The organism is Pseudomonas putida S13.1.2, assembly GCF_000498395.2.
Taxonomy (GTDB): Bacteria; Pseudomonadota; Gammaproteobacteria; order Pseudomonadales; family Pseudomonadaceae; genus Aquipseudomonas; species Aquipseudomonas putida_Q.
In genome coordinates, this window is sequence record NZ_CP010979.1 from 4,687,410 (window position 1) to 4,744,735 (window position 57,326).

At 62.4% G+C, this 57,326-nt stretch carries 49 protein-coding genes, 2 tRNA genes and 2 pseudogenes (2 of these 53 cut by a window edge); 30 read left to right on the top strand and 23 right to left on the bottom strand.

Features of this window, described 5'->3' with window-relative positions:
* Nucleotides 1-480, bottom strand: partial view of a dipeptidase gene (locus N805_RS20755; protein WP_019470203.1) — the 5' end (the start) only. 498 nt of this gene lie to the left of the window's left edge; only the first 480 of its 978 coding nucleotides appear in the window; its start codon is at nt 478-480; its stop codon lies off the left edge, out of view.
* A 283-nt stretch (nt 481-763) separates the two neighbouring features.
* On the opposite strand from N805_RS20755, the gene N805_RS20760 reads away from it, so the two are divergent.
* Nucleotides 764-1,165, top strand: coding sequence for a lysozyme inhibitor LprI family protein (locus N805_RS20760; protein ID WP_019470204.1), 402 nt, complete (start codon nt 764-766; stop codon nt 1,163-1,165).
* Nucleotides 1,166-1,292: 127 nt separating this feature from the next.
* On the opposite strand, the gene N805_RS20765 is transcribed toward N805_RS20760, so the two are convergent.
* Nucleotides 1,293-2,237, bottom strand: coding sequence for a GlxA family transcriptional regulator (locus N805_RS20765; RefSeq protein ID WP_019471315.1), 945 nt, complete (start codon nt 2,235-2,237; stop codon nt 1,293-1,295).
* 146 nt (nt 2,238-2,383) lie between these two features.
* On the opposite strand from N805_RS20765, the gene choX reads away from it, so the two are divergent.
* The 5 genes from choX (at nt 2,384) to N805_RS20790 (ending at nt 6,447) form a co-directional block, all read left to right on the top strand.
* Nucleotides 2,384-3,328, top strand: coding sequence for a choline ABC transporter substrate-binding protein (gene choX, locus N805_RS20770; RefSeq protein ID WP_019471314.1), 945 nt, complete (start codon nt 2,384-2,386; stop codon nt 3,326-3,328).
* A gap of 107 nt (nt 3,329-3,435) precedes the next feature.
* Nucleotides 3,436-4,320, top strand: a complete 885-nt coding sequence (locus N805_RS20775; protein ID WP_019471313.1) for a 3-keto-5-aminohexanoate cleavage protein — start codon at nt 3,436-3,438, stop codon at nt 4,318-4,320.
* A gap of 165 nt (nt 4,321-4,485) precedes the next feature.
* Nucleotides 4,486-5,451 carry an L-carnitine dehydrogenase gene (locus tag N805_RS20780; RefSeq protein ID WP_019471312.1) on the top strand — a complete coding sequence of 322 codons (966 nt, stop codon included), beginning with the start codon at nt 4,486-4,488 and terminating at the stop codon, nt 5,449-5,451.
* A gap of 10 nt (nt 5,452-5,461) precedes the next feature.
* A complete protein-coding gene (locus N805_RS20785; protein WP_019471311.1) occupies nt 5,462-5,935 on the top strand; it encodes a thioesterase family protein in 474 nt (157 codons plus the stop codon).
* Nucleotides 5,936-6,189: 254 nt separating this feature from the next.
* Nucleotides 6,190-6,447 (top strand): hypothetical protein, encoded by a 258-nt coding sequence (locus tag N805_RS20790; protein ID WP_012270100.1) that lies wholly within the window; start codon nt 6,190-6,192, stop codon nt 6,445-6,447.
* A gap of 207 nt (nt 6,448-6,654) precedes the next feature.
* Here the strand turns inward: N805_RS20790 and N805_RS20795 are convergent, their stop codons facing one another.
* From N805_RS20795 to N805_RS20825, 7 genes are all read right to left on the bottom strand, one after another.
* On the bottom strand, nt 6,655-8,322 hold the full coding sequence (locus N805_RS20795; RefSeq protein ID WP_019471310.1) for an ABC transporter ATP-binding protein/permease: 1,668 nt from the start codon (nt 8,320-8,322) through the stop codon (nt 6,655-6,657).
* A complete protein-coding gene (locus N805_RS20800; RefSeq protein WP_019471309.1) occupies nt 8,319-11,102 on the bottom strand; it encodes a M16 family metallopeptidase in 2,784 nt (927 codons plus the stop codon). Before N805_RS20800 ends, N805_RS20795 begins: the two co-directional genes overlap by 4 nt.
* A gap of 26 nt (nt 11,103-11,128) precedes the next feature.
* Nucleotides 11,129-13,960, bottom strand: a complete 2,832-nt coding sequence (locus tag N805_RS20805; RefSeq protein ID WP_155412707.1) for a TonB-dependent receptor — start codon at nt 13,958-13,960, stop codon at nt 11,129-11,131.
* Nucleotides 13,961-14,212: 252 nt separating this feature from the next.
* Nucleotides 14,213-15,175: a FecR family protein gene (locus tag N805_RS20810; protein WP_019471307.1), complete on the bottom strand. Its 963-nt coding sequence runs from the start codon at nt 15,173-15,175 to the stop codon at nt 14,213-14,215.
* An 88-nt stretch (nt 15,176-15,263) separates the two neighbouring features.
* Entirely contained in the window at nt 15,264-15,764 is a 501-nt protein-coding gene (locus tag N805_RS20815) for a sigma-70 family RNA polymerase sigma factor (protein ID WP_019471306.1), read from the bottom strand.
* 191 nt (nt 15,765-15,955) lie between these two features.
* Nucleotides 15,956-17,062 (bottom strand): GlxA family transcriptional regulator, encoded by a 1,107-nt coding sequence (locus N805_RS20820; protein ID WP_016497607.1) that lies wholly within the window; start codon nt 17,060-17,062, stop codon nt 15,956-15,958.
* Between the two features lie 492 nt (nt 17,063-17,554).
* On the bottom strand, nt 17,555-18,931 hold the full coding sequence (locus tag N805_RS20825; protein WP_019471305.1) for an L-serine ammonia-lyase: 1,377 nt from the start codon (nt 18,929-18,931) through the stop codon (nt 17,555-17,557).
* 453 nt (nt 18,932-19,384) lie between these two features.
* Between N805_RS20825 and N805_RS20830 the strand changes: the two genes are divergently transcribed.
* The 3 genes from N805_RS20830 (at nt 19,385) to choV (ending at nt 22,437) form a co-directional block, all read left to right on the top strand.
* Nucleotides 19,385-20,332, top strand: coding sequence for a choline ABC transporter substrate-binding protein (locus N805_RS20830; RefSeq protein WP_019471304.1), 948 nt, complete (start codon nt 19,385-19,387; stop codon nt 20,330-20,332).
* An 81-nt stretch (nt 20,333-20,413) separates the two neighbouring features.
* Entirely contained in the window at nt 20,414-21,262 is an 849-nt protein-coding gene (choW, locus tag N805_RS20835; protein ID WP_169725175.1) for a choline ABC transporter permease subunit, read from the top strand.
* Nucleotides 21,259-22,437, top strand: coding sequence for a choline ABC transporter ATP-binding protein (gene choV / locus N805_RS20840; protein WP_019471303.1), 1,179 nt, complete (start codon nt 21,259-21,261; stop codon nt 22,435-22,437). The genes choW and choV overlap by 4 nt, the downstream gene beginning before the upstream one ends.
* Before the next feature lie 117 nt (nt 22,438-22,554).
* Here choV and hisF read toward each other — a convergent pair whose 3' ends face one another.
* The 6 genes from hisF to N805_RS20870 all read right to left on the bottom strand — a co-directional run bounded on the left by hisF (nt 22,555) and on the right by N805_RS20870 (nt 27,425).
* Nucleotides 22,555-23,325 carry an imidazole glycerol phosphate synthase subunit HisF gene (gene hisF / locus N805_RS20845; protein ID WP_008091498.1) on the bottom strand — a complete coding sequence of 257 codons (771 nt, stop codon included), beginning with the start codon at nt 23,323-23,325 and terminating at the stop codon, nt 22,555-22,557.
* Between the two features lie 10 nt (nt 23,326-23,335).
* On the bottom strand, nt 23,336-24,073 hold the full coding sequence (gene hisA / locus N805_RS20850; RefSeq protein ID WP_016484508.1) for a 1-(5-phosphoribosyl)-5-[(5-phosphoribosylamino)methylideneamino]imidazole-4-carboxamide isomerase: 738 nt from the start codon (nt 24,071-24,073) through the stop codon (nt 23,336-23,338).
* A 27-nt stretch (nt 24,074-24,100) separates the two neighbouring features.
* Nucleotides 24,101-24,361: a DUF2164 domain-containing protein gene (locus tag N805_RS20855; RefSeq protein WP_019471302.1), complete on the bottom strand. Its 261-nt coding sequence runs from the start codon at nt 24,359-24,361 to the stop codon at nt 24,101-24,103.
* A complete protein-coding gene (hisH, locus tag N805_RS20860) occupies nt 24,362-25,000 on the bottom strand; it encodes an imidazole glycerol phosphate synthase subunit HisH (RefSeq protein ID WP_016497603.1) in 639 nt (212 codons plus the stop codon).
* Nucleotides 25,001-25,594: an imidazoleglycerol-phosphate dehydratase HisB gene (gene hisB, locus N805_RS20865; protein WP_023532883.1), complete on the bottom strand. Its 594-nt coding sequence runs from the start codon at nt 25,592-25,594 to the stop codon at nt 25,001-25,003.
* Nucleotides 25,595-25,763: 169 nt separating this feature from the next.
* On the bottom strand, nt 25,764-27,425 hold the full coding sequence (locus N805_RS20870) for an OFA family MFS transporter (protein ID WP_019471301.1): 1,662 nt from the start codon (nt 27,423-27,425) through the stop codon (nt 25,764-25,766).
* Between the two features lie 368 nt (nt 27,426-27,793).
* Here N805_RS20870 and N805_RS20875 point away from each other — a divergent pair, with 368 nt between their 5' ends.
* From N805_RS20875 to ppk2, 5 genes are all read left to right on the top strand, one after another.
* Entirely contained in the window at nt 27,794-30,046 is a 2,253-nt protein-coding gene (locus tag N805_RS20875; protein ID WP_019471300.1) for an AsmA family protein, read from the top strand.
* Complete coding sequence (mutY, locus tag N805_RS20880) at nt 30,043-31,110, top strand: A/G-specific adenine glycosylase (protein WP_019471299.1); 1,068 nt, start codon at nt 30,043-30,045, stop codon at nt 31,108-31,110. Before N805_RS20875 ends, mutY begins: the two co-directional genes overlap by 4 nt.
* Nucleotides 31,107-31,379 carry an oxidative damage protection protein gene (locus N805_RS20885; RefSeq protein ID WP_016484501.1) on the top strand — a complete coding sequence of 91 codons (273 nt, stop codon included), beginning with the start codon at nt 31,107-31,109 and terminating at the stop codon, nt 31,377-31,379. The genes mutY and N805_RS20885 overlap by 4 nt, the downstream gene beginning before the upstream one ends.
* Before the next feature lie 90 nt (nt 31,380-31,469).
* Nucleotides 31,470-31,545 (top strand) — tRNA-Phe (locus tag N805_RS20890).
* A 169-nt stretch (nt 31,546-31,714) separates the two neighbouring features.
* Nucleotides 31,715-32,695, top strand: a complete 981-nt coding sequence (gene ppk2, locus N805_RS20895) for a polyphosphate kinase 2 (RefSeq protein ID WP_019471298.1) — start codon at nt 31,715-31,717, stop codon at nt 32,693-32,695.
* Between the two features lie 5 nt (nt 32,696-32,700).
* On the opposite strand, the gene N805_RS20900 is transcribed toward ppk2, so the two are convergent.
* Nucleotides 32,701-33,237: a hypothetical protein gene (locus N805_RS20900; RefSeq protein WP_019471297.1), complete on the bottom strand. Its 537-nt coding sequence runs from the start codon at nt 33,235-33,237 to the stop codon at nt 32,701-32,703.
* 131 nt (nt 33,238-33,368) lie between these two features.
* Here N805_RS20900 and N805_RS20905 point away from each other — a divergent pair, with 131 nt between their 5' ends.
* On the top strand, nt 33,369-33,812 hold the full coding sequence (locus tag N805_RS20905) for a hypothetical protein (RefSeq protein ID WP_019471296.1): 444 nt from the start codon (nt 33,369-33,371) through the stop codon (nt 33,810-33,812).
* 180 nt (nt 33,813-33,992) lie between these two features.
* Here the strand turns inward: N805_RS20905 and gabP are convergent, their stop codons facing one another.
* A complete protein-coding gene (gene gabP / locus N805_RS20910; protein WP_019471295.1) occupies nt 33,993-35,378 on the bottom strand; it encodes a GABA permease in 1,386 nt (461 codons plus the stop codon).
* Nucleotides 35,379-36,018: 640 nt separating this feature from the next.
* Here gabP and N805_RS20915 point away from each other — a divergent pair.
* The 5 genes from N805_RS20915 (at nt 36,019) to N805_RS20935 (ending at nt 40,325) form a co-directional block, all read left to right on the top strand.
* Nucleotides 36,019-36,792, top strand: a complete 774-nt coding sequence (locus N805_RS20915) for an ABC transporter ATP-binding protein (RefSeq protein ID WP_003257472.1) — start codon at nt 36,019-36,021, stop codon at nt 36,790-36,792.
* An 11-nt stretch (nt 36,793-36,803) separates the two neighbouring features.
* Complete coding sequence (locus N805_RS20920) at nt 36,804-37,556, top strand: ABC transporter substrate-binding protein (protein ID WP_019471294.1); 753 nt, start codon at nt 36,804-36,806, stop codon at nt 37,554-37,556.
* A gap of 54 nt (nt 37,557-37,610) precedes the next feature.
* On the top strand, nt 37,611-38,303 hold the full coding sequence (locus N805_RS20925; RefSeq protein ID WP_016497593.1) for an ABC transporter permease: 693 nt from the start codon (nt 37,611-37,613) through the stop codon (nt 38,301-38,303).
* Nucleotides 38,303-38,992 carry an ABC transporter permease gene (locus N805_RS20930; protein ID WP_016484493.1) on the top strand — a complete coding sequence of 230 codons (690 nt, stop codon included), beginning with the start codon at nt 38,303-38,305 and terminating at the stop codon, nt 38,990-38,992. The genes N805_RS20925 and N805_RS20930 overlap by 1 nt, the downstream gene beginning before the upstream one ends.
* Before the next feature lie 127 nt (nt 38,993-39,119).
* Nucleotides 39,120-40,325 (top strand): methyltransferase, encoded by a 1,206-nt coding sequence (locus N805_RS20935; RefSeq protein ID WP_019471293.1) that lies wholly within the window; start codon nt 39,120-39,122, stop codon nt 40,323-40,325.
* A 364-nt stretch (nt 40,326-40,689) separates the two neighbouring features.
* Here the strand turns inward: N805_RS20935 and N805_RS20940 are convergent, their stop codons facing one another.
* The gene (locus N805_RS20940; RefSeq protein WP_019471292.1) at nt 40,690-40,959 is read right to left on the bottom strand and encodes a DUF3077 domain-containing protein; all 270 of its coding nucleotides are present in this window, start codon (nt 40,957-40,959) and stop codon (nt 40,690-40,692) included.
* Between the two features lie 518 nt (nt 40,960-41,477).
* Between N805_RS20940 and N805_RS20945 the strand changes: the two genes are divergently transcribed.
* Complete coding sequence (locus N805_RS20945; protein ID WP_019471291.1) at nt 41,478-41,726, top strand: hypothetical protein; 249 nt, start codon at nt 41,478-41,480, stop codon at nt 41,724-41,726.
* Between the two features lie 98 nt (nt 41,727-41,824).
* A tRNA-Thr gene (locus N805_RS20950) sits at nt 41,825-41,900 on the top strand.
* Between the two features lie 351 nt (nt 41,901-42,251).
* Here N805_RS20950 and N805_RS20955 read toward each other — a convergent pair.
* Nucleotides 42,252-42,704: a DUF2442 domain-containing protein gene (locus N805_RS20955; RefSeq protein WP_019471290.1), complete on the bottom strand. Its 453-nt coding sequence runs from the start codon at nt 42,702-42,704 to the stop codon at nt 42,252-42,254.
* Nucleotides 42,692-42,978, bottom strand: a pseudogene (locus N805_RS30160) (DUF4160 domain-containing protein). Before N805_RS30160 ends, N805_RS20955 begins: the two are co-directional and overlap by 13 nt.
* Nucleotides 42,979-43,227: 249 nt before the next feature.
* Here N805_RS30160 and N805_RS20960 point away from each other — a divergent pair.
* The 3 genes from N805_RS20960 to N805_RS20970 all read left to right on the top strand — a co-directional run bounded on the left by N805_RS20960 (nt 43,228) and on the right by N805_RS20970 (nt 47,338).
* The gene (locus N805_RS20960) at nt 43,228-43,743 is read left to right on the top strand and encodes a sigma-70 family RNA polymerase sigma factor (protein WP_132842872.1); all 516 of its coding nucleotides are present in this window, start codon (nt 43,228-43,230) and stop codon (nt 43,741-43,743) included.
* Nucleotides 43,740-44,729, top strand: coding sequence for a FecR domain-containing protein (locus tag N805_RS20965; RefSeq protein WP_019471288.1), 990 nt, complete (start codon nt 43,740-43,742; stop codon nt 44,727-44,729). The genes N805_RS20960 and N805_RS20965 overlap by 4 nt, the downstream gene beginning before the upstream one ends.
* Before the next feature lie 92 nt (nt 44,730-44,821).
* The gene (locus N805_RS20970) at nt 44,822-47,338 is read left to right on the top strand and encodes a TonB-dependent siderophore receptor (RefSeq protein WP_033692163.1); all 2,517 of its coding nucleotides are present in this window, start codon (nt 44,822-44,824) and stop codon (nt 47,336-47,338) included.
* Nucleotides 47,339-47,503: 165 nt separating this feature from the next.
* Here the strand turns inward: N805_RS20970 and N805_RS31180 are convergent.
* Nucleotides 47,504-47,578 (bottom strand): annotated as a pseudogene (locus N805_RS31180) (transcriptional regulator); the annotation flags it as partial.
* A gap of 79 nt (nt 47,579-47,657) precedes the next feature.
* Here N805_RS31180 and N805_RS30165 point away from each other — a divergent pair.
* Nucleotides 47,658-47,864: a DUF3079 domain-containing protein gene (locus N805_RS30165; protein WP_019471286.1), complete on the top strand. Its 207-nt coding sequence runs from the start codon at nt 47,658-47,660 to the stop codon at nt 47,862-47,864.
* 335 nt (nt 47,865-48,199) lie between these two features.
* Here N805_RS30165 and N805_RS20975 read toward each other — a convergent pair whose 3' ends face one another.
* The gene (locus N805_RS20975) at nt 48,200-50,497 is read right to left on the bottom strand and encodes a TonB-dependent siderophore receptor (RefSeq protein ID WP_019471285.1); all 2,298 of its coding nucleotides are present in this window, start codon (nt 50,495-50,497) and stop codon (nt 48,200-48,202) included.
* A 140-nt stretch (nt 50,498-50,637) separates the two neighbouring features.
* On the opposite strand from N805_RS20975, the gene N805_RS20980 reads away from it, so the two are divergent.
* The 3 genes from N805_RS20980 (at nt 50,638) to N805_RS20990 (ending at nt 54,666) form a co-directional block, all read left to right on the top strand.
* The gene (locus N805_RS20980) at nt 50,638-51,360 is read left to right on the top strand and encodes a response regulator (protein WP_019471284.1); all 723 of its coding nucleotides are present in this window, start codon (nt 50,638-50,640) and stop codon (nt 51,358-51,360) included.
* Between the two features lies 1 nt (nt 51,361).
* The gene (locus N805_RS20985; RefSeq protein WP_026034439.1) at nt 51,362-52,729 is read left to right on the top strand and encodes an ATP-binding protein; all 1,368 of its coding nucleotides are present in this window, start codon (nt 51,362-51,364) and stop codon (nt 52,727-52,729) included.
* A gap of 269 nt (nt 52,730-52,998) precedes the next feature.
* Nucleotides 52,999-54,666, top strand: coding sequence for an FMN-binding glutamate synthase family protein (locus N805_RS20990; protein WP_028614142.1), 1,668 nt, complete (start codon nt 52,999-53,001; stop codon nt 54,664-54,666).
* 30 nt (nt 54,667-54,696) lie between these two features.
* On the opposite strand, the gene N805_RS20995 is transcribed toward N805_RS20990, so the two are convergent.
* Entirely contained in the window at nt 54,697-56,016 is a 1,320-nt protein-coding gene (locus N805_RS20995; protein ID WP_028614141.1) for an OprD family porin, read from the bottom strand.
* A gap of 475 nt (nt 56,017-56,491) precedes the next feature.
* Here N805_RS20995 and N805_RS21000 point away from each other — a divergent pair, with 475 nt between their 5' ends.
* Nucleotides 56,492-57,326 carry the start of a TonB-dependent receptor gene (locus N805_RS21000; protein ID WP_019471460.1) on the top strand. Its footprint extends 1,241 nt past the window's final position, so only the first 835 of its 2,076 coding nucleotides appear in the window; it begins with the start codon at nt 56,492-56,494; its stop codon lies off the right edge, out of view.

A 57,326-nucleotide genomic window follows, 5' to 3' on the forward strand; every position in this document is an offset into this window, starting at 1 on the left:
GACATGGGACAGGTCGCACATGATGCCGACGCGGTTCATTTCCGCCACGATCTCGCGGCCGAAGCCCGACAAGCCGCCGTCACGCTCGTAGCAACCGGTGCCTACCAGGTTCTGGGTGTTGTAGCACATCTGCACGATGCCCACGCCCAGCTGCTTGAACACGTCCACGTAGGCGATCTGGTCTTCGAATGCATGGGCGTTCTGGAAGCCGAACAGGATGCCAGTCTTGCCCAGTTCCTTGGCCTTGCGGATGTCGGCGGTGGTGCGCACCGGCATCACCAGGTCGCCGTTGTCGCGGATCAGCTTCTGGCTGGCGGCGATCTGGTCGACGGTTGCCTTGAAGCCTTCCCAAACCGACACCGTGCAGTTGGCCGCAGTCAGCCCGCCTTTGCGCATGTCCTCGAACAGCTCGCGGTTCCATTTGGCAATGATCAGGCCGTCGATGACGATGCTGTCGGCGTGAAGTTCGGCTGGGCTCATCAGGCTGTCCCCTTTTATTGAATGTTGGCGCCAAACCTTGTGTCGGCGCTTTGGGGCCAGCATATGCCTGTGCCCAAAGGCGCCCCGATGCAAAAACGACAGGGGGTTTGCCGAAAGCGTCAATGCGCGACAACACGCCCTCTGGCACGCCTTCTGGCGATGAGAGACAGTCTCGATAACGACATTTCTGGCTGCTTTATGAACATTTGGACAGGTGGCTACCACCGCGCCTTCGTCTGAGCGAGAATCCCTGCGATTCGTCAGCCTGTTGAGGAGAAAAGGGATGAAATCATTGGCATGGCTGGTATTGCTGGCCGTCGTATCCGGCGCCCAGGCCGGCGAGGAAGAAAGCACCCCGTGCGACAACGTCGAGACCGACCAGCAGACCTACGCCTGCGCGGCGTTCAACAAGCAGACGGCCGAGCGGGAGTTGAAGTCGGCTTACGATGACCTGATCCAGCGCATCCGCGATCAATATGCCGACGAAGGCGACCAGGCCACTGCCCTGATCGGGCGCATGGATGCGGCAGAGAAGCTGTGGACACAACTGCGCGATGCTGATTGCAAGGTCGAGACCTATGCCGAGAAGCAGGGGAGCAAGGCATTCCAGGCGGCCTGGGATACCTGCGTGGCCCAGCGCAGTGATGACCGGTCGGAGTATTTGCAGTCCATTGGCCAGCAGTGAAATCCCTGTTTCCTGCACAGGCCCTATCGCCGGCAAGCCAGCTCCCACAGGTACCCCACAGCATTCAAAACCTGTGCAATACCTGTGGGAGCTGGCTTGCCGGCGATAGGGCCAGTGCAAGAGGAAATCAAACTGCCCTGGCCAACCTGTCCTCCCGCGGGCAACGCTGGTACCGCGCCCGGTAACAGCGGGTAAAGTACGAAGCCGACTCGAACCCGCAAGCCACCCCCACCTCCAGCACACTCATGTCGGTCTGGCGCAACAACTGCCGTGCCTTGTCCAGCCGCAGCCGCAAATAGAACCCACTGGGCGTGTCATCCAGGTGCACGCGAAACAGCCGCTCCAGCTGCCGCCGGGTCACCTGCACCACTTCTGCCAGCACCTGGGTATTGAGCGGCTGTTCGGTATTGCGCTCCATTTCGCCAATCACCTTCACCAGCTTCTTGTTGCTGATGCCATAGCGGCTGGCAATCTGCATGCGCTGATGGTCCTGTCGCTGGCGGATACGCCCGAGCACGAATTGTTCCGACACCTGCACTGCCAGCTCGCTGCCGTGAGCCTGTGCAATCAGGTCCAGCATCAGGTCGATCGACGCCGTACCGCCAGCGCAGGTGATGCGCCTACGGTCGATCTCGAACAGCTCCTGGGTCGCCTGCAGGCTCGGGTAGTTTTCCTTGAACGCTTCCAGTGCCTCCCAGTGCACGGTGGCGCGGTGGCCGTCGAGCAGGCCGGACTCGGCCAGCACAACGGCACCGGTATCGATGCCGCCCAATATCACCCCTTCATGATCCAGGCGGCGTAGCGCCTGTTGCAGCGCCGGGCCATAACAGGCCAGGGGATCGAAACCGGCCACGATCAGCAGAATGCCGGCAGGCTCGCCCGCGGCCAGGGCCGCATCGGCGTTTACCGACATGCCGTTGCTGGCCTGCACCGCCCCGCCATCCAGGCTCAGCACCTGCCAGCGGTACGACGGCCCCTTGAACCGGTTGGCTACCCGCAGCGGCTCCAGGGCACTGATGAAGCCCATGGCCGAGAACCCGGGCAACAGCAGAAAGTGAATGTTTTGCAGCATTGCATGCTCCACGGCAAAGGTGGTCGCCTCCGTGCAAGTGTTGGTCGCCAGGGTGCGATTTTTCACCCTGCGTGCAGCGTAGCGTGTTCACACGGCCCAGAGAGACCGAACCCCATAACAATATGCACTGCCGATGGAGAGCCACCATGCACAGCTTGATCCGCCGCAGCCTGTTGACCCTTGCCCTTAGCAGCATCGCCACTTCCCCGCTTTTCGCCGCAGAGCCTGCGGCCTGCAAGAACGTCCGCCTGGGCGTGGTCAACTGGACTGACGTCATCGCCACCAGCGCCATGGCCCAGGTGCTGCTTGATGGCCTGGGCTACCAGACCAAGCAGACCAGCGCTTCGCAGCAGATCATCTTTGCCGGCATCCGCGACAAGCGCCTGGACATGTTCCTGGGTTACTGGAACCCGATCATGACCCAGACCATTACACCGTTCATCGATGCCCAGCAGGTCAAGGTGCTGGAAAAGCCCAGCCTGGAAGATGCGCGGGCGACCCTGGCAGTGCCGAAGTACCTGTATGACAAAGGCCTGAAGACCTTCGCCGACATTCACAAGTTCGAGAAGGAGCTGGGCGGCAAGCTCTATGGCATCGAGCCCGGCTCGGGTGCCAACACCCAGATCAAGGCCATGATCACCAAGAACCAGTTCGGCCTGGGCAAGTTCCAGCTGGTCGAGTCCAGCGAGGCCGGCATGCTCGCTGCCGTCGACCGCGCCGTGCGCCGCAAGGAGGCCGTGGTGTTCTTCGGCTGGGCGCCGCACCCGATGAACGTGAACATCGACATGGCCTACCTGGGCGAGAGCCAGGACGCCCTGGGGCCGGACGAAGGCCGCGCAACGGTGTGGACGGTGACCGCGCCGGACTACGCCGAACGCTGCCCCAACGCCCACCGCTTGCTGGCCAACCTGAACTTCAGCGCCGAGGACGAGAGCCGCATGATGCAGCCGCTGCTCGACCACAAGGATGCGCTGGAATCGGCCCGCCAGTGGCTCAAGGACCACCCCGAGGACAAGGCGCGCTGGCTTGAGGGTGTGACCACCTTCGATGGCAAGCCGGGTGCGGACAACCTCAAGCTTACTGCCAACTGATCCGGCCCTTTTCGCGGGCACGCCCGCTCCCACAGGGTTCACGCGAACCCTGTGGGAGCTGGCTTGCCGGCGATAGGGCCAGCACAGACAACACAAGGAACCCCGCCATGAACCACGACGTCATCATCACCTGCGCCCTCACCGGCGCCGGTGACACCGCCTCGAAAAGCCACCTGGTCCCGGTCACCCCCAAGCAGATCGCCGAAGCCGCCGTCGAAGCAGCCAAAGCCGGCGCCACCGTGGTCCACTGCCACGTTCGCGACCCGCAAAGCGGCCGTTTCAGCCGCGACGTAAACCTCTACCGCGAAGTCATGGAACGCATCCGCGAAGCCGATGTGGACATCATCGTCAACCTCACCGCCGGCATGGGTGGCGACCTGGAAATCGGCCCGGGCGAAACGCCCCTAGAGTTCGGCCCGGGCACCGACCTGATCGGCCCGCTGGAACGCCTGGCCCATGTCGAGGCGCTGCTGCCGGAGATCTGTACCCTTGACTGCGGCACGCTCAACTTCGGCGACGGCAATTCGATTTATGTCTCCACCCCGGCGCAACTGCGCGCCGGCGCCAAACGCATCACCGAACTGGGCGTGAAAGCCGAACTGGAAATCTTCGACACCGGCCACCTGTGGTTCGCCAAGCAGATGATCAAGGAAGGCCTGCTCGAAGACCCGCTGTTCCAGCTGTGCCTGGGCATTCCCTGGGGCGCACCGGCCGACACCACCACCATGAAGGCGATGGTCGACAACCTGCCGGCCAACGTCACCTGGGCCGGCTTTGGCATCGGCCGCATGCAAATGCCGATGGCCGCACAAGCTGTGTTACTCGGCGGCAACGTGCGGGTCGGCCTGGAAGACAACCTGTACCTGGACCGCGGCGTGCTGGCCAGCAACGGCCAATTGGTCGAACGGGCGGTGGAGATCATTTCGCGCCTCGGTGCCCGCGTGCTGACCCCGGCCGAAGGGCGGGAAAAAATGAATCTCAAGCGCCGCTGAGCCCCTGCAACGATCGCAGCTACGCCAAAGATCCTGTGGGAGCGGGCATGCCCGCGAAGCAGGCGACGCAGCGGATGGCACCGGCTTTGCCGGTGTTCGCGGGCGCGCCCGCTCCCACAGGGATCGATGCCCCCTGATCAATGTGTTTTGCCCTGAGGAACCGACATGCCTTTCATCACCGAGATCAAGACCTTCGCCGCTTTGGGTAGCGGCGTAATCGGCAGCGGCTGGGTTGCCCGCGCCCTTGCCCACGGCCTGGACGTGGTCGCCTGGGACCCGGCGCCAGGTGCCGAGCAAGCGCTGCGCAAGCGCATTGCCAACGCTTGGCCAGCGCTGGAAAAACAAGGCCTGGCGCAAGGTGCATCACAAAACCGGCTGAAGTTCGTCAGCACCATCGAAGAGTGCGTACGCGACGCCGATTTTATCCAGGAAAGCGCACCGGAGCGGCTGGACCTCAAGCTCGACCTGCACGCGAAAATCAGCGCCGCCGCCAAGCCCGAGGCCATCATCGGTTCCAGCACTTCAGGCCTGCTGCCCAGCGAATTCTACGAGTCGGCTACCCACCCCGAACGCTGCGTGGTCGGCCACCCGTTCAACCCGGTGTACTTGCTGCCGCTGGTCGAGATCGTCGGCGGCAACCGTACTGCGCCTGAAGCCATCGAGGCGGCAAAAACCATCTACACCGCACTGGGTATGCGCCCGCTGCATGTGCGCAAGGAAGTGCCCGGTTTCATCGCCGACCGCCTGCTCGAAGCGCTCTGGCGGGAGGCCCTGCACCTGGTCAACGACGGCGTGGCGACCACCGGTGAGATCGACGATGCCATCCGCTTCGGCGCCGGCCTGCGCTGGTCGTTCATGGGCACCTTCCTCACCTACACCCTGGCCGGTGGCGATGCGGGCATGCGCCACTTCATGTCGCAGTTCGGGCCAGCCCTCAAGCTGCCCTGGACCTACCTGCCGGCGCCGGAGCTAACCGACAAGTTGATCGACGATGTGGTGGACGGCACCTCGGCGCAACTGGGCGAACGTAGCATCGCCGCGCTGGAGCGCTATCGTGATGACACCCTGCTGGCGGTGCTGGCAGCGGTGAAGACCAGCAAGGCAACACATGGCATGGCCTATGGCGATTGAGGAATAAGCAATGCCCGCACTGATCACCTACCGCACCCCAGTCCAGAAGGACTGGGTGGACTACAACGGGCATCTGCGCGATGCCTATTACCTGCTGATATTCAGCTATGCCACCGATGCGCTGATGGAGCGCATCGGCCTGGATGCCGACAGCCGTGGGCAGAGCGGAAATTCCCTGTTCACCCTCGAAGCGCACATCAACTACCTGCATGAAGTAAAACTGGGTAGCGAGGTATGGGTACAGACGCAGATCATCGGCTTTGATCACAAACGCCTGCATGTCTACCACAGCCTGCATCGGGCGGGGTTCGAAGAGGCGCTGGCGGCCAGCGAGCAGATGCTGCTGCATGTGGACCTGACAGAGCCGAAGTCGGCCCCGTTCAGCGAGGTGAGCATAGGGTTGCTACAGGGGCTGGTGGATGAACAGCTTCAACTTACGGCGCCCGCCTATGCAGGCCGTGTGATCGGCCTTCCAAAAAAATAACCCCGCAAAGCCGTGAGCTAGCGGGGCCAAGAGCGAGCAACATCCACTGTGCATGAGTGAGGGTGACCAAACCCCCTGGTACCGTGAATGGCTTCAGTGTGCTGGCTTGCCGGGTAGGCGATTTAGCCGTAAACGACCTGTTCTTAGCCAAAGCAGTCATGGCGACATCTTGTTGTTGCGGGCATGTCGCGCTCGTCACAGAATCGGTCGTAAATCACAGCAGCACTCTCTTAGCGATAAAAGGGACAACAGCCATGATGCATGCGGATTTGATTGATCAGGACGACCTGGCAGGCCACCTGCGCGCACGCGGGTTCGAGATTCCGGCGGGCGCCAGTGCCGAGCAGGCTTGCGAAGCGGTGGTACGTGGGCTGACAGAGCCTAATGCGCGAGCGCTGAAGGGTATGGTCGAGCAGATGTATACCGGGAGTGCGACGATTCTGCCGGCGGTGCGCCAGGCCATCGACAAGCAGCTGTTGCCGGCCTTGGCGCAGTTCAACAAACGCGCCTGATTTCTCCTGGTCCGGCCTCTTCGCGGGACAAGCCCGCTCCCACAATGACCGCGTAAGCTTTCAGATTTCAGGCAAGTACAGTTGCTCCACAGTGATCGCGTAAGCTTTTAGAGTTCGAGCAAGACGCTCCCACAGGGACATCACCCTCCTTGGGATGATGGATAACTTGTGGGAGCGGGCTTGCCCCGCGAAAGGGCCAGGCCTGCCTTAAACAGGCTCGGCCAGCTTCTCCAGTTCTGCAGTCCGGTCAAACAGCCGTGCCAGCCCTTCCTGGTGTGTCACCCCCACCACCGTACACCGCGGCAACTCCCGCCTGAGCATTTCCAGCAAAACCCGGGCACTGCCCAGATCCAGCTGGCTGGTCGCCTCATCCAGGTACAAGGTATCCGGCCGGTACAGCAACGCCCGCGCCAGGCTCAACCGCTGCTGCTCCCCGCCGGAGAGCACGCGGTCCCACTCAGCCTGCTTGTCCAGTTGCCCAACCAGGGCTCCCAGCCCCACCTTGCCCAGCACACCGATCAACTGCACGTCGTCTATCGACTGCACCTGTGGATAAGCCAGTAACGCACGCAGGCTCATGTGCGGCATGTAGGGCTTCTGCGGCAGCAGCAAGCTGCGCCCCGGTGGCAGCTGCCACTCGCCCAGGCAGTAGGGCCAAAGCCCCTGCAAGGTGCGCAGCAAAGTCGACTTGCCAACCCCACTGCGCCCACCCAGCCGTAACCACTGGCCCTGCCCTGCTTGCAAGTCCAGGTCGCGCAGCATGGCACTGCCATCCGGCCGGCAAAGCGTCAGCCCCCGCGTACACAGGCAGTCACCCTGAGTAGTCGTGACGGCCTGCCTGCGGCTGGCAGCAATCGCCTGCTCGAACTGCTCCAGCCGCTGCAATGCAGCGCTCCAGCGCACCAGCTTGTGATAAAGCTTGATGAACCAGCTGAGCGAGCCGTGCACCGCGTTGAAGGCACTGCGGATCTGCATCAGCCCACCCAGGGTGATGGCCTTGGCCATGAATGCCGGCAAGGCGGCGAACACCGGGATGATCAGGCTCAAGCGTTCGTAAGAGACGGTGAACAAGCTGAGATTGCGTTCACGCCCCATCAGTTGCCGCCAGTTGTCGGCAATGGCCCGAAAGCGTTCGGCCAGGTGCTCGCGTTCGACCGCCTCGCCCCGGTACAGCGCAATCTGCTCGGCATGGTCGCGCTTGCGCAACAGACTGGCGCGAAAGTCCGCCTCGCGGTGTTCACGCTCGTAGTTCAACCCATGCAGTGGCTTGCCGATCAGATGTGTCACCAGGCTGCCGACCACGGTATAGGCCAGCACGATCCACACCAGGTAGCCATGAACCGTGAACGTCTCGCCGAACAGGCTGAAGGTTTGCACCCCCGACAGGTTCCACAGGATCACCATGAACGCGCCGACCTGCGCCAGGTTGATCACCAGCGAGGCCACCAGCTCAATGCTCAGCCCGACCATCAGGTCGATGTCCTGGGCAATGCGCTGGTCGGGGTTGTCCGGCTCGCCCGTCAGCCCCAGGCGGTAGAAGGCCTGATCGGCCAACCAGGCATCAGTCAGGCGCCCGGTCATCGCCTGGCGCCAGCGCAGCTCCAGCCCTTTGCGGATGTAGTCCATGGCCACGACGATCAGCACATAGCTACCCAGATACAGCGCATACTCGCCGACCAGGCCATACAACCCCGCCGTGTCAAACGCGCCCAGGGTGTCGTAGAAGACCTTGCTCCAGCCGTTGATCAGCACATTGATCTGCACCACCAGCAACCCCAGGCCGATCACCGCCGCCAGCATGAGCCAAGCCAGCCATTGCCCACGGTCGTGCCAGAACGGGCGGCTGAGGCGGTAGAAAGTGCGCAGGGTTTTCACAGTGCCTGCTCCAGCGCCGCCTCAGAGGGCAGCAGGCGCAGTTGTACCTGGTTGCCCCGAGGGAACAGCTGCAGTGCCTGTTGTTGCAGCTCCGGCAGGGTCAGTGCCGCAGGCAACTGTGCCTGGGTCTGCAGGTAGCGTGGGTCGTGCCAGCGGCGGTCGCTGAGGACCAGGCGCTTGAACTGGGTTTGCGGGTCTTCGCGGCGTTTGCTCTCCTGGCGCAGCAGCTCACGGCGCTCGGCCACCAGCCACTCGGCATCTGGCTGCAGGCTGGCGAGGGTATTCTGCGCCATCGCCCACAGCTCATCGGCCCGGGCCGGGTCGCAGGTGAAGCTGAGGCTGCTCTCGACACGCTGCGTATCGGCATTCAGCTCGCTGTCGAAACGCAGGCGGTATACACCCGAGGCCTCGCCACGCAACTGCGCCTTCAGCCGCTGGTTGGCCAGGTCGCGCAACACCGATACCCGCACCGCCGCCTCCGGGCTCCAGGCTTGCGGCTGGAAGCTGCTGGCCTGCAACACCACACGCGGTTCCAGTGCGATGGCCAGGTCCTCACGGCGTTGGCCGGGCTGCTGCAAGGCCTGCTGGCTGGCCAGCGAAGCACTGCGCGGGAGGGTCGCGAGCATTTCACGGACCATTTTTTCCAACGGTTCCGGCGCCGTATCCGCCATCAGGTAATAGGTCACCGGCGCACCGGCCAAAAGCTTCCAGTCGGCAGTCAGCTGTTCGGCGGTCAATTGTTCGAGGGCGCGGGTATCCGGCGACTGCCAGAGGTCCACACCGTACTTGAGCACACGCTGGCGGCTTTCCTGCACCCCGCGCACGTCATCCGGTCTGCTGCGCAGACGTTGCAGCAATTCGTCACGGGACTGGGTGAACAGCGCCTGGTCTACGCTGGCCAACTGACTCGTGCGGTAGCTTTGCATCAGCGCCAGCAAGTGCTCAGGTTCGGCGCCAAGGCTGAGCGTCAAACGCTGGGGCTGATGGTCGAGGCTGAGCGTGGCGCGTTGCGTCTGGCGCCAAGTGGCCAGTGCCTCTGGGTCCATACCCGGCAGGCCGCTGCGGGCACCAAGCTGCGCAGCCATTTGCAGGCGCCAGACCGGTAAGCCCTCAAGGGAGTAGCCTGCTGACGAGTCGGCTTGCAGCAGCCATTTGCCGTCCGGGCCATTGCGCTTGAGCCAGACCAGGCGATCCCCGTTGCTCAGGCGCCAATGCTCCACGTGTTGTTCCGGGAAGGTCTTGCGCGCGACGATAGCGGCAGCGGGTGGCGCAGCGGGCATTTTCAGGATGGATGCCGAAGCGTTTTCTGGCGCCGTCTGCACGGGGGCCGTAAGCGATCTGCCGGCCAGTTCGACTTGCCGCGCCTCAACCTGCGCGACAGTCGGCAGAGCGACTTCGGAGTTGCCCGCCGCGCTCACCTGCAATACCCGGTCAGGGCTGGCCAGCCAGCGACGCAGGCGGTCGTTCAGGTCATCTCGCGAGATGTTCCCCAGCGCTTCCAGATAGCGCGCAGCAGTGGCATGCCGCTCGGTGACGGCATTACCCTGCACGGCGGCATTGTTGAGTTGTTCCACCCACTGCTCGAAGGTGCGCGGGTCTTGCTTGGCCAGGGTCTTTTCGCCCAGCGCGTGGATATGCTCGCGCTCGCGTTGCAGGTCCGTTTCGCTGAAACCGTGCTGGCGCAGGCGCTCGATCTCGGTCAGTAGTTGCTGCAGCGCCTGGTCGTGAGCCTGGCCCTCGACGCCTGCGGCGATGCCAAGCACGGTGGAGTGCTCACCGATCAGGGTTTTCTGCGCGGTGAAGCTGCGTACCCCGGCCGCCTGCGGTTGGCGACGCAGGCTGTCGAGCATGGCGGCGAGGGTCATGCGGTCGATCAGTCGCTCGCGCAATGCGGCGCGGGTGGTGCCTCGGCTATCCGGCTCATGGGAGCGGAACAGCATCGCTACCTGGTTACTGCCCGATTGCGGGTCTTGCAGGCGGAACACTTTCAGCTTGTCGTCCAGCAGCAGCTCCCGTCGCTCTCGGCCCGGCACTTGGCCCGCCTTGGCCCCGCCGAAGGCCTGTTCGATCTGGGCGCGCATGGCCTCGGGGTCGAAATCGCCAACTGCCGACAGCACCATGTTGTTGGGCAGGTACCAGCGGTTCTGGAAGGACTGCAGGTTTTGCAGGCTAGCCGAGCGGATCGCCGCTTCGTTGCCGATGGTGCGGTGCCCGGGGTAGCGCGAGCCCACCCGCTGCGAGGCCGTGCGCTGCTCGTTCATGCGCTGGGCCACGCCCAAGCCGCCGCGCCATTCCTCGATCACGATGGGCCGTTCGCGCTCCAGGTCCTGGGCGTTGTAGTCACGGGCGAACGCCAGGTCGGCCAGGGCCTGCAATGCCTGTGGCGCCTGGCGCACGCCAGCGGGTGGGCCAATCAGGTACTGGGTGCGTTCGTAGTTGGTCACGGCATTGAAGTGCCGGCCCTGCACCCAGCCCAGGTCGGTCATGCGCTGGCGCAGGTTTTGCTGGCGGCCGGCGCGGCTGTGAAAGGCCAGATGCTCGACCATGTGGGCGACGCCAACCTGGTCCTCTGCCTCGTCGACCGAACCGGCCTTGACGGTCAAACGCAGGTCCAGGCGGCCAGGCTGCGCCGTCTCACGCACCAGCCGGTAGGCAAGCCCGTTGGCCAGCTTGCCCTGGATAACCTGGCGGTCCCAGGGCAAGGGTGCGTCGGGTTCAGGTATCGACGCGCAGGCGCCGAGCAACAGCGGGCCGAGCAGGCCCGCGATGAGCTTTTTCATCAGGGTATCCACGGTTTTTTATAGAGTCAGAAGCGGTAGCCGACTTCCAGCCAGTACTGGCGGCCGACTTCGTAGCGGGTCACGGCCTGGCTGCCGGAACTGACGGTGGGGTTGATCTTGTCGGCAACGTTGGTGATGTCGACCGAGGCAAACACGGCCTGGTCCTTGGCCGTAGGCAGCTCCCAGTACACCTGCATGTCCCAGGTCATGGCGCTGCCAACCGAAGCCGCTTCATAGACGCTGAGCGTTTCACCCTGCAGCTCTACAGTGTCGCCGGTATCGATGATCTGCTTGTACTTGCTGCGAAAACGCAGGAAGTTGCTGATGCTCATGTGCCAGGCGGGGATCTCGGTAATGGTCGTCAGCCGTGCGGTCCATGGGCGGTTGAAGTTGTTTGGCGGCAGTTCGACGAAGTCCATTCGCTTGCCGTCGTACAACACCGCATTGCCGTCGTATTCCTCGCTGTTGAGGATCGAGTCGTAGTCGGTGTACGAGTCCTCACTCCGCTGCCAACCTGCGGCGAACTGCATGCTGGTGCTGCTGCCCAGCAACTTGAACTGCTGCTGCGGGGTGATTTCCAACGTCACCGTGTCGCTCTTGCTTTCGCCCTGGTTGGTATAGATGTAGTAATTGCTGGTATAGCCATCCAGTTCCGGCAGGCCTTCGACGCTGTGGTACGAGCGCACGATCTTGTCGCGACCTTTGCGGTTCACGTACTTGAGCTTGAACAGGGTGTCGAGCCAGATTTGTTCCAGGCCGACGGTCAGTTCATCGTCATAGGGTATGTTCAGGGTCGAGAAACGCGTGTCGTTCTTCGCACGTGACACTTCCACCCATGGCGAGTCCTGGCTGGACCGTGTGTAGCGAACGTTGTACTGGTCACGACCGTCGTTCAGACGCATCTTGAACAGATTGCGACCGTAGTAGCGGTTGGCACCGAAGGTCAGCACGGTCGAGCGGTCGCCGAAAAAGTCGTAGTCGCCGGCAAAGCGCGGGGCGATGGTTTTGCGTTCCATGTAATCATCGCCTTCAAACCGCAGGCCCGGCCGCAGGCTCAGCTTGCCGAGCTGCAAAGTGTCCTGAAGGTAGAACGCATACTTGCTCTCTTCGACGCTGATATCAGCTGCCTTGTAAACGTTCATCGCCGAAGCCCATTGCCGGGTGCTGCCATTCAGCAACAGGCCTGTAGAGCAATAAGGGTCATTGCCACAGGCGGTCCCGCTGTCACGCTTGAACGTGGTGACACTACTGGCATCGCTGGGGCGCTCCCAGGTAGCGCGTTTGTAGGACAGGTCGATCCCGGTCACCAGCGAATGCGTCACGCCTCCCAGGGTGAACGGCAGCCACTGCGCTTTTACTGCATAGTCCAGACCTTTCTGGGTCTGCTCCAAGTCCCCGTAACCGCCTTCTGCGCTGCTGGAGGTGTTGCTCAGTGGCCGCCCCCAGTTCTTGGTTTCGGAGTAGTACCATTTGATGTAGTCATCCTGCTCCGAGTCTCTCGAGCTGGTCAGGTTGGTCAGCGCGAGGGTGTGGGTCCAGGTGGCACTCGGGGCCAGCCAGGTGGCCTTGATGGAGCCTTGATACCCTCCCTCCTCGGTCACGAAGGCCGAGCTGCGCTGATTGGCGCGAAAGTAGGTGTTCTCGCCTGGGCCGTAGACAAAGGATGAATCCAGGCTGAGCTGGTCGTTCACGCTCCAGTAGGTCTTGAGCATGTAGTTGGTCAGTTCGCGGGTCTGGTCCTTGCGGTTGGCTTCGGTCGGGCTGCTGTATCCGTCCGAGTAGGCGTTGAGTGGCAGCACCGAGCGTTTCTGCGAGAACGCCAGGATGGCGCCGAAGTCATCGGTCAGGTGGCCTTCGACCATGCCGCGCACGGTGGTTTTCTCGAACTCTGGCTGGTACTGCTCGTCCGAGGCCTGATCGAAGTTTTCCTGATCGGCTTCGGTGATGTGGTAGCGGGTCCACGCTGAACGGCTGAGGGCATACGAGAGCTTGCCGTGAAAATCCTTGCTCGGGCGGCGGGTGATCGCATCGACTACACCCCCGTTGAAGCCACCATACTCGGCCGGCACGTTGCTGTCGTAGACCTTCACTTCCTGCAGCAAGTCCGCATCCAGCGCAATACCGTGGGAGCGGCTGGGGGTGGAATCGAACTGGCGCACATCGTTGAAGTCATGGGCGCCAGGGTCGAGGTCATTGTTGATCGAGATGCCGTCGATCATGAAGTTGTTCTGGTAGTACTTGGCGCCGTTGATGCTGATATCCGCCGGCGCAATTTCGCCCGGCGTGTTGGAGTTTTGCTGGCGGGTGCTGAATTGCACGCTGGGGTGCATCTGCAGCAGTGTGGTGATGTCGCCATTGGCGCCCGGGAAGGCTTTGATCGCCTTGCTGCCGATGACCGTAGCGCCCATGTAGCTGTTCTCTTCGGTCTGCCCCAGCACCACGGTGTTGTGCAACTCCAGCGGGCCTTGGCCGTCGCTGTGCAACAGGCGGAAGATGAAGGTACCCGCCTCGAACTCCCACGTGATGCCACTGCTTTGCAGCAATCGCGACAGTGCAGCCTCGCTGCTGAAGTTGCCACTGACCGCGGTGGACTCCAGGCCCTCCAGCAGGTCCGGGTCGACGCTGACCTGCAGCCCGCTTTGCTGGCCGAAAGTGATCAGGGCGATGGCCAGGTCCTGGCTGGGGATGCTGAACGCATGTACCAGGGTGAGTTGGGCATGCTCAGCATCTGTCTGTGCATGGGCTGGCGGCTGATCCAGCAGGGCACACAGCCCCAACATGCCCGCGCCGCCAACATGTTTCAGGCGCAACGACCAACCCCGCGCACTGCGCGGCTTCCGGCTTGATGTTTCAGTCATCCCACATCCCCACCCCCGGCAATCGCCGGGCTGCAAAATAGAATACGAATCGGTATCAGTTGTTGCGCGCGGGGGAGAAGACGGGGCAGTGCGGGGATTTTTCAGAAATTTCGGAAATTATTTTTCAAACAATGAATTGGGGTTGCTGTACCGGCCTCATCGCCGGCAAGCCAGCTCCCACAGGTACTGCACTGGCCGCTCTTTGTGGGAGCTGGCTTGCCGGCGATGGGCTGCGCAGCAGCCCCGGCAATTTCAAGGTTTGCTCAACACCCACAGCCAAGGCCCATAGCTACGCACCTCGCCACCATGCGGCCGGATTACTGCGCGCAAGGCCGCCTCGGGCTTGCGCAGGTCATACACACCCGTCACCCGCTTGGCACCCAGCGCATCGTCACGCAGCATCACTTTGCCTGGCATATACGGCGCCAGCGCCTGCACTAGCTCGGCCACTGTCTGGTCGTCGGCAATCAGCTGCCCCTGCCGCCATGCGGCGGCTTGCGTGGGCACGAAGGCCTGCAGTTGCACCCGACCATCGCCATACCGCAGACGCTGCCCGGCCGTCAGTGCAGCAGCCAGTACCTGCGCATCGGCAGTGTCTTCGACCCGTACCGAGCCATGCTGCACATCCACCCCTACCCGCCCAGGCCGCAGCTCGACATTGAACGCCGTGCCGGTCACCGTCACCCGCACATCGTCGGCACGCACATGGAACGGCTTGGCCTTGTCGGGCTTCACCTCGAAAAACGCCTGGCCGGCGAGCAGCTTCACATCCCGATGATCGCCGCTGTAGTCCACAGCGATGGCGGTATCGCTGTCCAGCTGCACCACGCTGCCATCAGCCAGGGTGATGTCGCGGGTCTCGCCCTGTGCGGTGCGGTAGTCAGCCTGCAAGCGCAGGCTCAGGGAAGGCGCGACAGCTACCAATAAACAGGCCGCCACCCCCGCCCCCAGCCACCACCGCCGCCGGGGCTTGCGCTTGACCGGTAGCGGCAGCACTTCGGCCTTGGGCCACAGTTGGGTGGTGGTCGGCGCCAGCTGGCCGGTGAGCTGCCACACCCGTTCGGCCTTGTGGAAGGCCTGGGCGTTGGCCGTATCGCTGGCGCACCATTGCTCGAACTCACCCCGTAGCTGAGGGTCGTCAGGCGACTGCTGCAGGCGCAGGAGCCAGTCCAGGGCCTGCTCGCGGCGGCTGGATAGGGGGGCTGCGGACGTCATGCCGGGCAAGTCTCCTGAGGGCTGAAGGGCGCGCAGGGTCGCACAGAGCTACCCTGCTCGGCAAAGGACGCACCAGCCTCGCGTTTTTTCACAGGTCATCCTCCAGGCGCGCCATGCAGTGGCTCAGGGCATCGCGCACCAGCTGGTGCACCAGGCTGACGGACACATTCAGGTGGCTGGCCACTTCTTGCAGGGTATGGCCGCCCAGGCGGTGCATTTCGAACGCTACGCGGGTGCGCTGGGGCAATTCCTCGAGGGCGCGACTGATGGCGCTAAGTTCATTTTGCTGGGTGACCGCCTGCTCGGGCGACGCACTGGTCGAGGGCAGCTCGGCGAGGATCTCATCACCGTTGGGTTGGGCTTTTTCGGTGGCGGTACGGCGGGTCTGGTCGAGGGCCAGGTTGCGCACGATGCGGTACAGGTAGCTGGCCGGGTGGCGAATGTCGGCATGTTCCTGCTGGCGGCTGAAGCGCAGCCACGCTTCCTGCACCACGTCTTCGGCGCGGGCGCGGCAGCCGACGATCGGCGCGGCATAGTCAAGCAATGCCGCCCGGTGGGCCAGGTAGAGCTGGAGTTTTTCGTCCGCCACGGGGTGGTATGCCAGAGGGTTTCGGGGGCGGCGATGTTACCTGTAGTCGAGAATCATTATCAACAGGTGGATCTTTATTGCCAGTGCCGGCCTCTTCGCGGGTGAACCCGCTCCCACAGGGTAATCACAGTTTTCGAGACTTGTGATGCACCTGTGGGAGCGGGTTTACCCGCGAAGCAGGCGGCGCGGTATCAGAGCCTTACGCTGGCAAAGGTCGACTCGTTGCGCGCCTGGCTCAGCGCCGCCATCGGCCCGCTGTGTGGCGACAGGGTCATGGCCTGCGGAATCGGCATCATCGCTACCTGCTGCGCGGTGTTGGAGCCCACGCGCTCGTCACGCGGCGGAATGCCGAAGTACTCGCGGTAGCACTTGGAGAAGTGAGGGGTAGACACAAAGCCGCACACCGACGCCACTTCGATGATCGACATCGGCGTTTGCTTCAGCAACTGCCGCGCACGGATCAGGCGCAGTTTCAGGTAGTAGCGCGATGGCGAGCAGTGCAGATACTTCTGGAACAGCCGCTCAAGCTGGCGTCGCGACACCGCCACGTACACCGCCAGTTCGTCCAGGTCGATCGGCTCTTCGAGGTTGGCCTCCATCAGCGCGACGATTTCCTGCAACTTCGGCTGGTTGGTACCGAGCATGTGCTTGAGCGGCACGCGCTGGTGGTCCTGCTCGTTGCGGATGCGCTCGTAGACGAACATCTCGGAAATGGCCGCCGACAGCTCGCGGCCATGGTCGCGGCTGATCAGGTGCAACATCATGTCCAGCGGCGCAGTGCCGCCGGAGCTGGTGAAGCGGTTACGGTCGAGGGTGAACAGGCGGGTGCTCATGTTCACTCGCGGGTAGGCCTCCTGCATGGCCGCCAGGCACTCCCAGTGCACACTGCAATCGAAACCGTCGAGCAGGCCGGCACAGGCCAGGGCCCAGCTGCCGGTACACACCGCGCCAAGGCGGCGCGACTGACGGGCCTGGGCCTGCAGCCAGGTGACATGCTCACGGGTAACAGTGCGCTGGATTCCCACGCCACCGCAGACGATCACGGTATCGATGGGCGGCGCGCTGTGCATGGCAGCATCAGGGGTGATCTGCAGGCCGTCGCTGGCCCAGACCTGGCCGCCGTCCACCGTCAGGGTGTGCCAGCGATACAGCTCGCGGCCGGAAAGCTGGTTGGCCATACGCAGCGGCTCGACCGCCGATGCCAGGGAAATCAGGGTGAAATTGTCCAGTAGAAGAAACCCGATGGACTGGGGTGCTGTGCGGTTCTGGGTTGGGGTCCCGGAGGTGTACGACGTCATCGCGATTTCTCCTCACACAAATGCAGGGTGTGCCTCAGGCGGGCACTGATTTCTTGTTATGACCCCTCGGTCATTTTCCGGGGGTAGGTTGCCAATCTCAACGCAAACGCCGTGCCTGAAATTGAACGGCTATCCAAAAAAACCTGAAAACGACACCTTCATCAGGCAAATCAGGTGCTTCGGCCGAGTTGGCTGATAGTCGCAAAACAGGCGTGCTAGGCGCCGTGCGTGTAACGGCTGAGCAATTTGGTGACACGTGCAGTGTAAGTTGCCCAGAAACGACACTCTTGAGTGTCACCGACAATGCCCACACTGATAGCGACACCCGACGATCGGTAGGCGGCGGGCGCACCATAAGGAGGCATTGGTGGTTGTGTTGCACCTGCATCAACCTTCAAAGGCCTCTTCGCGGGTGAACCCGCTCCCACAGGTACTGGGCAATGCCTGTGGGAGCGGGTCCACCCGCGAAGGGGCCAGCAAACCTGGTAGAAATCAGCACTCGATAGCGCTGACCGCCAGGCCACCGCGCGAGGTCTCTTTGTATTTGTCGTGCATGTCGGCACCGGTATCTCGCATGGTGCGGATCACCTGGTCGAGGGAGATGAAGTGCTCGCCGTCACCGCGCAGCGCCATCTGCACCGCGTTGATGGCTTTTACCGCAGCAATCGCGTTGCGCTCGATGCATGGCACCTGCACCAGCCCGCCGACCGGGTCGCAGGTCAGGCCAAGGTTGTGTTCCAGGGCAATCTCGGCGGCGTTCTCTACCTGTGGCGGGGTGGCACCGAGCACTTCGGCAAGGCCCGCCGCGGCCATGGCGCAGGCAGAGCCGACTTCCCCCTGGCAACCCACTTCAGCCCCAGAGATCGAGGCGTTTTTCTTGCACAGGATGCCCACGGCGGCGGCAGCCAGGAAGTAATCGACAATGCTGGACTCGTTCACCTCATCGCTGAAGCGCATGTAGTAGTGCAGCACTGCCGGAATGATGCCGGCCGCGCCATTGGTGGGCGCGGTAACCATGCGGCCACCGGCGGCGTTCTCTTCGTTGACCGCCAGGGCGAACAGGTTGACCCATTCCATGGCGCTCATCGTCGAGCCGATCACGTTGGGCTTGCCGATCTCTTGCAGGCTGCGGTGCAGCTTGGCAGCGCGGCGGCGCACGTTCAGCCCGCCGGGCAGCGTGCCTTCGTATTTAAGACCATTGTTGACGCAGTCCTGCATGGCTTCCCAGAGCTTGTGCAGGCCGGCGCGGATCTCTTCCTCGCTGCGCCAGACCTTCTCGTTGGCCATCATCAATTGCGACACGCTGAGGTCGTTTTGCTTGCACAGGCGTAGCAGTTCGGCAGCGCTGTTGAAATCGTACGGCAGCACCGTCTGGTCGGCATCCAGCACACCGCTGGCGGCCTGGGCGGCATCGACCACAAAGCCGCCACCCACCGAGTAGTAGGTGTCGCGGTGCAACTCGCCCTGCTCGCCTTCGGCAACCAGGGTCATGGCGTTGGGGTGGTACGGCAGGTTTTCGTCCAGCAGCAGCATGTCGCGGGCCCAGACGAATTCGATGGGCAGGCGGCTGTCCAGCTGCAGGGTGTTGGTTTCGCGCAGGTCGGCAATACGCGGCACGATCTGGGTCGGGTCAATGGCGTCAGGCCACTCGCCCATGAGGCCCATGATGGTGGCGTTGTCGGTGCCGTGACCGATACCGGTGGCCGACAGCGAGCCATACAGGCGCACCTCGATCCGTTTCACACGTTCCAGCTCGCCGCGTTCGCGCAGGCCCTGAACAAACAGGGCGCCAGCACGCATGGGGCCGACGGTGTGGGAGCTGGAGGGCCCGACACCGATCTTGAACAGGTCGAACACGCTGATGGCCATTGTCGAATCACCTCTTGCTGGGCTTGTCTCTGCGCGCCATGCGCAGGGCGGGGCAACTGCTAGGCTCAAACAGCGGGCCGCCTTGAATGCCAGCATCATCGGGCTTTTACCGCACCCCTCGCCGTCTGCAACCGACGTACTTTTGTCCAGCCGCGCCGCGCTGTTTTTGCTCAAGGAGCGGCCCTCGCCACGCCGCTTTCCGGTGGCCTGGTGACGCAAAAATGCGGCCGAGGGGGTGGATAAACCTATAAGCGACATCGCCCTTACTGGATACGACCCGTTCCGTACTGGATACGACCCTACCAGTAGGCGATTGCCCGGCGCTGGAGGATTATCGAAAGCGACTCGTAAAGCACGGCCACGCATCCTGCCCTCTGCAGGCCTGGTCGACCGGACCCTCAGAAAGCCCGGCGACCCACGCGAACCCGAAGACAATATCTCAGGAGTCCATCCATGAAAGGTTCACCCTCGCTGTTGCTGGTTGCGTTGCTGTCCACGCCCTTGTTGGCCCAGGCCGCCGAACCCGAGCAGTGTCAGACGGTACGTTTCTCCGACGTCGGCTGGACCGACATCACAGTCACGACCGCGACCACCAGCGTTGTGCTCGAAGCCCTGGGTTACAAAACCCACACCACCATGATCTCGGTACCAGTGACCTACAAGTCGCTGGCCACCGGCAAGGACCTGGACGTGTTTCTCGGCAACTGGATGCCGACCATGGAGAACGACATCAAGCAGTACCGCGACGCCGGCACCGTAGAAACGGTGCGCGCCAACCTGGAAAACGCCAAGTACACCTTGGCCGTGCCCCAGGCGCTGTACGACAAGGGGCTGAAGGATTTTGCCGACATTCCCAAGTTCAAGCAGGAGCTGGACGGCAAGATCTACGGCATCGAACCTGGCAACGATGGCAACCGCACCATCCAGAGCATGATCGACAAGAACGCCTTCGGCCTGAAGGACGCCGGTTTCAAGATTGTGCAATCGAGCGAGGCCGGCATGCTGTCGCAGGTGGATCGGGCGCAGAAACGTGGCGAGTCGGTTGTGTTCCTGGGCTGGGAACCGCACCCGATGAACACCCGCTTCAAGATGCAGTACCTGACCGGCGGGGATGACTTCTTCGGCCCCGATTTCGGCAAGGCGACCGTATTGACCAATACCCGCAAAGGCTACGCGCAGGAATGCAGCAACGTTGGCCAGCTGCTCAAGAACCTGTCGTTCGAGCTCAAGGATGAAAGCACCATGATGGGCTATGTCCTGGACGACAAGATGAAACCCGAAGCAGCCGCCAAGAAGTGGCTTAAAGACAACCCCGGCAAGCTGGACACCTGGCTTGCCGGCGTTACCACTGTTGATGGCAAACCCGGCCTTGAGGCGGCCAAGGCCAAGCTGGCGCAATAACGAACCACGCAATAGCGCTACCTCGGGGCAGGACCGTGCCTGCCCCGGGTTGATTTCAATCTATGCAGGTGGAAGCTCGCTATCATGCTTATTGATCAGAAAATACCCCTGGGCCAGTACATCGCGTCGTTCGTCGAGTGGCTGACCCAGAACGGCGCGAATTACTTCGACGCCATCGCGCAAGGCCTGGAATTCATGATCCATGGGGTCACCAGTGCCCTGACCTGGTTCAACCCTTTCGTCCTCATCGCCCTGTTCGCCGGCTTGGCGCACCTGATCCAGCGCAAGTGGGGGCTGACCGCATTCGTTGCCCTGTCATTCCTGCTTATCTTCAACCTGGGTTACTGGCAGGAAACCATGGAAACCCTGGCGCAGGTGACCTTCGCCACGGTGGTGTGCGTGGTGATTGGCGTGCCGCTGGGCATCCTGGCTGCGCACAAACCGATGTTCTATACCGCCATGCGCCCGGTACTCGACCTGATGCAGACGGTGCCCACTTTTGTCTACCTGATCCCTACCCTGACCCTGTTCGGCCTGGGTGTGGTACCGGGGCTGATCTCTACCGTGGTGTTCGCCATCGCGGCGCCAATCCGCCTCACCTACCTGGGCATCTGCGACGTCCCGCAAGAGCTGATGGACGCCGGCAAGGCGTTTGGCTGCTCGCGGCGCCAACTGCTGACCCGTATCGAACTGCCGCATGCGATGCCCAGCATCGCCGCCGGCGTCACCCAGTGCATCATGCTGTCGCTGTCGATGGTGGTGATCGCCGCCCTGGTGGGCGCTGACGGCCTGGGCAAACCTGTGGTCAACGCACTGAACACCGCCGATATTTCCCTGGGCTTCGAAGCGGGCCTGGCGATCGTGCTGCTGGCAATCATGCTCGACCGTATCTGCAAGCAACCGGAACTGCCGGTAAGGGGTGAGGCATGAGCATCATTCGTTTCGAAGACGTCGACGTCATTTTCTCCAACAAGCCGCGCGAGGCACTGTCGCTGCTGGACCAAGGCAAGACCCGCGAACAGATCCTCAAGCAGACCGGCCTGGTGGTCGGCGTCGAAAAGGCCAACCTCGATATCAACAAGGGCGAGATCTGCGTGCTGATGGGCTTGTCCGGCTCGGGCAAGTCGAGCCTGCTGCGCTGCATCAACGGCCTCAACACGGTCAGCCGCGGCAAGCTGTTTGTCGAGCACGAAGGCAAGCATATCGACATTGCCCACTGCACCCCGGCCGAGCTGAAGATGATGCGCACCAAGCGCATTGCCATGGTGTTCCAGAAGTTTGCCCTGATGCCCTGGCTGACGGTGCGCGAGAACATCAGCTTTGGCCTGGAAATGCAGGGCCGCCCGGAAAAGGAACGGCGCAAGCTGGTGGACGAGAAGCTTGAGCTGGTGGGCCTGACCCAGTGGCGCAACAAGAAGCCGGACGAGCTGTCTGGCGGCATGCAACAACGCGTGGGCCTGGCCCGGGCGCTGGCGATGGATGCCGACATCCTGCTGATGGACGAACCGTTCTCGGCACTGGACCCGCTGATCCGCCAGGGCCTGCAAGACGAGCTGCTGGGCCTGCAGGCCAAGCTGAGCAAGACCATCGTGTTCGTCAGCCACGACCTGGACGAGGCACTGAAGCTGGGTACCCGCATTGCGATCATGAAGGACGGGCGGATCATCCAGTACAGCAAGCCGGAGGAGATCGTGCTCAACCCGGCCGACGAGTACGTGCGTACCTTCGTCGCCCACACCAACCCGCTGAACGTGCTGTGCGGCCGCAGCCTGATGCGCAGCCTGGACAACTGCAAGCGGGTCAATGGCTCGGTGTGCCTGGACCCGGGTATCGATTCGTGGCTGGACCTAGGCGAAGGCGGCGCGCTCAAGCGTGCACGCCAGGGCCAGAACGGGCTGGACATGCAGAACTGGGCACCGGGGCAGGATGTGGAGCTGCTGGAGCGCAGGCCGACCGTGGTGCACGCCGACATCGGCATGCGCGAGGCGCTGCAGATTCGTTATCAGACCGGCAACAAGCTGGTGTTGCAGGATAACGACAGGGTGGTGGGGATTCTTGGGGATACCGAGCTGTATCACGCGCTGCTCGGCAAGAACCACGGTTGAGGCAATTGGGGCCGCGTTGCGACCCTTCGCGGGCACGCCCGCTCCCACAGGTTTGGAGAGATCCCTGTGGGAGCGGGCGTGCCCGCGAAGGGCTGCAAAGCAGCCCCAATCAATGGATCAGCGAACGACGATGCCGCGCGAAGCCATGTAGGCCTTGGCCTCCGGCACCGTGTACTCGCCAAAGTGGAAGATACTGGCCGCCAGCACCGCGCTGGCATGCCCTTCCAGAATGCCGTCAGCCAGGTGCTGCAGGTTACCCACCCCCCCCGAGGCAATCACCGGAATGCCCAGCGCATCACTGATGGCGCGGGTAACACCCAGGTCGAAGCCATTCTTCATGCCGTCCTGGTCCATGCTGGTCAGCAGGATCTCGCCAGCGCCCAGGCCTTCCATCTTCTTCGCCCACTCAACTGCATCCAGCCCGGTCGGCTTGCGCCCGCCGTGAGTGAAGATTTCCCAGCGCGGCGTTTCACCTGGCCCGGAGACCTTCTTGGCATCGATGGCGACAACGATGCACTGCGAACCGAAACGGTCCGCTGCCTCGCCCACAAACTCCGGGTTGAACACCGCAGCCGTGTTGATCGAAACCTTGTCGGCACCGGCATTGAGCAGGTTGCGAATGTCCTGCACGGTACGCACGCCACCGCCCACGGTCAGCGGGATGAACACCTGGCTGGCCATGCGCTCGACGGTATGCAGGGTGGTGTCGCGGCCATCGACGCTGGCGGTGATGTCGAGGAAGGTGATTTCGTCGGCACCCTGCTCGTTGTAGCGACGGGCAATTTCCACCGGGTCGCCGGCATCACGGATGTTCTCGAACTTGACGCCCTTGACCACCCGGCCGTTGTCCACGTCCAGGCAAGGGATGATGCGCTTGGCCAGTGCCATGGTTCAGTCCTCAGCCTTGGTAGTTGTCGCAGAAGGCCTGGGCCTCGGCGACATCGAGGGTGCCTTCGTAGATGGCACGGCCGGTGATGGCGCCGATGATGCCGGGTGCCTTGGCGTCCAGCAGGGCCTTGATGTCGCCCAGGTTGTGGATGCCGCCCGAGGCGATGACCGGAATGCGGGTGGCTTCAGCCAGTGCCTTGGTGAAAGGCACGTTGCAGCCCTGCATCATGCCGTCCTTGGCAATGTCGGTGTAGACGATCGCCGAGACGCCATCGGCCTCGAAACGCTTGGCCAGGTCGATGACCTGCACGGTGCTCACTTCGGCCCAGCCGTCGGTGGCGACGAAGCCGTCCTTGGCATCCAGGCCAACGATGACCTTGCCCGGGAAGGCCTTGCACGCTTCTGCCACGAACTCTGGCTGCTTGACCGCCTTGGTGCCGATGATCACGTAGCTGACGCCAGCCTTGACGTAGTGCTCGATGGTTTCCAGCGAACGGATGCCACCGCCGATCTGGATCGGCAGGGTCGGGTAGCGCTTGGCGATGGCAGTAACCACTTCACCGTTGACCGGCTGGCCTTCGAAGGCGCCGTTGAGGTCGACCAGGTGCAGGCGGCGGCAGCCACCCTCCACCCACTTGGCGGCCATGCTCACCGGGTCGTCGGAAAATACCGTGGAGTCTTCCATGCGGCCCTGGCGCAGGCGCACGCAAGCACCGTCCTTCAGATCGATAGCGGGGATAATCAGCATCTTGGGAACCTGTCTGTTCTTGGGGTTTCAGGGCTTTTCGAGCGCCCACAGATCGCTTTCGATGCTCTCGAACCGCTCCTTGAGGTGCAGCTGAACATCGGCAATCGCCCTGTTGTAGTAAAGGGGTGCAATTTCTTTGCTGAACAGCTCAAGCACCTCGGCCACCTCGAACGACCCCAGCTGCAGCTCGAAACGGTCTTCGAGGAAGCGCTTGAGCGTGTCGAGCGCATCGCGCTCCTGCTCGGGGGCCAACGTGAGGACCGGGGCCTTGGCTTTCGACCTGTTCATTTACCAGCGCCCGTCCCAGGCGACGAAGTTCTGCAGCAACTGCAGGCCATGGGTATGGCTCTTCTCCGGGTGGAACTGCACGGCAAAGCGCGAGCCGTCCGCCAGCGCAGCGGCGAAATCGACGCCATAGTGGCCGCGGCCGACTACCTGGCCCGGCTTGCCGGCATTGATGTAGTAGCTGTGCACGAAGTAGAAACGCGCCTGGTCGGGGATGTCATGCCACAGCGGGTGGTGGATGGTCTGGCTGACTTCGTTCCAGCCCATGTGCGGCACCTTCAGGTGCTCGCCGTCTTCTTGCAGGTCTTTGCCGAAGAAGCGCACCTGGCCCGGGAACATGCCGATGCAGTCGACACCGGCGTTTTCCTCGCTGTGTTCAAGCAGCGCCTGCATGCCCACGCAGATACCGAGAAACGGGCGGTCCTGGCTGACTTCGCGCACCAGGCTGTCGAAGCCCAGGCGGCGGATTTCGGCCATGCAGTCGCGGATCGCGCCCACACCCGGGAATACCACGCGGTCAGCTTCACGAATCACTGCGGCGTCGCTGGTGACCAGCACCTTGCCGGCACCGACGTGTTCGAGCGCCTTGGCCACCGAGTGCAGGTTGCCCATGCCATAGTCGATTACGGCTACCGTCTGCATTTACAGGCACCCTTTGGTCGACGGCATCTGCCCGGCCATGCGCTCGTCGAGGGTGACAGCCATGCGCAGCGCGCGGCCGAATGCCTTGAACACGGTTTCGATCTGGTGGTGGGTGTTGTGGCCACGCAGGTTGTCGATGTGCAGGGTTACCAGCGCGTGGTTGACGAAGCCCTGGAAGAACTCCTGGAACAAGTCGACATCGAAGCCGCCAACGCTGGCACGGGTATACGGCACGTGCATCTGCAGGCCGGGGCGGCCGGAGAAGTCGATGACCACGCGCGACAGCGCTTCGTCCAGCGGCACGTAGGCGTGGCCGTAACGGAAGATACCTTTCTTGTCACCGATGGCCTGGGCGAATGCCATGCCCAGGGTAATACCGACGTCCTCGACGGTATGGTGATCGTCGATATGCAGGTCACCCTTGCACTCGATATCCAGATCGATCAGCCCATGGCGGGCAATCTGGTCCAGCATGTGTTCAAGGAAAGGCACACCGATATCGAATCGGGCCTTGCCACTGCCATCGAGGTTGATCGAGCACTTGACCTGGGTTTCCAGGGTATTGCGCTCGACGGAAGCCTTACGTTCGACCATCACCAGCTCCGCAAAATCATTGGGCGAAAAGGGCTCCATTATAGGCCCAGAACGCGCCAGCTTGAAACGCGGATGACATATGGCAAAGCAAGCAATTACGGGGGCTGGATGCTGCTACAGGTCTATACAACTGCGTAATGGGGGCTGCTTTGCAGCCCATGCAGTTACATCAATGGAACAGAACAGCAGTCTTCTGCAGTGTCACCCACACACCCCAGGCCAGCGGCACGACCACCACAGCCCAGGCCAGCAACACCAGCGCCAGGCTGCCCGGGGCCGCCTTCCACTCCAGCGACCGCGCCCCATCGGCGCCCTTGTCATGGCTGAGCGCCCGCTCGGCCGCCAGTTCGGCATCACTCATGAAGTGCTTGTCGGCCACCGGGCGCACCAGCATGTTGCAGATAAAGCCCAGCACCAACAGGCCAGCAAGGATGTACAAGGTCATGTCGTAAGCCGCTGCCCGCTCCACCCCCGCTGCCAACTGAGACTCGCGCAGGTAAGTGATCAATACCGGGCCCAGCACCCCCGCCGCTGCCCAGGCGGTCAGCAGGCGACCATGAATAGCGCCGACCATCTGCGTGCCGAACAGGTCAGCCAGGTACGCCGGCACGGTCGCGAAACCGCCGCCATACATCGACAGGATGATGCAGAACGCGGCCACGAACAGCGCCACGTTACCCAGGTGCCCCATGTTCGGCACCAGGCTGTAAAGGCCAACGCCCAGGGCGAAGAAGGCGAAGTAGGTGTTCTTGCGGCCGATGTAGTCGGAGAACGACGCCCAGAAGAACCGCCCGCCAATGTTGAACAGGCTCAACAGGCCCGTGAAGCCGGCGGCGATCGCGGCAATCTGCGCCAGCTGGGCAGCATTCAGCTGGCTGAAGGTCAGTTCGTTACCCAGCAATTTGCCGGCGAACACTTCCTGCAGCAGGGGCGACGCCATGCCGAGAATACCGATGCCCGCCGACACGTTCAGGCACAGTACCAGCCAGATCAGCGCGAACTGTGGGGTTTTCCACGCCACACTGACGTGCACATGGCGGTCGGTCACCATGGTGTTACCGGCTTTTTTCGCCGGGGCGGTCCAGCCTTCGGGCTTCCAGCCGGTCGGCGGCACACGGTAAGCCAGGGCGCCAGCAGTCATGAACACGAAGTAGATCGCGGCCATCGCGACGAAGCTCTGCCATACGCCCACTTCGTGCGCGTTGCCAAAATGCCCCATCAGCGCGGTGGCCAGCGGTGCACCCACCATGGCCCCGCCGCCGAAGCCCATGATCGCCATGCCGGTGGCCATGCCGCGTTTGTCCGGGAACCACTTGATCAGCGTGGACACGGGCGAGATATAGCCCAGGCCCAGGCCGATACCGCCGATCACGCCGGAGCCCAGCCACATCAGCCACAGTTGGTGGGTTTTTACACCAATGGCCGAGATCAGCATGCCGCCGCACCAGCACAAGGCCGAAACCAGGCCGGCCTTGCGTGGGCCGGCGTGCTCCAGCCAACCGCCCAGCACCGCCGCCGAGCAGCCAAGGAAGACGAAGAACAGGGTGTAGATCCAGCTCAGCATCGAGATCGGCCAGTCGCATTCGGCGCTGAACATCCGGGCCATGAAGCCCAAGTCTGGCGCACAGGCGACGGGGGCGGTAATACCGAGGGCTTGCGACAAAGGCAGCCAGAACACCGAAAAGCCGTAGGCCATGCCGATGCACAGGTGGATGGCCAGGGCGGCTGGCGGGACCAGCCAGCGGTTGAAGCCCGGGCGGGCGATGATGCGCTCCTTCGACAGGAAGCCTGGCGCACTGGCCAAGGCCCCCGCCGCGACGGTACTGGTCATGGATCTGATCCTTCTTATAGGGTGGGTGCTCGCAAAGCGGCGCAAGATTAGCAGAGCCAAGTGGCGTGAAAGCAATCTGATATCGTGATTTTTCGCGTTGCTGAAACGGCCCTCTCTCCTGTGCCGGCCTCTTCGCGGGCTCGCCCGCTCCCACAGGATTATCAACACCCTTCAGGCCTGTGCAGTACCTGTGGGAGCGGGCATGCCCGCGAAGAGGCCGGCACAGGCAAACATTTGCCCGCCGAAAGCCGTACCCTCTGCTGCAAACGTAGGAAATGCCCTGTATCTCTAGTCGAATAAGCAGGGACAACCACCGCGGCGTTATACTCTGCCGCGTGAATTCACTATCGGACTACAAGGACTCGCCCATGAAAGCGTTCGGCAAAATCCTGGGGCTGGGGCTTCTCGGGTTGCTGCTGATCATCGTGGCGCTGGGCTTCGCCCTGACCCACCTCTTTGATCCCAACGACTACAAAGACGAGATTCGCCAGCTGGCACGGGACAAGGCTCACGTCGAGCTGACCCTTAACGGTGACATCGGCTGGAGCCTGTTCCCGTGGCTGGGCCTGGAGTTGCACGAAGCAAGCATCGCCACCTTGGCCAAACCCAAGGAGCCGTTCGCCGACCTGCAAATGCTCGGCCTGTCCGTGCGTGTGCTGCCGCTGCTACGCCGCGAAGTGCAGATGAGCGACGTGCGCGTCGAAGGCCTGAACCTGACCCTGGCCCGCGACGAACAGGGCCATGGCAACTGGGAAGACATCGGCAAACCGCTGCCCGCGCAGAACGGTGCAAGCGCCGATGCACCCGCACAGGCACCTGCCGAACAGACGCCGGAGCCTGCGAACGGCAACGACCGCGCCATCAAGCTGGACATCGACAGCCTGACCGTGAACAACGCCCGCGTGCAGTACACCGATGCCAAGACCGGCCACAGCTACAGCGCCGAGAGCATCCAGCTGAGCACTGGCCCGGTCCATGAAGGCGCGAACATTCCGCTCAAGGCCAGCGCCTTCATCAGCGCCAGCGAGCCGAATATAAAGGCCCGCACCGAGCTGGCCGGCGAGCTGCGCTTTGACCGCAAACTCAAGCGCTACAACTTCGAAGACATGCGCCTGTCGGGCGAAACGTCGGGTGAGCCAACCGGCGGCAAGACGGTGACCTTCGCTGCCCAGGGCCAGCTACTGGTCGACCTGGCCGCCAATGTCGCCTCATGGAACGGCCTGAAAGTCTCGGCCAACCAGCTGCGCGCCCTGGGCGAGCTGAATGTGCGTGACCTGGACAAGGCACCACAGCTGAGCGGTGGCCTGTCCATCGCCCAGTTCAACCTGCGCACCTTCCTCGACAGCATCGGCCGCCCGCTGCCGGCCACCCACGACCCGGCAGCCTTCGCCAAGCTGGAGCTGGTCACCCGCCTGCAAGGCACAGCCAACAGCCTGGCCCTGGAAGACCTGGCCGTGAAGCTGGATGACAGTACCTTCAGTGGCCGTGTGGCCGTGGAAGACTTTGCCAAGCAGGCCCTGCGCCTGCAGCTCAAGGGCGATACCTTCGACGCTGACCGCTACCTGCCAGCCAAGAGCGAAGAGGCCAAGGGCGCCTCTGCCGCGCGCCAGGCCGAGGTCAAGCAGCAAGAGGCCAGCGCCGTGGCCGGTGCCGGTGCCGGCACCACACCGTTGCCCAACACCCCGACGCAGGTAGCCTGGAGCGACGACAAGCTGCTGCCGGTCGACCGCCTGCGCGTCCTCGACCTGCAAGCCGACCTGGCCTTTGGCTCGCTGACCCTGAACAAGCTGCCGATCGCAGACGCCCAGCTCAAGGCCCTCGGCCAGGGCGGCCTGCTGACCCTGCAAACCCTGCGTGGCGAGCTGTACAACGGCACCTTCGAGGCCAAGGGCACGGTCGACGTGCGCCCTGCCGTACCGCAACTGGGTGTGAACACCAACATCCAGCGCGTGCCGGTAGAGCACTTCATCAAGACCGAAGGCAAGGACCAGGTACCACCGGTGAAAGGCCTGCTGACCCTGACCAGCGACCTGACCGCCACCGGCAACAGCCAGAAAGCCCTGGTCGACACCCTCAACGGGAGCGCCAACTTCACCATCAATGACGGTGTGCTGGTCAACGCCAACCTGGAACAGCAACTGTGCCAGGCCATCGCCACCCTCAACCGCAAGACCCTGAGCGGCGAGCCACGCGGCAAGGACACCCCGTTCCAGGAACTGCGCGGCAGCCTGGTGGTGCGTAATGGCGTTGCCAGCAACCCAGACCTCAAAGCGCGCATCCCGGGCCTGACCGTCAACGGCCATGGCGACCTCGACCTGCGCGTGCTGGGCATGGACTACAACGTGGGCGTGATCGTTGAAGGCGACCAGCGCGCCATGCCGGACCCGGCCTGCCAGGTCAACCAACGCTATGTGGGTGTTGAAGTGCCCCTGCGCTGCCGTGGCCCGCTGGAACTCGGCGCCAAGGCCTGCCGTCTGGACCAGGGCGGTATGGGCAAGGTTGCCGCCAAGCTGGCTGGCGACCGCCTGAAAGACAAGATCGATGAAAAGCTTGAAGAGAAACTCGGAGACAAAGTGAGCCCGGAAATAAAAGACGCACTCAAGGGGCTGTTCAAGCGATGAGCCCCGAGCAGTTCTCCAGCGCTGTGCTGGACTGGTACGACGAGCACGGCCGGCACGACCTGCCTTGGCAACAGGGCATCACCCCGTACCGGGTGTGGGTGTCGGAAATCATGTTGCAGCAGACCCAGGTCAGCACCGTGCTCAACTACTTCGACCGGTTCATGCAGGCCCTGCCGACCGTGCAGGCCCTGGCCGAGGCGCCGGAGGACGAAGTGCTGCACCTGTGGACGGGGCTGGGCTACTACACCCGCGCACGTAACCTGCAAAAGGCTGCAAAGATCGTCGTCGAGCAACATGGCGGCGAATTCCCGCGCAGTGTCGAGCAGCTCACCGAGTTGCCCGGCATCGGCCGCTCCACCGCCGGCGCCATCGCCAGCATCAGCATGGGCATTCGCGCGCCGATCCTGGACGGTAACGTCAAGCGCGTGCTGGCCCGCTACACCGCCCAGGCCGGCTACCCTGGCGAGCCCAAGGTGGCCAACCAGCTGTGGGCCACGGCCGAGCGTTTTACACCGCTGCAGCGCGCCAACCATTACACCCAGGCCATGATGGACATGGGTGCCACGCTGTGCACCCGCAGCAAGCCCAGTTGCCTGATCTGCCCGTTGCAACGCGGCTGCGAGGCACACCTGCACGGCGAAGAAACCCGCTACCCGGAGCCCAAGCCGCGCAAGGCGCTGCCGCAACGGCGCACGCTGATGCCACTGCTGGCCAACCACGAAGGCGCCATCCTGCTTTATCGCCGCCCATCCAGCGGCCTCTGGGGTGGTTTGTGGAGCCTGCCGGAGCTGGACGACCTGGCACAGCTCGACGACCTGGCCTATCAGCACGGCCTGCGCCTGGCAGGCAGCCGGGCCATGGCAGGCCTGACCCATACCTTCAGCCACTTCCAGCTGGCCATCGAGCCCTGGCTGGTGCACGTCGACTTGGTCGGCGAGCACGTGGCCGAGGCCGACTGGCTCTGGTATAACCTCGCCACCCCGCCGCGCCTGGGCCTTGCTGCCCCGGTGAAAAAGCTGCTTGAACGCGCGGCCGACGAACTGATTGCAGGAGACGCCCGATGACCCGCACCGTGATGTGCCGCAAGTACAAAGAAGAACTGCCAGGCCTGGAGCGCCCGCCCTACCCCGGCGCCAAGGGCCAGGACATCTTCGAACACATCTCGCAGCAAGCCTGGGCCGACTGGCAGAAGCACCAGACCATGCTGATCAATGAAAAGCGCCTGAACATGATGAACGCCGAGGACCGCAAATTCCTCCAGGCAGAGATGGACAAGTTTTTCGCCGGCGAAGAATACGCCCAGGCGGAAGGCTACGTTCCACCGGCCGAATGACCCCAAAAATCGTAAGCGACGGAATTAATTTAAAATTTTTTCAAAAAGTCGTTGACGAGCGGTCCGGAAATCTATTTAATTCACCTCGTCGCCCAGATAGCTCAGTCGGTAGAGCAGAGGATTGAAAATCCTCGTGTCGGCGGTTCGACTCCGTCTCTGGGCACCACCTTCAGCTTCTGGTGGTTGCAAAGTTACCCGAAGCGACAACAAGAAACCCGCCTAGTGCGGGTTTTTTGTTGTCTGTAATTTTTGCTCATTGACCAGCATCAAATAGCCATCACTCGTTCACCTTCATAATCGAAGACGGATACCCGTATCGACTAGCAAGGACCTCCATGAGCGAAGAATCCCCCCTCCTGCTCCCCGCCCCCAGCGAACCCGCCATCACTCCAGTCCGCACGCGCCGCCCACGCCAGCGCAAGCCGGAACCGACGATCACCCGTATCAGCCAGCAACCCGCTGCACTGGAAGTTGCCACCGCCCCGAAGGGCAGCAACGAAGACAGCACCTCGGCGCACCTGCCGGCCAGCTACCCCTACCGCACACGCCTGCGACGCCAGGACTACGAAAAGGCCAAGCACGCGCTGCAGATCGAGCTGTTGAAGGTACAAAGCTGGGTGAAGGAAACCGGCCAGCGTGTGGTGATCCTGTTCGAGGGGCGCGACGCAGCAGGCAAGGGCGGCACCATCAAGCGCTTCATGGAGCACCTCAACCCACGTGGCGCACGCATCGTCGCACTGGAGAAGCCTTCCGAGCAGGAACAGGGCCAGTGGTATTTCCAGCGCTACATCCAGCACCTGCCCACAGCGGGTGAAATGGTGTTCTTCGACCGCTCCTGGTACAACCGCGCGGGCGTCGAGAAGGTGATGGAGTTCTGCACACCGCTGCAGTACCTGGAGTTCATGCGCCAGACACCGGACCTGGAGCGCATGCTGTGCAACAGCGGCATCCTGCTGTTCAAGTACTGGTTTTCGGTGAACCGCGAAGAGCAACTGCGGCGCTTCATTTCACGCCGGGACGACCCGCTCAAACACTGGAAGCTGTCGCCCATCGACATCAAGTCGCTGGACAAGTGGGAAGACTACACCGCGGCCAAGGAAGCGATGTTCTTCCACACCGACACCGCCGATGCGCCGTGGACGGTGATCAAGTCCGATGACAAGAAGCGCGCACGGATCAACTGCATCCGCCACTTCCTGCATTCGCTGGACTACCCGGGCAAGGACCACAGCGTGGCCCACGCCCCGGATGCGCTGCTGGTCGGCAAGGCCGCGCGCGGCTTCGAGGAAGACGAGCTGGTCGCCCAACCAGCCTGAAGGGCCTAGAAGTTGGCCATGGCACTGCAATAATCAGCTTTGCGCCGGGCCACGTCCTCGGCCTTGTCCAGGCGCTTGAGCGTGCCGCCGCAAGCGCTGTAGCCGTGCACCACCAGCTCATAGTCGGCGCCTTTTTGCGGCACGAACGAGAACATGCCCAGGCAGTTCTGCACCGTGTCATAGCCGGCCGAGCGCCCCCCATCGAGAAAGTGCAGGGTAAACGGCTTACCGGCAGGCACCAGCACTTCGCTGACTGCGTCACCCGCCTGGGCAGATACACTGGCCGGCATGCCCAAGGTTTCGCCATTGCGGTCGGCGAAGCCTTTGGTGGGTACTGCAATCACTCCGGCACCGGGGCTGTACCAGTCCACACAGTCCTTTTCCGGTACCGCACGCACCATACCGTCGGCGATTACCCGCAGGCGTGCGGTGTCACCGCCACTGGGCGAGCCGTAGGGGGTATTGAAAGATTTGACTGCGGCAATGTTGCCGCAGCCGGCAAGAGCGGCGGCCAGCAGGCCGAGCATGACGGGTGCTTTCATCCGTGAATGTCCTTTGCGCGAATGCCGAATGTCCGGCAGCCTGAGTCAGACCCGCCAATGCCGCTTGGGTTTCACTGCCATCTGCGATTCAATACGCACTTTTCCAGCACCACCCAAGGACTCAAGCCCCCATGGCCACCCCTACCAAGCAACAGAAACGCGCCAAGCGCGCCGCCAGCAAGGCCAAGCAGAACCGCATGGTGCGCAGCGGCCAGGCGGTCAAGGCCAGTGCCGGCGACAGCGCCAGCGTCGAGCAGGTATACAACAAGGCCATGGAGTCGGGCAGCTACGACGCGATGTTCGAGAAGATGAAGGAAGCCCAGGAAGGCGGCCTGGTGCCGATGATCTCGGTGTTCCTGGTAGACCCGCTGCTGGCCCTGGTGCTCAAGGGGCACAACGAAGAGCACGCCACCGACTACATCGTGCTGGTGTTCAACGCCTACCGCAAATGGCTGGACGGCGCTGACGAAGAAGCCACCATGGCCTGGCTGGAAAGCGATGAGTTCCAGGAGGCCTACATCACCGCCTCCGAGCTGGTGGCCAAGCAGCAGCAACAGCAGAAGCAGTTTGGCTGACAGGGCCATTTAACCTGCAAGGGCCCTATCGCCGGCAAGCCCGCTCCCACAGGTTCATGACAGGCCTGAGGGCAGCAAGCTTCCTGTAGGAGCTGGCTTGCCGGCGATAGGGCCGGTACAGGCAACAAAAAAGGCCGCATCCTTCACAGGGCGCGGCCTTTTCGTTACAGCCAGCGCGGATCAGTTATCCAGCGCCACCCGCCCGGCAGCTTCACGCTTGCGGTGCACCAGCAGACCAGCCGCCACCACACCAATGCTCAGCAACGCAGTCGCGATGATCTCCGCACGGTGATCCTCACGCAGCGCCATGACCACCAGGATGGCAACGATGAAGGCAATGGTCGCCCAGGTCAGGCCCGGGAACAGCCACATCTTGAAGGTGATCTTCTCGCCACGGGCCTCACGCTGGGCACGCATGCGCAGCTGCGAAATGGCAATCACCAGGTACACCAGCAGCGCAATGGCACCAGAACTGGCCAGCAGGAACTCGAACACCTGGGCCGGGGCCACGAAGTTGGCGAACACGCAAAGGAATGCCGCGGCAGTGGACAGCAATACCGCCACATGCGGGGTTGCCGCCTTGGTGGTGCGCTGGGCGATGGCCGGGGCGTCGCCACGCTTGCTCAGCGAGAACAGCATGCGCGAAGAGGTGTACAGCGCCGAGTTCAGGCAGCTGGTCACGGCAATCAGCACGACGATGTCGACAATCAGCTTGGCATTCGGCACGCCGATACGGCTCAGCACGGTCTGGTAGGAACCGGTTTCGGCCAGGGCCGGGTCGTTCCACGGTACCAGGGCCACGACCAGGAAGATCGACACCAGGTAGAACAGGCAGATACGCCAGATGACCGAGTTGGTGGCGCGGCTGATCTGCTTGCCCGGGTCCTTGGACTCGGCAGCGGCGATGGTGACAATTTCGGTACCCATGAACGAGAACATGGTGGTCAGCATGGCTGCCAGCACTGCGCCCAGTCCGTTAGGCATGAAGCCTTGGGTGTCGAACAGGTGGCTGGCACCGCTCACCTGGCTGCTCGGCACAAAGCCGAACAAGGCAGCACAGCCCACGGCGATGAAGCCGATGATCGCCAGCACCTTGAGCAGGGCGAACCAGAACTCGAACTCACCGTAGTTCTTCACGCTGCACAGGTTGGTCAGGGTAAGCGCCAGGGTAATGATGAGGGAGAACGCCCACAGGTCAACCGCAGGGAACCAGGCATGCAGAATGGCCGCGGCCGCGTTGGCCTCCAGCGGAATCACCAGCACCCAGAACCACCAGTACAGCCAGCCAATGGTAAAACCGGCCCAGCGCCCGATGGCGCGGTCGGCATAGGTCGAGAACGAACCGGTGTCAGGCGAGGCGACCGCCATTTCACCCAACATGCGCATCACCAGCACCACCAGCGTACCGGCGGCGGCGTAAGCCAGCAGCACGGCCGGGCCGGCAGCGGCGATGGCGTGGCCGGAGCCTACGAACAGGCCGGCACCGATGACGCCAGCGATGGACAGCATGGTCACATGCCGTTGTTTGAGCCCCTGAGCGAGGTCATTGGAATTGTTACCGCTCATAAAACTACCTTTGTAAGGAGTGGACCACTCCGACTGCGGGTACGGAGCGCGCCTGGGGTTGACCTGGGCGTCGCTGCAATCGGCGGTTTCCTACTGGCAATAAGTGCGCCATCTGCTGAATGCATTCGTCAGAAAATTCCGCGGGCCTTTTAGCACGCGGTTTGGAGGGCTTTCGGCCATACCTTGACCGAAAGGGCGCCAAATCATCGGATTACTGAAATACCCACTTACAAACGCACCAAAGGTGCTCCTCGGTAACACCTGTGCACCACGGCAATGCCAAAAAGTGCAACCTTCAGGTACAACCTTTTAGCCTGCCGATGCATTCACAGGTAAACCTGCCCCCAACGAACGCGTTCGACCTAAAGGTCGGGTTTACCCCCCGAATGGGCCAAAACCGCTTCCATGAGCGGGCTAAAGCTGGCACCATCGCGCCTTTTTTCATCAAGGCTCTGGTGCTGGGCGACACCTTCGCGGACATCTGCGCGACGTTACGCTGTAGCGATGCGACAAACTGCCCCACCAGTGCCCACAGTCCCTGGCAACCCTGTTGGCCGCCATAATGCCGCTATGCTAGCTTGGCGCTCGCCAGGAAGGCCGCCAATAGCTGGGAACGCACCCGAACACATGAGGACCGCACATGGCTCAGGCCACGCCCGCGCTGGAAATCCGCAATCTGCACAAACGCTACGGCGAGCAGGAAATTCTCAAGGGCATTTCGCTGACCGCACGCGACGGTGACGTGATCTCCATCCTGGGGTCGTCCGGCTCCGGCAAGTCCACCCTGCTGCGTTGCATCAACCTGCTCGAGAACCCGCACCAGGGCGAAATCCTGGTGGCCGGCGAAGCCCTCAAGCTCAAGGCTGCCAAAAACGGCGACCTGGTCGCTGCCGACAACCGCCAGATCAACCGCCTGCGCAGCGAAATCGGCTTTGTCTTCCAGAACTTCAACCTGTGGCCGCACATGTCGATCCTCGACAACATCATCGAGGCGCCACGCCGCGTGCTCGGCCAAAGCAAGGCCGAGGCCATCGAAGCCGCCGAAGCGCTGCTGAACAAGGTGGGCATCTACGACAAACGCCACAGCTACCCCGCCCAGCTTTCCGGTGGCCAGCAACAGCGTGCCGCCATTGCCCGTACCCTGGCCATGAAGCCTAAAGTGATCCTGTTCGACGAGCCCACTTCGGCCCTCGACCCGGAAATGGTCCAGGAAGTGCTAAACGTTATCCGCGCATTGGCCGAAGAAGGCCGTACCATGCTGTTGGTAACGCACGAGATGAGCTTTGCCCGCCATGTGTCCAGTGAAGTCGTCTTCCTGCACCAAGGCCTGGTCGAAGAGCAGGGATCGCCGCAGCAGGTCTTCGAAAACCCGACCTCGGCGCGTTGCAAGCAATTCATGTCAAGCCACCGCTAACGGAGCAATACATGCACACATACAAGAAGTTTCTCCTGGCAGCTGCTGCCACGCTGGTGATGTCGGCAAACGCCATGGCCGCAGAAAAACTGCGCATGGGCATCGAAGCCGCCTACCCACCGTTCAACAACAAGGATGCCAGCGGTAACGTGGTTGGTTTCGACAAAGACATCGGCGACGCCCTGTGCGCCAAGATGAAAGTCGAATGCTCGGTCGTCACCTCCGACTGGGACGGCATCATCCCTGCCCTGAACGCCAAGAAGTTCGACTTCCTGGTGTCGTCGCTGTCGATCACCGACGAGCGCAAGCAGGCGGTGGAATTCACCGAGCCGTACTACTCCAACAAGCTGCAGTTCATTGCCCCGAAAAACGTCGACTTCAAGACTGACGCAGCGTCGCTGAAGGGCAAGGCAATCGGCACCCAGCGTGCAACCTTGGCCGGCACCTACCTTGAAGACAACTTCAAGGGCGTCGACGTCAAGCTGTACGACACCCAGGAAAACGCCTACCTGGACCTGGTGTCCGGCCGCATCGACGGCATCCTGGCCGACAAGTATGTGCAATACGAGTGGCTGAAGAGCAAAGACGGCTCCAACTTCGAGTTCAAGGGCGAGCCGGTGATGGACAGCGACAAGATCGGCATTGCCGTGCGCAAAGGTGACACCAAGCTGCGCGACGAGCTGAACAAAGCCCTGGCCGAAATCAAGGCCGACGGCACGTACAAGAAAATCAACGACAAGTACTTCCCGTTCAGCATCGAATGACCCGCCCTGACCGGCGCGCCCACGTGGCGCGCCAGTCCCTAAAATGACCTGCCCATGAATATCGACCTGCACGGATTCGGTCCGGCCATGATGGCCGGCACCCTGATGACCGTAAAACTGGCGCTTTGCGCCTTGCTGCTGGGGCTGGTGCTGGGCCTGCTCGGCGCCCTGGCCAAAACCTCCCCGCTCAAGCCGCTGCAATGGCTTGGCGGCTTCTACTCCACCCTGGTTCGCGGCGTGCCCGAACTGCTGTGGGTGCTGCTTATCTATTTCGGCACCGTCGGGCTGATGAACAGCCTCGGCGAAGCCCTGAACATGCCGGGCCTGGAGCTTAGCGCCTTCGCGGCGGGTGTAATCGCCCTGGGCCTGTGCTTTGGCGCCTACGCCACCGAAGTGTTCCGTGGTGCCATCCTGGCGATCCCCAAGGGCCACCGTGAAGCTGGCCTGGCGCTGGGCCTGTCCAAGGGCCGCATCCTCTCGCGGATCATCCTGCCGCAGATGTGGCGTATCGCCCTGCCCGGCCTTGGCAACCTGTTCATGATCCTGATGAAGGACACCGCGCTGGTGTCGGTGATCGGCCTGGAAGAAATCATGCGTCACTCGCAAATCGGCGTGACCGTGACCAAGGAGCCGTTCACCTTCTACATGGTCGCGGCCTGCATCTACCTGGGCCTGACCGTCATTGCCATGACCGGCATGTACTTCATGGAAAAACGCGCCGCTCGCGGCTTTGCGAGGGCTGAATAATGAATTGGGAAGTCATCTTCAAATGGCTGCCACGCCTGGCCGAGGGTGCGGTCCTGACCCTGGAGCTGGTAGCCATTGCGGTGGTTGCCGGTTTGATCCTGGCCATCCCGCTGGGCATCGCCCGCTCCTCGCGCCGCTGGTACGTGCGCGCCGTGCCGTTCAGCTACATCTTCTTCTTCCGCGGCACGCCGCTGCTGGTGCAGCTGTTTCTGGTCTACTACGGCCTGGCGCAGTTCGATGCGGTGCGTTCCAGCTCGCTGTGGCCGTACCTGCGCGATCCGTTCTGGTGCACGGTGCTGACCATGACCCTGCACACCGCCGCGTACATTGCCGAGATCCTGCGCGGCGCACTGCAGTCGATCCCCAAAGGTGAGATCGAAGCGGCGCGAGCGCTGGGCATGTCGCGGGGCAAGGCGCTGTTCTACATCATGCTGCCCCGTGCTGCGCGTATCGGCCTGCCGGCGTACAGCAACGAAGTGATCCTGATGCTAAAGGCCAGTGCCCTGGCCAGTACCGTGACCCTGCTGGAACTGACCGGCATGGCCCGTACCATCATTGCCCGTACCTACCTGCCGGTGGAAATCTTCTTTGCCGCGGGCGTGTTCTACCTGGTGATCTCGTTCCTGCTGGTGCAGGGCTTCAAGCTGCTGGAGCGCTGGCTGCGTGTAGATGCCTGCCAGGGTCGTTGAGACCTTACTGGCCATTTCGCGGGTAAACCCGCTCCCACAGGTACATCACAGGCCTTGAAACCTGTGCTAATCCTGTGGGAGCGGGTTCACCCGCGAAGAGGCCCTCAAACCCAACACACATTTACCCATGCCCAGCCACCTCCACAGCCACCACCTAAGCACCCGCTTCAAGGCCCTCGACCAGTTCCTGATCGAGCACCAACAGCTGTGGAAACCGCGCCCCTTCACCACCCTGCAACTGGCCTGGGAAACCACCCACCCCGAACTCGCCACCCACCTGCGCCAATGCTCCCTGGCAGACGCCGAAGCCGACAGCCCCACTGACCGCTTGCCCGCGCCCTTCCCGCAACTGGCCGAACAAGCCCAACAGCTCGCCGCCCTCGGCAGCCTCCCGCAAACCGACCTGCCACCCGCCGCCCACCGCCTGGACGTCGCCGTCCCCGGCCGCAAATGGCAACAGATCGAAGCCTTCGCCAGCCACCTGACCTTCCGCGAGCCGCCCCGCCACTGGCTGGACTGGTGCTCCGGCAAAGGCCACCTCGGCCGTCGCCTGCTGCAACCCGGCCAGCAGCTGACCTGCCTGGAATACGACACCGAACTGGTCGCCGCCGGCCAGGCCCTTAGCGCACACCACCACTTGCCCGCCCAGCATGTGCATCAGGATGTGATGGCCAGCGACAGCGCCCGTCACCTGGCTGGCGACAAAAGCGTGGTGGCCCTGCACGCCTGTGGCGACCTGCATGTACGCCTGATGCAGCTGGCCAGCCAACAAGGTTGCCGGCAATTGGCCGTGGCCCCCTGCTGCTACAACCGCATCGCGGCGCCGCAGTACCAGGCGTTATCCACAGCCGCGCAGGCGTCCGCCCTGCAGCTGTCGCTGGACGACCTGGGCCTGCCCCTGAGCGAAACCGTTACCGCCGGCGCCCGCGTGCGGCGCCAGCGCGACACCTCGATGGCCCGGCGCTTGGGCTTCGACCAGCTGCAACGCCAGCAGCGCCAAAGCAGCGAATACCTGCCAACGCCATCGCTGCCGGTAGCCTGGCTGGAAAAGCCCTTCGAGCAGTACTGCCGCGACCTGGCCGACCTCAAACAACTGCCCCTGAACGGCAACCCGGACTGGGCCACCCTGGAAGCAGCCGGCTGGCAGCGCCTGGCCGAGGTGCGCAACCTGGAGCGCGTACGCAACCTGTTCCGCCGCCCGCTGGAGTTGTGGCTGGTACTCGATCGCGCCCTGTTCCTCGAAGAACAAGGCTACGCCGTTCGCCTGGGCCTGTTCTGCGACTATCCACTGACCCCACGCAACCTGCTTATCCTCGCGGAACGCGACCGTTAGCCGCAGCACAACCTGTGGATAAGTCTGTGAACAAGCTTTTGATTACCTGTTGGATCCAAGCGCTATTTCAAGCGTTTGGCTTATTCCGGGTTGCAGCTCAAGGCCAGTAAAAACAGGCATTTGCGCAAAGACCAGCGGCGCAGCGATCCGGCATGCCTTTCGCGCAAGTCCCAAATGCCACTTGTGCATAAACATTTCTTGTGGTTAACACAACCACTGTTCGCGCGGTCTTTGTAGGAGCGGCCTTGTGTCGCGAAAGGGCCGCAAAGCGGCCCCCGTTTTAGGTGCAATCTCAGAAATCGCCGGGGCTGCTTTGCAGCCCATTCGCGACACAAGGCCGCTCCTACAGTGACCGCGTCAACGCTTAATGCGCCTTGCCTTTGGCAATCTCGATATCGTTCATCAACGCCTTGGCCATGTCGCACAGGTAATCGGCTGCACCCAGGAATTTATGATCGTCTTCCATATCCCCCTCGCGTACCAGGTGCTTGATATAGCCCATCAGGATCGAGACATGCTCATAGGCAGCATCGACCGGGACGCCGGGCTCTACGCGTAGCAGATTGAGGGATGGGTTACCGGCTGCGAGGAAGGTTTCCACGCCTGCGGTGGTGATTGGCTCATCTTGTTTCATGGCAAATCCTCATTCACGAAAGGAGGCTGCCAGAAATCTTTCTCACGGATTTGGGGCGGCAGCCGTACGCGGGGTGAGAAACCGAGTGAATAAGGAAGCCCGGCCAGACCGAGGTCTGCCCACGTACGGCCACCATGACAGGTAGCGCTTATTCAAAGTCGGGCTCTCACACCCGGTCGCCTGAACGACCCGAAAACGGTATCTGTGAGCCACTTCCCCGACAACAGCGATACTTCGGCGGCGCGCGTAGGATACTTCCGAAGCATCCAAACCCAGAAGCTTTTGGCCCCATGGTTCAGAATTTCCTTACGCAAATTGCCGCACTCACACGATCCCTGTGGGAGCGGGTTCACCCGCGAAGAGGCCCTATCCGGCAACACAAGGCTAATGCCCCACCGCCGTAACGGTGTATCATCCGCCCCCAAATCATCAAAAAGTGACGTCGCGCGCTGCCCGCCAGCCCTGCGGCCTTCTGGCGTTGCGCCAGAACCGACAACGGACCAACGGACCCGACCATCGTGACCCGAGCCAAACCCCTTGCCCTGTTGACCCTCGCCCTCGCCCTGACCGGCTGCGCCAGCGGCACCTCGCCCCACCCCAACAGCAACCTGGGCTGGAACCACCCCGGCATGCAACTGGGCGGCGACAACGGCCTGCCCCTGCGCACCGAAAGCCCCTGCCGCAAGCGCGGTTGCGACAACCACAAGCTGTTCTTCAACCCGGGCAAAAGCGAGCCAAACGTCAACACCATCCACCGCGGCTGGTAGGAAAATTCTCCTTTTAGGCCGGTGACTTAGGTCTTTTTCGAACATTCGCAAGGAAGTGGTTTACAGGCGCCAAACGATCGTTATAATGACGCCCCATTGCCGGTATAGCTCAGATGGTAGAGCAACTGACTTGTAATCAGTAGGTCCCGGGTTCGATTCCTGGTGCCGGCACCATACGCAGTATCAAAAAAGGCTCACCGCTAGGTGGGCCTTTTTTGTTTTCGGCTAGCAGGTATGACTCAAATGGCGGATTCCCCCAGCCTTGCGCAAGACGCTGTGCATTCAGCTTGCTCACGCTACGGGGCAACCGCCGTGGCGACTCGGCCGTAGAGCGGCCTCAACAATCCCATAGCGCCACCCCGTGGCTCTTCCAGGCTGCATTGTCGCGCAGAATAAAAGGTTCAAAAACACGCCGCGTCTCCTGTAGGAGCCGCCTTGTGTCGCGATGGGCCGCAAAGCGGCCCCGGCAATCTCAGGCCAGAATATAGAAAGCTCAAGCCCCACGACTGGGCTCAAAAAGCCCTGTCAGGCGGCTTTCCGCTCCAAACTCTCCCAACCCAGGCAAGCCAGCGCCAATGTGCGTGGTACCGCTTCACGACCACTGCTGTAGCGGCTAATGCTGCGGGCGCTGACTCCCAGCGCTTCGGCAGCCTGGTCGAGCGTCATCCGGTGCCGCAAACGCCAGCGAATGAAAACTCGGGTGTTTTCATCAGGTGCGTTTTGGGCAAGCGCATCCAGTAGCAGGGTATCCGCACCAATCTGAATATCCAGCGCTGGCCACTCCACCGACCATCCTCCGTCGCCCAATACGACGCCTTCAAACGCTTTGCGCTTGGACAGTGGCGCCAAGCCAGGATACGTCTTGAGCGCATCGCTCATATCCAGGGTGAAATGCTGCCCATTGGTAAAGGTAAGCTCAAGGCTGGCGTCCGATCGAGGCTGTACACTCTTCAGACGGGGACGTTTCATCGATGCCATTTCATCCACTCCTTCAACAAATCGGCCTGATTGGCCGCCACCCAGGCCAAGGCTTCGTGCACCACTTTCGCAGGTGCCCTGCCTTGGCTAACAGTCACAGATTCCAGACTGATCACCACGTCCACCCCACCGCCGGTGGGTGAACGTGGGGTGGTAGATGATCCCTTTCCCTTAGCTCGATGCGGTAATTGTCGCGAAATCGATATTTATAGACATGGCATGAACGTATCGCCAATTTGGCGATACTACAACGGTGAAAACCGGTGTTAAACATTCCGCTCAGTGTACTGGCAGAACGTCTACACCCATACAGCCGCCATGCCTATCGCTGCTCCGTCATCTTCCGCTTGTGGTTCAGAATCTCTGAAACCGCGCTCTGGGTCGCTATCGCCGACAGGTCCGTTACCGGTCAAGCCAGAAGCAGGTCCCTGGATTACGTCGTGATCCTTGTCATTCACAATTCAGTCCAGATAGGATGAGATAAATTCTCAAACGCAATCCTATACCAACAAGAGGGCTGAAGTTGTCTACCCCGCCCGTGCCATCTGCAACGCAGGCTGATGTTCAGTCCCTCTACATCGACCACCACGCCTGGCTGGTGGACTGGCTGCGCAAACGCCTGCGCCAAGGGGATAACGCTGCCGACCTGGCTCAGGATACGTTCGTCAATGTGCTGGGCAAACTTGACCGGATACAGGATGTGCGCCAGCCGCGTGCCTGGCTGAGTACCATTGCCCGCGCCCTGGTGATCGATCGTGCGCGCCGCGATCGTGTCGAAAGGGCCTATCTGGATGCAGTGGCCAACCTGCCAGAGCCGTTGATGCCATCCCCGGAAGCCCAGATGATCCTGCTTGAAACCCTGGCCAAGGTGGATGCCTTGCTCGACGGCTTGCCGCCCAAGGTGCGCACGGCCTTTCTGCTGTCGCGCCTGGACGGGTTGGGCTACAAGGAAATCGCCGCGCAACTGGGGGTCAGCCTGAGGTCGGTGGAAAGCTACATGGCGAAAGCTATCCGCCATTGCTACTTCGCTACCTCATGAGCGGCGCAACGCGCCCCGAGCTACCCGATGACGTGCTCGACCAGGCGATCATGTGGATGGTGCGCCTACAGTCGGGTTACGCGGACGAGCATGCCCTGCAGGGTTGCCTGCATTGGCGCAAGCTTCATCCTCTGCATGAAACCGCTTGGCAGGCATTGCAGAACAACGAATCTACCTTCCACAACCTCGCCAGCCTGCCAGGCGTACCCGGCGGTGTCGCGCGTGACGCCCTTGAGCGCATGCAGCATCACCAGCTGGGTCGGCGGCGCCTGCTTCAGGTGCTGGGCACCGGCCTGGTCGTTGGCGCAACGGGGTGGCAGGGCCAGGAGCAGGTTCGGCGCTGGGGTGCCGACTACAGCACCCGCGTGGGCGAGCAACGAACAGTGATGCTTGCCGACGGTACACGGCTGCAGCTCAATACCAATAGCGCCGTCGATGTCTCATTTACCAGTAGCCAGCGCCTGATCAAGCTGTTGCAGGGTGAAATCTTCATCGATACCGGCGCTGACGAAGGTTCGCCCGCCGGCCGGCGCAGCTTCTGGGTGCACACCGCCCAGGCACAATTGCAGGCACTGGGTACGGCGTTTGCGGTGCGCCAGGAAGGTACGCGCACACGGCTGATGGTCGAACAGAGCAAGGTGCTTATCCATCAGCAGACACGGCAGCAACTGGTGGCCGCAGGCGAGGAGTATTCGATCAGCGCCGAAGGTAGCCGCAAGCTCCAGCACAGCGAAATGGATGCCAGCGCCTGGACAAGGGGCCAGCTGGTGGCACGCAGCCTGCCGTTGCAGACACTGATCGCGGAACTGGCACGCTATCAGCACGGCTGGCTTGGCTGCGCGCCACCGGTGGCGGGCTTGAAGGTATCCGGCGTTTTCCAGCTGGATGATATCGAGCAGGCACTGAATGCCCTCAGCGATTCAATGCCCGTCAGGGTTGAGCGTTTCACGCGGTTCTGGCGTCGCGTTGTTCCTCGCTCAGCATAAATTGCAAAAAGACGAGTTTGAGACTGCGGGTTTTTTCGAGCACTTCGGCCAATAGGGAAAACACCCTGCCAAACGAATGGAGCTCGATTCACATGTCATCTGCGTTCTCACCTCGCCATATACCCAGGACCCGCCTTGCCGTAGCGCTGCGTGGCGTGTTGCTTGCCAGCGCAGCAAGCATTGCGCTGCCGATTTACGCGGTACATGCCGAACAGAGCGAAGTGCGCCATTACAATCTGCCTGCAGGCACGTTGGAGCAATCGCTCAGTGCGTTTGCACAGGTTGCCGCCATCAACTTGCCCTTTGACCCTGCGTTGGTCCGTGGCAAGCATGCGACCGCATTGAACGGCGACTACACCGTTCAGCAGGGCCTGGATGCACTTCTGCAGGGCAACGGCCTTGTTGCCACCCAAGCGGCCAATGGCAACTGGATCCTCGACCCAGTAGCCACCACCGGCGGCGCGGCGCTGGAGCTGGGAAGCACGCTGGTCAGTGGCCAGGGCATGGGCGAGATGACCGAGAATACCGGCTCGTACACCACCGGTGCGGTGAGCGTGGGCTCCAAGAGCCCGACCAGCCTGCGCGAAACGCCACAGTCGGTGTCGGTGCTGTCCAGCCAGCTGATTGAAGACCGCAGTATCACCAGCCTGCAGGACGCGCTGAAAATGGCACCCGGGGTCACGGTGCAAAAAACTACCAGCGACACCTACGAGTTCTACTCACGCGGTTTCAACATCGACAGCATCCAGATTGATGGCGCAGCGCCCATGGCACTGTCCTCAGTGGCTACCAGCTTCTACTCCCGCCGGTTGTACAACCTGGCTGAATTCGACCACATCGAGGTATTACGGGGATCCGGTGCGCTGTTCGGCGGTGTGGGCGACCCCGGTGGCGTCATCAACCTGGTGCGCAAGCGCCCGCTGTCGGACTTCCAGTTGAAGTTCGAAGCCGCCGCCGGCTCCTGGGACAACTACCGCTCGCAAGTCGACGTGACCGGCCCGCTCACCGACAGCGGCAATGTTCGCGGCCGCCTGGTGACGGCATACACCGACCGCCAATACTTCACGGATAAACTGGCCACGCAAAAACCCACGGTATACGGGGTGTTCGAGGTCGACCTGGGCCCACAGACCATCTTCACCCTGGGTGGCATGTATGAAAGCACCCACTCCAACTCGTCGTTGGGGCTGCCACGCTATACGACGGGTAAAGACATCGGGCTGGCGCGCCACACCAACCTGGGGCAGAACTGGTCCTACATGGACAATATCTCCCAGGAGATCTTCACCAAGCTCGACCACTACTTCGATAACGACTGGAAGCTGAACGTCTCGTATACCAATACCCGCGACGCCGGCAAGGCGCTGGCGGCAGTATCGGGCAACGCCGTCAACCCGGTGACCTTGGCAGGCCCTGTGTGGCGCGCCAGCTATAACGTCTATTCCACCAGCCAGGACCTGCTAGACAGCAACCTTTCTGGCAGCTTCGATGCCTTTGGCCGCGAGCACCAGTTCGTACTGGGTGCCGATTATCAGAAGGTCACCAGCCGCTGGCAGGGTTCTGGGGTGTTCACCGGCACCGGTGTCCCCATCGACGTGTTCGACCCTGGTTACTGGAAGCCCACCACGATTTCATTGCAGACCCCACGGGACTACAGCCCCAATACGCAGGAGCAGTACGGCCTGTACGGGCGCCTGACGTTGCAGGTGGCGGACCCGCTCAAGGTCATCCTGGGTGGCCGCGCGGCCCGTTACCACTTCGAGCAGGTGTATACCAATGCGGGTGTGGTGCAGAGCGACATCGACATGCGCGAACCGACGCGTTTCGTGCCTTACTTTGGCGCCATCTACGACCTTGACGAGCAGTGGTCGCTGTATGGCAGCTATTCGAAGATCTACAAGCCGCAGCAAAGCTACCTTCGCGGGCCGGTGGGCAGTAATGACGTGCTGGAGCCGCTGGAGGGCAAGACCTCCGAGGTGGGTATCAAGGGCGAACTGTTCGATGGCCGCTTGAACACCAGCCTTGCCGTGTTTTATACCAAGCGCAAGAACGGCGCGGTGCAGGATACCAACTTCCCGGCGGCCTCCGTGCTGTATGGCGGCAGTTGCTGCTATGTGAACCAGGGCGAGGTCGTCAGCAAAGGGATCGAGCTGGAAGCGACGGGCGAAATCCGCAAGGATTGGAACCTGATGGCCAGCTACGTGTACAACTACAACAAGAACGAGACTGACCGCACGGCCTTGAGCACCATCACGCCCAAGCATCAGTTCAAGGTGTGGACGACTTATCAACTGCCCGCAGCGCTTTCGGACTGGACCGTAGGCGGCGGCGTCGATCTGCAAAGCGCCACCTATGTCAGCGGTACCACGGTGCGCGTGGATGGCAATGGCAATGTGGTGGAGTCGAACATTCCGTTCGATTACAAGCAAAGTGGCTACGCGGTGTGGAACGCCCTGTTGAGGTACCGCGTGGATGACCACTGGACCGTATCGCTCAATGCCAACAACCTGTTCGACAAGACTTACTACCAAACAGTCTCCAGCGCGGCGAACGGCAACTTCTATGGGGACCCGCGTAATTACATGCTGACCCTGAGGGGGACGTTCTAGTCGTCACGGTCGGCGGGTATGCACTGCATCTGGTAGGCCGTCGCAAGAGGCGAGTCAAATAAGAAAAGCGGGCCGCTTTGCGGCCCATCGCCGGCAAGCCAGCTCCCACAGTGTTCGCGCCAGCCTTTAGGTTTTGTGCAAGACAGTTGCTGCCAATCTTCGCTGTCAAACCACCCCATGCATGAAGAACTCGACCGGTACGCTGAAAAACTCAGCAAAGCCCTTTATCTGGGCAACCGCCAATGGATTGATGTCGGTCAACCGAGGGGCTGGGCCAGGGGTTTACGTTCAGGCCAAGTAGCCCTGAGGGAGGATGAGCATGGCCAAGAGATTCCCTACAAACCCTCGCCACCCCGAGCGTATCTGCTGGGGTTGCGACCTGTACTGCCCTGCCAAGGCGCTAGCCTGTGGCAATGGCGCAGACCGGACCATGCATCCGGTGGAGCTGTTTGGCGAAGATTGGGATAGCTTCGAGGGCCATTTGGAGAAGTCGGTTGATGCAGGGCACGCGGCAGAGCCCAGCTGAGAGAGGGCCGCTTGCGAGCGGGCTTACCCCCGAAACACCGTGGTGGATGGCACGGGCTTCGCCCGTGTTCGCGGGCGAGCCCGCTCCCACAGTGATCGCGCTCGCTTTCAGATGTTTTGCAATTCAGTTGCCTCGACAGATACTGCATAAACCTGAAGTCTGCGCGGTACCTGTGGGAGCGGGCGTGCCCGCGAAGAGTCCAACGCGGTGCATGGCACCGGCTTCGCCGGTGTTCGCGGCTAAAGCCGCTCCCACAGTGATCGCGCTAGCGCTTAGGTGTTATGCAAGACAGTTGCTCCCACAGGGACCGCGCGCAGACCTGTGGGAACGGTTGGTCAGAACGCGGTACTTACCGTCAACGACAGGTTACGCGGGTCGCCGTAGATGGCCCCGGCATAGAACCCGTATTGGGTGTAGTAGTGCTTGTCGAACAGGTTGTTGGCGTTGAGGCTGACGCTGGTTTCATCGGTCAGCTGGTACTTGGCCATGGCATTCCAGATGGCATAACCGGACCAGTTCACGTCGGTGGCACCGTTGCTGACGCCATTGGTGGGCTGGCCGGCCGGGCTGGAAATGGCGCGGATGTTGGTTTGCGCAGTCACGCCGGCACCCAGGGTCAGGCGGTCGAGCGGGCCGCTGAGGCGGTAGGTGGTCGAGGCCTTGAACAGGTGCGACGGGTCGCTGCGGCCATCGCTGTCGACGCGACGGAAGTGCAGGTAGGTGTAGCCGGCATACACGTTCCAGTTGGGCGTCAGCGCGCCTGCCACTTCCAGGTCGATACCGTCGGTTTCCACGCCAGAGCCCGCCTTGTAGGCGCTGGCCCCGGTCGGTGTGGTCAGGTCGCCGTCGAGCACGGCTTTGTTTTCCTGCTTGGTGCGGAAGTACGCCGCCGAGGCGTTCAGGCGGCCATCAAACCACTCACCCTTGATACCGGTCTCGTAGCTTTGGCCACGAATCGGCTCGACCTTGCTACCGCTGCTGGTTTCAGATGTTTGCGGGGTGAAGATGTCGGTGTAGCTGGCGTATACCGAGTAGTTGGCATTGAGGTCGTACACCGCGCCCAGGTAGGGGGTGACGATGCCGTTCTCTTCCTGGCTGCTGCGCTCGCCGGCCACGCTGCGGGTAACCGAGGAATAGTTGCTGGTGCGCACGCCAACGATCACCGACAGCGGGTCGCTGATGCTCAGGCGGGTGGCGGCGTACATGCCCTGCAAGCGGGTGGTGGTCTTGCTGTGAAGGCCTGTGCGTGAGGCGATGATGTCGTAGTCGTCATCCACGCCATGGTGCCAGTCCGTGACCGGGAAGCCGTTATTGGCGCGGAACTGGCAACCCAGTGCAGGCGCGCTGGCCATGCCATCGCCGACCATGGTGCAGGTGTACTGGGGCGACCAGCCTACGGTGCGGCTGTCGTTGTAGCCGACCATGGCCTGGTGCGTGCGGCCAAACAGCTGGAACGGGCCGGACAGGTCGATCTGCGCCGACTGCTGGGTGGTGTCGCTGGAGCTGTGCAACCCGTTCAGCACCGCGCCGCTGCCGTCCTGGTCCCAATAGCCGCCGTAGCTGCCGCGCCCAGCCGAGTTCACCTTGGCAAGGCCCCGGTGGTTCAAGGCTTCGGTAGTCGCCTGGGCGGCTTTCAGGTCCAGGGTCCAGTCGTTGTCGAAGCGGTGCTCCAGCGAGCCGAACGCCGTACGGGTGGTGTACTCGCCAAAGCTCCAGCTGGGCACCACGTTGGTGCTGCGCGGCAAGTCGGTCTTGCTACCGTCGCGGTACCAGATGGGGATGTTCGCGCCCCAGCCGCCGCCGACAACCTTGTTGTACTCATACTGGTAACCGGCACCCAGGGTGGTGGCGTCGTCCAGGTCGAACTCGAAATTGGCCAGCGCGGCGCGGGAGCGTTCGGACTGGTTGTCGCGGAACGAGTTGGCGTCCTGCTGGGTCATCACGAAGCGCGAACGCAGGCGGCCATCCGCGGACAGGGGCAGATTCAGGTCAGCACCCAGGCGACGCTTGTCCCAGCTGCCGTAAGTGGCGTAGGCGCTGCCGCCGAACGTCTTGGTCGGTGCCTTGCGGATCAGGTTGACGGTGGCGGAGGGGTCGCCGGTGCCGCCCAACAGGCCGTTGGCGCCGCGCACGATGTCGATGCGTTCGTACAGGTCCATGCTCAATGCATTGCCGCTGCCACTGAAATCAGACCCGCCCTGGGTCTGCAGGCCGTCGACCTTCCAGTTGCTGATCGAGTAGCCACGGGCACGGTAGTCGGTACGCCCACCCACCTCGGACTTGTTGGCCGTTACGCCTGGCGTGGTTTCCAGCGCCTGCTCGATGGTGTGGATGTCGCGGTCATCCATCTGCTGGCGGGTAATGGTGGTGACCGATTGCGGCGTCTGGCGTGGCGTCAGCGCCAGGCCGGTGGAGCTACGGGTGCTTTCGACCGTGTAGCCTAGCTGGCCAGCATCGTCGGCCGGCAGCAGAGCGCTGTCTTCGATCTGTGTGGCGTCCAGCTCCAGGGGTTTGCCGTCGGCAGCGACGGCCCCGCCACTGATGGCGACGGCAACGAAGAACGCCAGCGGTGTAAGGCGATTGCCACTTTGGCTGATGGGGGTGAACACTTTCGGGATGCGCTTGGGATTCATTTGGGAAGGCTTCGTATTTGCAGATGATTTTTTGTTAGGATTCTAGGGATCGGCCCTCCGGGCTCCAGACCCGACATGTACGGGGATGTAATTGAACGTAACGAGCGCCACCGGCCCTCACCGAACAGGTGTTTTTCCGCATGAGCACGAACTTGCTGGTCGTCGACGATGACGACGAGATCCGCGAACTTCTTTGTGATTACCTGACCGATGCCGGCTACAACGTGCTTGCCGCAGCCGACGGTGAACAGATGCGCGAACAGCTGGCCCGGCACAAGGTGGACCTGGTGGTGCTCGACCTGATGCTGCCGGGTGAAGATGGCCTTAGCCTGTGCCGCCAGTTGCAAGCGACGCCTGGGCTGGCGGTGATCATGCTGTCTGCCAAGGGCAGCACGCTGGACCGCATCATCGGCCTGGAGGTGGGTGCCGACGACTACCTGGCCAAGCCTTTCGAGCCACGCGAGTTGATCGCCCGGATCAAGGCCGTGCTGCGTCGCCCGCAACGCCTGGATACCCCCGCCGAAGAGCGCGCCGTGGTGGATGCGCAGCTGTTCGCCGGCTTTCGCCTTGAACACGTCAAGCGGCTGCTCACCCGCCCCGATGGCGAAACCCTGACCCTGCCGCGCTCCGACTACCGCGTGCTGCGCGAACTGCTGGAAGCCAACAACCGGGTGGTTTCCCGCGACCAGCTGACCCGCAGCGCGTTTGGCCGCGACCACCTGCCCGACGACCGTTCGGTGGACATGTGCGTCAGCCGCCTGCGCCAGCAACTGCGCCGTGCGCCGCCGGGCGCCGCGCAAATCCTCACCATCCGCAACGAAGGCTACCTGCTGAGTATCGCCAGCCTCGCGGCCGATGCCTGACATGCGCTGGCTTCGCCGGCTGTGGCCGCGCACCCTGTTTGGTCAGCTGCTGCTGATCATGGTCAGCGGCACGCTGGTGATCCAGTTGATGTCGAGCAGCATCTGGTTCGATGTGCGTTTCGCCCAGGTACTCGAGGCGCCCATTCGCCTGATCGCCGCGCGCAGTGCCCCGCTGATCGCCCAGGCCAGTTGCCACGCCGGCACGCTGAAGGTGCCCGCCCACTATCAGTTGCGCTGCGCCGAAACGCTACCCACGCCTGAACATGACGAGCGCCGGGGGCGCAGGCGCGTCGAGCTGTTGCTGCAGCAGGCCCTCAGGTACGAACTGGGGCATGACCAGGACCTGCGCCTGATGAAGGTGCGACTGACCGATGAGCTGGGCCAGCCGATTGTCTGGCGCAGCCTGTTCGGCCTGCGCACGGCCCAGGCGCATGTGCAGTTCGCGGTGCCGTTGGCCGACGGCCACTGGCTGACCATCGAGGGCCAGGAACTGCAGGGCTGGAGTGGCGAATCGGCCTGGGTGCTGATCAGCGACTACCTGTTGCGGGTGTATGCACTGCGGATTGTCGCGGTACTGCTGGTGTGCCTGATTGCCGTGCGCCTGTGCCTGCGCCCGTTGCGACGGCTGGCCGACGCAGCGCGCGGCCTGGGCGGCAACCTCGAACAGCCTCCCCTGGCGCTGGATGGCCCGGAAGAAGTGCGCCAGGCGGCCCAGGCGTTCAACGCCATGCAGCAGCGGCTGATTGCCATGGTGAATGACAAGGCCTACTTCCTGGCCGCCGTGTCCCACGACCTGCGCACCCCGCTGACCCGCATGCGCCTGCGCCTGGAGCGCCTGCCGGACGACGAACACCGCCAGCGCCTGCGGCAGAACATTACGCAGATGGACGACATGATTGGCCAGGTACTCGATTACCTGCGCGCAGGCGAGCAGCTGAATTTGCAGCAGGTGGACCTGGACCGGCTGGTGGCACGCCAGTGCGCCGAGTTGGCCAGCGCCGAAGAACCGTTGCCGGTGCATGGCCAGGCGGGCAGCTTGCGGGTAGATGCCTTGCTGTTGCAGCGCTGCCTGCAAAATCTGTTGGTCAATGCGTTGCGCTACGCCAAGGATGTTTCGGTCACGCTGGAGCGGGCGGTAAGTGGAGTGTTCATCCATATCGACGACCGCGGGCCCGGGGTCGCGCCGGAGCTGCTGGCAACCATCACCGACCCGTTCGTGCGCGGGGAAGGCTCGCGTAACCAGGCCTCTGGCGGGTATGGGCTGGGGTTGAGCATTGCCCAGCGGATTGCCACCAGCCATGGGGGTGAGCTGATGCTGTCGAACCGCGATGGCGGTGGGTTGCGGGTCAGCATACTGCTGCCCATCTAAAGACCAGCGCGGTCCCCTGTAGGAGCGGCCTTGTGTCGCGATAGGGCTGCGCAGCAGCCCCAGATTTCGGTGTCACAGCATAAATCGCCGGGGCTGCTTCGCAGCCCTATCGCGACACAAGGCCGCTCCTACAAGGGACCGCGCCGGGTTTACCGGGGCCGCGAACGCAGGAATACGCAATCAGGTAACAGTCTTTTACCGATTACCCAGGTTTTCCCCTCCCCGCCTTTGCCTATCCTATGCCCGGTCATCCTGCCTGCGATGGACCCATGAATCACTCTCTGCCCAGCCGCTACGCCTGCCTCGCCATCTGCCTGTTGTTCACCTTCGCCAGCCTGCCGCTGCTGCCCCAGCACGCCTGGCTCTGGCCAATCACACTGATCACTGCCCTGCTCAGCCTGGTCGGGCTCAACGACCTGCGCCAGAGCCACCACGCCGTGCGCCGCAACTACCCGATCCTGGGCAATATCCGCTACCTGATCGAAACCATCCGCCCAGAAATCCGCCAGTACCTGATCGAGGGCGACGACGACAAGCTGCCGTTCTCCCGCTCGCAGCGCTCGCTGGTGTATGCACGCGCCAAGAACGAAAGCGCCGAGAAAGCCTTTGGTACCCTGAATGATGCCTACAAACCCGGTTTCGAATTCATCAGCCATTCGATGCTGCCGGTGGCCACGCCAGACCCGGCCTCGTTTCGCATCGCCATTGGCGGGCCGCAGTGCCGCCTGCCCTACTCGGCCTCGATCTTCAATATTTCGGCCATGAGTTTCGGCGCCCTCAGCGCCAACGCCATCGCCGCCCTCAACCGCGGCGCGCGCATGGGCCGGTTTGCCCACGACACCGGCGAAGGCAGCATCAGCCCCTATCACCGTGAACACGGCGGTGACCTGATCTGGGAAATCGGCAGCGGCTACTTCGGCTGCCGCACCGCGGACGGTCGTTTCGACCCACAGCGCTTCGCCGAACAGGCCCGCTCGCCGCAGGTGAAGATGATCGAGATCAAGCTCAGCCAAGGTGCCAAGCCGGGCCACGGCGGTATTCTGCCGGGGCACAAGGTCAGCCCCGAAATTGCTGAGACCCGTGGCGTGCGCGTAGGTGAGGACTGCATCTCGCCGGCCGCGCATAGCGCCTTCCGCACACCGGTCGAGTTGCTGCAGTTCGTGGCCAGCCTGCGCAAGCTGTCGGGCGGCAAGCCCGTGGGCTTCAAGTTCTGCCTGGGCCACCCGTGGGAGTTCATGGGCATTGCCAAAGCCATGCTGGCCACCGGCATCACCCCGGACTTCATCGTCGTTGATGGCAAGGAAGGCGGTACCGGCGCGGCCCCCCGCGAATTCAGCGACAACATGGGTGTGCCGATGCGTGAGGGCCTGATGTTCGTGCACAACACCTTGGTCGGCCTGAACCTGCGCTCCAGCATTCGCATTGGCGCTGCGGGCAAGATTGTCAGTGCCTTCGACATCGCCAGCGTACTGGCCATCGGCGCTGACTGGGTCAACTCGGCACGCGGCTTCATGTTTGCCATTGGCTGCATCCAGTCGCAAAGCTGCCACACCAACAAATGCCCGACCGGCGTGGCCACGCAAGACCCACTGCGCCAGCGCGCCCTGGTGGTGCCAGACAAAGCCGAACGGGTGGCCAGCTTCCACCGCAACACGCTGCACGCACTGGCCGAAATGCTGGCTGCTGCGGGCCTGGAGCACCCTTCGGAGCTTAAGCCCAAGCACCTGGCACGGCGCATCAGCCCCAGCGAGATCGGGCTGTTTTCGGACCTGCACACGTTCCTCAAGCCAGGCGAACTGCTGAGTGGCTCGATTGAAAGCGAGTTTTATGCGCGGATGTGGCGGATGGCACGTAGCGACAGTTTTGCACCGGAAACGGGGGAACTGATGCCGGTTGCAGCAAAAGCCGTGCGCCGAAAAGAAACAGCCCCGGCATAAGCCAGGGCTGTTCGATGCTTCAGATCAGGATCAGAAGATGCTGATTGGGTACTCGACGAATACGCGCACTTCGTTGCCGTCGTCGTTGTAACCGTTCTGCTGTACAGCGTTGTTGGTACGCACGAACGAGCTACGCAGCTTGATGGACAGGTCCTTGGCCGGGCCGTCCTGCACCACGTAACGGATCTGGTTGAAGATCTCGCGCTCTTTACCTTCGCCGAAGCCCTGTGGGTTGGCGACGTTGCGGGTGTTGATGTTGTCACCCACCACGTAGGCCAGCTTGTAGGTCAGGCCCGGAATGCCGTAGGCACCGAAGTCCAGGCCGTAGCCCAGCTGCCAGGAGCGCTCGTCTTCGGCGTTGAAGTCGGACCAGTACGAGTTGGCCAGGTAGATGGTCGAACCACCGTCACCCACGCCACCGGCGTTCTGGTAGAAGCCATAGTTGTAACCGGTGCTGCCGGTGCTGCGCTGATGCGCGAGGGTGAACGAGTGCGCACCGTACGCGTAAGTGGCTGCCAGGCTCCAGATGGTGTTGGAGTCGCCATTCAGGCCAGCGGCTTTCACGTACTTGTTGTTGATGTCCGACTTGTAGCCGTTGAAGTCCAGGGTCAGGGACTGGTCGCTGGCGATCGGGAAGACGTAGTTCAAGCCCAGGTAGTGCTTCTTCATCACGTCTTCGTTGTCGGCGGTGTACAGCGAAGCGGTGAAGTTGTCGGTGAACTTGTAGCTACCACCCAAGACGTTGATCGACTTCAGGCCACCACCGTCACGGCGCTCGGCGCTCTTGCGCGCTTCTTGGGTGAAGCGACCGGCGTTCAGCTCCAGGCCTTCGATCTCTTTCGAGGTGACCAGGGTACCGGTGAAGCTTTCTGGCAGCAGACGCGCATCGTCGTATTGCAGCACTGGCAGTGCTGGCATCTGGTCACCGTACTTCAGCACGGTGTTGGAGATGCGGAATTTTACTGCTGCACCACCACGGGCCAGGTTGTGCGGCGAGCTGGCGTTGCCTTCGGCATTGGTGGTTTCGTGCGGCTTGAAGAAGTCGACGCCGCCGCCACCGTTGTGGCCTTTGCCGCCATCAAGGCGCACGGCGTACAGGCCGAATGCGTCGACGCCGACGCCAACGGTGCCCTGGGTGAAGCCGGAGGAGAAGTTGGCGATGACCGCCTGGCCCCATTCGATCTGATCGTCGGTGCCGTGCTTCTTGTCACGGTTGATGTAGGCGTTGCGCAGAAGGACGTTGGCGTGGCTGTCCTCGATGAAGCCCTTGCTGTCGGCCTGATCATTGGCCTGTGCCTGGGTCGCGGCGATCATCGCCAGGGCGACCAGGCTGATCCTGGTTTTCAACATGTTGTTTTCCTTATTTCTTAATCAAAAACGCTCTGCACTATGACGCCAGGAACCAACGCCCCTTCGTAGGTTCGACGCTATGCGGATCCCGCCGGGTGGGCCAGCCGGTAAGTACACGGCAGCCCTCGGCAGCAGCAAGGCCAAGATAATGGCCAGCAGGCGTTGGCCGAATCCTAGCCGTGTGCGATTACAAATGTCAAAAAGTCGTGAAATGCAGGTTGATATAACCAAAATTATCGGCAGAGCTGGTGCATTTCCATGCAGGTTTGCGCTATCAGCGGGCAATTTATCTTGTGTGGGAAATTGCCTTTTGATCGGTCAGACAATTTCCCGAGAGCAGGCAAACCGTGGCCGCAGAGGCTGTTACAAAGAGATACATATGTAAAGACAAGCCTTTACAAATACCCAAGCAAGAGTAAATAGCAAGCATTACCATTCGCGCCTTCTTTTTCACTTGTCCGGTCCGGATGTGCCCATGCTTGTACCCTGCCGCCTTTCCCCCTTGACGCTTGGCCTGTCGCTGTTGTTCAGCGCCAGCCTGGCCAGTGCCGCCACCACCACGCTGCCAGAGTCGTCGGTTACCGCCGACAGCGAACGCGAAAAGGACAACCCGCGCGTCAAGGAGGTGAGCACCGCCACCCGCACCTCGACGCCGGTACGCTATGTGCCGCAGGCCATCGACACGGTGAAAACCGCCAATGTGCTGGACTACGGCAGTAACACCCTGGGCAAGGCGCTGGAGGGTATCCCCAACGTCAGCAGCGGCGCCGACACCCGCTTTGACAGCGTGCGCATCCGCGGCTTCGAGGCCAGCAACGACTTCTACCTGGACGGCATTCGCGACGACAGCCAGTACATCCGCGACCTGCACAACATCGAGCGGGTCGAGGTGCTGAAGGGGCCGGCGGCGGTGCTGTATGGCCGTGGCAGCCAGGGCGGCATCGTCAACCGGGTCAGCAAGGCTCCGGAGCAGGGCCGCCGTTCGAGCATCGAAGCACAGGCCGGTAGCGAAGACCTGCGCAGCCTGTATGCAGACCTCAGCGCCGACCCAAGCGACACTGTCAGCCTGCGCCTGAACATGGGGAACCAGGACAACAACAGCTTCCGCGATGGTATCGACGGCAGCCGCCAGCTGTTCGCCCCGTCGGTCAGCTGGCAAATCACCCCCGACCTGAACTGGCTGGTGCAGTACGAATACAGCCGCTACAACCGTACGCCCGACCGGGGCATCCCCGGGGTGAATGGCCGCCCGGCCGACGTCAGCCGCGGCACCACCTATGGCGACCAGCGCGACTACATCGATGATCGCG

What these genes read in the sequence shown, in the direction of transcription:
- N805_RS20760 (WP_019470204.1), top strand. Translation starts at nt 764, where the DNA reads ATGAAATCATTGGCATGGCTGGTATTGCTGGCCGTCGTATCCGGCGCC.
- N805_RS20765 (WP_019471315.1), bottom strand. Translation starts at nt 2,237, where the DNA reads ATGCTGCAAAACATTCACTTTCTGCTGTTGCCCGGGTTCTCGGCCATG.
- choX (WP_019471314.1), top strand. Translation starts at nt 2,384, where the DNA reads ATGCACAGCTTGATCCGCCGCAGCCTGTTGACCCTTGCCCTTAGCAGC.
- N805_RS20775 (WP_019471313.1), top strand. Translation starts at nt 3,436, where the DNA reads ATGAACCACGACGTCATCATCACCTGCGCCCTCACCGGCGCCGGTGAC.
- N805_RS20780 (WP_019471312.1), top strand. Translation starts at nt 4,486, where the DNA reads ATGCCTTTCATCACCGAGATCAAGACCTTCGCCGCTTTGGGTAGCGGC.
- N805_RS20785 (WP_019471311.1), top strand. Translation starts at nt 5,462, where the DNA reads ATGCCCGCACTGATCACCTACCGCACCCCAGTCCAGAAGGACTGGGTG.
- N805_RS20790 (WP_012270100.1), top strand. Translation starts at nt 6,190, where the DNA reads ATGATGCATGCGGATTTGATTGATCAGGACGACCTGGCAGGCCACCTG.
- N805_RS20800 (WP_019471309.1), bottom strand. Translation starts at nt 11,102, where the DNA reads ATGAAAAAGCTCATCGCGGGCCTGCTCGGCCCGCTGTTGCTCGGCGCC.
- N805_RS20805 (WP_155412707.1), bottom strand. Translation starts at nt 13,960, where the DNA reads ATGACTGAAACATCAAGCCGGAAGCCGCGCAGTGCGCGGGGTTGGTCG.
- N805_RS20810 (WP_019471307.1), bottom strand. Translation starts at nt 15,175, where the DNA reads ATGACGTCCGCAGCCCCCCTATCCAGCCGCCGCGAGCAGGCCCTGGAC.
- N805_RS20820 (WP_016497607.1), bottom strand. Translation starts at nt 17,062, where the DNA reads ATGACGTCGTACACCTCCGGGACCCCAACCCAGAACCGCACAGCACCC.
- N805_RS20825 (WP_019471305.1), bottom strand. Translation starts at nt 18,931, where the DNA reads ATGGCCATCAGCGTGTTCGACCTGTTCAAGATCGGTGTCGGGCCCTCC.
- N805_RS20830 (WP_019471304.1), top strand. Translation starts at nt 19,385, where the DNA reads ATGAAAGGTTCACCCTCGCTGTTGCTGGTTGCGTTGCTGTCCACGCCC.
- choV (WP_019471303.1), top strand. Translation starts at nt 21,259, where the DNA reads ATGAGCATCATTCGTTTCGAAGACGTCGACGTCATTTTCTCCAACAAG.
- hisF (WP_008091498.1), bottom strand. Translation starts at nt 23,325, where the DNA reads ATGGCACTGGCCAAGCGCATCATCCCTTGCCTGGACGTGGACAACGGC.
- hisA (WP_016484508.1), bottom strand. Translation starts at nt 24,073, where the DNA reads ATGCTGATTATCCCCGCTATCGATCTGAAGGACGGTGCTTGCGTGCGC.
- N805_RS20855 (WP_019471302.1), bottom strand. Translation starts at nt 24,361, where the DNA reads ATGAACAGGTCGAAAGCCAAGGCCCCGGTCCTCACGTTGGCCCCCGAG.
- hisH (WP_016497603.1), bottom strand. Translation starts at nt 25,000, where the DNA reads ATGCAGACGGTAGCCGTAATCGACTATGGCATGGGCAACCTGCACTCG.
- hisB (WP_023532883.1), bottom strand. Translation starts at nt 25,594, where the DNA reads ATGGTCGAACGTAAGGCTTCCGTCGAGCGCAATACCCTGGAAACCCAG.
- N805_RS20870 (WP_019471301.1), bottom strand. Translation starts at nt 27,425, where the DNA reads ATGACCAGTACCGTCGCGGCGGGGGCCTTGGCCAGTGCGCCAGGCTTC.
- N805_RS20875 (WP_019471300.1), top strand. Translation starts at nt 27,794, where the DNA reads ATGAAAGCGTTCGGCAAAATCCTGGGGCTGGGGCTTCTCGGGTTGCTG.
- mutY (WP_019471299.1), top strand. Translation starts at nt 30,043, where the DNA reads ATGAGCCCCGAGCAGTTCTCCAGCGCTGTGCTGGACTGGTACGACGAG.
- N805_RS20885 (WP_016484501.1), top strand. Translation starts at nt 31,107, where the DNA reads ATGACCCGCACCGTGATGTGCCGCAAGTACAAAGAAGAACTGCCAGGC.
- ppk2 (WP_019471298.1), top strand. Translation starts at nt 31,715, where the DNA reads ATGAGCGAAGAATCCCCCCTCCTGCTCCCCGCCCCCAGCGAACCCGCC.
- N805_RS20900 (WP_019471297.1), bottom strand. Translation starts at nt 33,237, where the DNA reads ATGAAAGCACCCGTCATGCTCGGCCTGCTGGCCGCCGCTCTTGCCGGC.
- N805_RS20905 (WP_019471296.1), top strand. Translation starts at nt 33,369, where the DNA reads ATGGCCACCCCTACCAAGCAACAGAAACGCGCCAAGCGCGCCGCCAGC.
- gabP (WP_019471295.1), bottom strand. Translation starts at nt 35,378, where the DNA reads ATGAGCGGTAACAATTCCAATGACCTCGCTCAGGGGCTCAAACAACGG.
- N805_RS20915 (WP_003257472.1), top strand. Translation starts at nt 36,019, where the DNA reads ATGGCTCAGGCCACGCCCGCGCTGGAAATCCGCAATCTGCACAAACGC.
- N805_RS20920 (WP_019471294.1), top strand. Translation starts at nt 36,804, where the DNA reads ATGCACACATACAAGAAGTTTCTCCTGGCAGCTGCTGCCACGCTGGTG.
- N805_RS20925 (WP_016497593.1), top strand. Translation starts at nt 37,611, where the DNA reads ATGAATATCGACCTGCACGGATTCGGTCCGGCCATGATGGCCGGCACC.
- N805_RS20930 (WP_016484493.1), top strand. Translation starts at nt 38,303, where the DNA reads ATGAATTGGGAAGTCATCTTCAAATGGCTGCCACGCCTGGCCGAGGGT.
- N805_RS20935 (WP_019471293.1), top strand. Translation starts at nt 39,120, where the DNA reads ATGCCCAGCCACCTCCACAGCCACCACCTAAGCACCCGCTTCAAGGCC.
- N805_RS20940 (WP_019471292.1), bottom strand. Translation starts at nt 40,959, where the DNA reads ATGAAACAAGATGAGCCAATCACCACCGCAGGCGTGGAAACCTTCCTC.
- N805_RS20955 (WP_019471290.1), bottom strand. Translation starts at nt 42,704, where the DNA reads ATGGCATCGATGAAACGTCCCCGTCTGAAGAGTGTACAGCCTCGATCG.
- N805_RS20965 (WP_019471288.1), top strand. Translation starts at nt 43,740, where the DNA reads ATGAGCGGCGCAACGCGCCCCGAGCTACCCGATGACGTGCTCGACCAG.
- N805_RS20970 (WP_033692163.1), top strand. Translation starts at nt 44,822, where the DNA reads ATGTCATCTGCGTTCTCACCTCGCCATATACCCAGGACCCGCCTTGCC.
- N805_RS30165 (WP_019471286.1), top strand. Translation starts at nt 47,658, where the DNA reads ATGGCCAAGAGATTCCCTACAAACCCTCGCCACCCCGAGCGTATCTGC.
- N805_RS20975 (WP_019471285.1), bottom strand. Translation starts at nt 50,497, where the DNA reads ATGAATCCCAAGCGCATCCCGAAAGTGTTCACCCCCATCAGCCAAAGT.
- N805_RS20980 (WP_019471284.1), top strand. Translation starts at nt 50,638, where the DNA reads ATGAGCACGAACTTGCTGGTCGTCGACGATGACGACGAGATCCGCGAA.
- N805_RS20985 (WP_026034439.1), top strand. Translation starts at nt 51,362, where the DNA reads ATGCGCTGGCTTCGCCGGCTGTGGCCGCGCACCCTGTTTGGTCAGCTG.
- N805_RS20990 (WP_028614142.1), top strand. Translation starts at nt 52,999, where the DNA reads ATGAATCACTCTCTGCCCAGCCGCTACGCCTGCCTCGCCATCTGCCTG.
- N805_RS20995 (WP_028614141.1), bottom strand. Translation starts at nt 56,016, where the DNA reads ATGTTGAAAACCAGGATCAGCCTGGTCGCCCTGGCGATGATCGCCGCG.